The organism is Pedobacter alluvionis, from assembly GCF_003664035.1.
Classification (GTDB): Bacteria; Bacteroidota; Bacteroidia; order Sphingobacteriales; family Sphingobacteriaceae; genus Pedobacter; species Pedobacter alluvionis.
Genome location: NZ_RCCK01000013.1, coordinates 288,358 through 346,028 on the forward strand (window position 1 = coordinate 288,358; position 57,671 = coordinate 346,028).

Annotated in this window: 36 protein-coding genes, 1 tRNA gene and 1 pseudogene (2 of these 38 only partly in view); 27 read left to right on the forward strand and 11 right to left on the reverse strand. The window is 40.4% G+C overall.

The window, feature by feature from the left end:
• The 7 genes and pseudogenes from BCL90_RS18045 to BCL90_RS18075 all read left to right on the forward strand — a co-directional run.
• A protein-coding gene (locus BCL90_RS18045; RefSeq protein WP_121285489.1) for a SusC/RagA family TonB-linked outer membrane protein crosses the window boundary here: on the forward strand, positions 1-645 show its end. 2,625 nt of this gene lie to the left of the window's left edge; only the last 645 of its 3,270 coding nucleotides appear in the window; its start codon lies beyond the left edge, outside the window; it ends in the stop codon at positions 643-645.
• 15 nt (positions 646-660) lie between these two features.
• Positions 661-2,142, forward strand: a complete 1,482-nt coding sequence (locus tag BCL90_RS18050) for a RagB/SusD family nutrient uptake outer membrane protein (RefSeq protein ID WP_121285490.1) — start codon at positions 661-663, stop codon at positions 2,140-2,142.
• Between the two features lie 772 nt (positions 2,143-2,914).
• Positions 2,915-3,151: pseudogene (locus BCL90_RS26265) on the forward strand (transposase); the annotation flags it as partial.
• Between the two features lie 736 nt (positions 3,152-3,887).
• On the forward strand, positions 3,888-7,055 hold the full coding sequence (locus tag BCL90_RS18060; protein ID WP_121285494.1) for a SusC/RagA family TonB-linked outer membrane protein: 3,168 nt from the start codon (positions 3,888-3,890) through the stop codon (positions 7,053-7,055).
• An 18-nt stretch (positions 7,056-7,073) separates the two neighbouring features.
• Complete coding sequence (locus tag BCL90_RS18065; protein ID WP_121285496.1) at positions 7,074-8,564, forward strand: RagB/SusD family nutrient uptake outer membrane protein; 1,491 nt, start codon at positions 7,074-7,076, stop codon at positions 8,562-8,564.
• Positions 8,565-8,740: 176 nt separating this feature from the next.
• Positions 8,741-11,899 (forward strand): SusC/RagA family TonB-linked outer membrane protein, encoded by a 3,159-nt coding sequence (locus tag BCL90_RS18070; RefSeq protein ID WP_121285498.1) that lies wholly within the window; start codon positions 8,741-8,743, stop codon positions 11,897-11,899.
• Between the two features lie 18 nt (positions 11,900-11,917).
• A complete protein-coding gene (locus BCL90_RS18075) occupies positions 11,918-13,378 on the forward strand; it encodes a SusD/RagB family nutrient-binding outer membrane lipoprotein (protein ID WP_121285500.1) in 1,461 nt (486 codons plus the stop codon).
• A 68-nt stretch (positions 13,379-13,446) separates the two neighbouring features.
• Here BCL90_RS18075 and BCL90_RS18080 read toward each other — a convergent pair whose 3' ends face one another.
• Together BCL90_RS18080 and BCL90_RS18085 are read right to left on the reverse strand one after the other, a co-directional pair.
• Positions 13,447-13,854 (reverse strand): DoxX family protein, encoded by a 408-nt coding sequence (locus BCL90_RS18080; RefSeq protein ID WP_121285502.1) that lies wholly within the window; start codon positions 13,852-13,854, stop codon positions 13,447-13,449.
• A 1-nt stretch (position 13,855) separates the two neighbouring features.
• Positions 13,856-14,755, reverse strand: a complete 900-nt coding sequence (locus BCL90_RS18085) for a S66 peptidase family protein (protein WP_121285504.1) — start codon at positions 14,753-14,755, stop codon at positions 13,856-13,858.
• A gap of 40 nt (positions 14,756-14,795) precedes the next feature.
• Here BCL90_RS18085 and metG point away from each other — a divergent pair, with 40 nt between their 5' ends.
• The 5 genes from metG to BCL90_RS18110 all read left to right on the forward strand — a co-directional run bounded on the left by metG (position 14,796) and on the right by BCL90_RS18110 (position 20,293).
• Positions 14,796-16,904, forward strand: a complete 2,109-nt coding sequence (gene metG, locus BCL90_RS18090) for a methionine--tRNA ligase (protein WP_121285506.1) — start codon at positions 14,796-14,798, stop codon at positions 16,902-16,904.
• A gap of 140 nt (positions 16,905-17,044) precedes the next feature.
• Positions 17,045-17,116 (forward strand) — tRNA-Arg (locus BCL90_RS18095).
• A 312-nt stretch (positions 17,117-17,428) separates the two neighbouring features.
• On the forward strand, positions 17,429-18,700 hold the full coding sequence (locus BCL90_RS18100) for a site-specific integrase (RefSeq protein WP_121285508.1): 1,272 nt from the start codon (positions 17,429-17,431) through the stop codon (positions 18,698-18,700).
• A 58-nt stretch (positions 18,701-18,758) separates the two neighbouring features.
• Positions 18,759-19,811 (forward strand): DNA-binding protein, encoded by a 1,053-nt coding sequence (locus tag BCL90_RS18105; protein WP_121285510.1) that lies wholly within the window; start codon positions 18,759-18,761, stop codon positions 19,809-19,811.
• Entirely contained in the window at positions 19,811-20,293 is a 483-nt protein-coding gene (locus BCL90_RS18110; protein WP_121285512.1) for a type II toxin-antitoxin system death-on-curing family toxin, read from the forward strand. Before BCL90_RS18105 ends, BCL90_RS18110 begins: the two co-directional genes overlap by 1 nt.
• Positions 20,294-20,446: 153 nt before the next feature.
• Here BCL90_RS18110 and BCL90_RS18115 read toward each other — a convergent pair whose 3' ends face one another.
• From BCL90_RS18115 to BCL90_RS18135, 5 genes are all read right to left on the reverse strand, one after another.
• Positions 20,447-21,493: a hypothetical protein gene (locus BCL90_RS18115; RefSeq protein WP_121285514.1), complete on the reverse strand. Its 1,047-nt coding sequence runs from the start codon at positions 21,491-21,493 to the stop codon at positions 20,447-20,449.
• Positions 21,456-23,297, reverse strand: a complete 1,842-nt coding sequence (locus tag BCL90_RS18120; RefSeq protein WP_121285516.1) for an AAA family ATPase — start codon at positions 23,295-23,297, stop codon at positions 21,456-21,458. Before BCL90_RS18120 ends, BCL90_RS18115 begins: the two co-directional genes overlap by 38 nt.
• Before the next feature lie 194 nt (positions 23,298-23,491).
• On the reverse strand, positions 23,492-25,486 hold the full coding sequence (locus tag BCL90_RS18125; RefSeq protein ID WP_121285518.1) for an SEFIR domain-containing protein: 1,995 nt from the start codon (positions 25,484-25,486) through the stop codon (positions 23,492-23,494).
• 99 nt (positions 25,487-25,585) lie between these two features.
• A complete protein-coding gene (locus BCL90_RS18130) occupies positions 25,586-26,773 on the reverse strand; it encodes a hypothetical protein (RefSeq protein ID WP_121285520.1) in 1,188 nt (395 codons plus the stop codon).
• Positions 26,774-26,958: 185 nt separating this feature from the next.
• Positions 26,959-28,011, reverse strand: coding sequence for a hypothetical protein (locus BCL90_RS18135; protein ID WP_121285522.1), 1,053 nt, complete (start codon positions 28,009-28,011; stop codon positions 26,959-26,961).
• A gap of 250 nt (positions 28,012-28,261) precedes the next feature.
• Between BCL90_RS18135 and BCL90_RS18145 the strand changes: the two genes are divergently transcribed.
• The 8 genes from BCL90_RS18145 (at position 28,262) to BCL90_RS18185 (ending at position 36,347) form a co-directional block, all read left to right on the forward strand.
• Positions 28,262-30,169, forward strand: coding sequence for a hypothetical protein (locus BCL90_RS18145; RefSeq protein ID WP_121285526.1), 1,908 nt, complete (start codon positions 28,262-28,264; stop codon positions 30,167-30,169).
• 265 nt (positions 30,170-30,434) lie between these two features.
• Complete coding sequence (locus tag BCL90_RS18150) at positions 30,435-31,190, forward strand: hypothetical protein (protein ID WP_121285528.1); 756 nt, start codon at positions 30,435-30,437, stop codon at positions 31,188-31,190.
• Between the two features lie 146 nt (positions 31,191-31,336).
• Entirely contained in the window at positions 31,337-31,654 is a 318-nt protein-coding gene (locus BCL90_RS18155) for a helix-turn-helix domain-containing protein (protein WP_121285530.1), read from the forward strand.
• A gap of 701 nt (positions 31,655-32,355) precedes the next feature.
• Complete coding sequence (locus BCL90_RS18165) at positions 32,356-32,919, forward strand: BfmA/BtgA family mobilization protein (protein WP_121285534.1); 564 nt, start codon at positions 32,356-32,358, stop codon at positions 32,917-32,919.
• Positions 32,920-32,921: 2 nt separating this feature from the next.
• The gene (locus tag BCL90_RS18170; protein WP_121285536.1) at positions 32,922-33,896 is read left to right on the forward strand and encodes a DUF5712 family protein; all 975 of its coding nucleotides are present in this window, start codon (positions 32,922-32,924) and stop codon (positions 33,894-33,896) included.
• 751 nt (positions 33,897-34,647) lie between these two features.
• Positions 34,648-35,193: a Crp/Fnr family transcriptional regulator gene (locus tag BCL90_RS18175; protein WP_134380360.1), complete on the forward strand. Its 546-nt coding sequence runs from the start codon at positions 34,648-34,650 to the stop codon at positions 35,191-35,193.
• 192 nt (positions 35,194-35,385) lie between these two features.
• Positions 35,386-35,865: a hypothetical protein gene (locus BCL90_RS18180; protein WP_121285539.1), complete on the forward strand. Its 480-nt coding sequence runs from the start codon at positions 35,386-35,388 to the stop codon at positions 35,863-35,865.
• A gap of 113 nt (positions 35,866-35,978) precedes the next feature.
• A complete protein-coding gene (locus tag BCL90_RS18185) occupies positions 35,979-36,347 on the forward strand; it encodes a hypothetical protein (protein ID WP_134380357.1) in 369 nt (122 codons plus the stop codon).
• Positions 36,348-36,394: 47 nt separating this feature from the next.
• Here BCL90_RS18185 and BCL90_RS18190 read toward each other — a convergent pair whose 3' ends face one another.
• From BCL90_RS18190 to BCL90_RS18200, 3 genes are read right to left on the reverse strand one after another with little or no spacing between them, the layout of a single operon-like run.
• Positions 36,395-37,795 carry a RagB/SusD family nutrient uptake outer membrane protein gene (locus tag BCL90_RS18190; RefSeq protein ID WP_121285543.1) on the reverse strand — a complete coding sequence of 467 codons (1,401 nt, stop codon included), beginning with the start codon at positions 37,793-37,795 and terminating at the stop codon, positions 36,395-36,397.
• Between the two features lie 10 nt (positions 37,796-37,805).
• Positions 37,806-41,021, reverse strand: coding sequence for a SusC/RagA family TonB-linked outer membrane protein (locus BCL90_RS18195; protein WP_166792089.1), 3,216 nt, complete (start codon positions 41,019-41,021; stop codon positions 37,806-37,808).
• 14 nt (positions 41,022-41,035) lie between these two features.
• Positions 41,036-41,614 (reverse strand): TlpA family protein disulfide reductase, encoded by a 579-nt coding sequence (locus tag BCL90_RS18200; protein WP_121285547.1) that lies wholly within the window; start codon positions 41,612-41,614, stop codon positions 41,036-41,038.
• 1,059 nt (positions 41,615-42,673) lie between these two features.
• On the opposite strand from BCL90_RS18200, the gene BCL90_RS18205 reads away from it, so the two are divergent.
• The 7 genes from BCL90_RS18205 (at position 42,674) to BCL90_RS18235 (ending at position 55,382) form a co-directional block, all read left to right on the forward strand.
• Positions 42,674-43,048, forward strand: coding sequence for a hypothetical protein (locus tag BCL90_RS18205; protein WP_121285549.1), 375 nt, complete (start codon positions 42,674-42,676; stop codon positions 43,046-43,048).
• A gap of 302 nt (positions 43,049-43,350) precedes the next feature.
• Complete coding sequence (locus BCL90_RS18210) at positions 43,351-47,436, forward strand: leucine-rich repeat domain-containing protein (RefSeq protein ID WP_121285551.1); 4,086 nt, start codon at positions 43,351-43,353, stop codon at positions 47,434-47,436.
• Positions 47,437-47,893: 457 nt separating this feature from the next.
• On the forward strand, positions 47,894-48,883 hold the full coding sequence (locus BCL90_RS18215; RefSeq protein ID WP_121285553.1) for a DNA-methyltransferase: 990 nt from the start codon (positions 47,894-47,896) through the stop codon (positions 48,881-48,883).
• Positions 48,880-50,895: an ATP-binding protein gene (locus BCL90_RS18220; RefSeq protein ID WP_121285555.1), complete on the forward strand. Its 2,016-nt coding sequence runs from the start codon at positions 48,880-48,882 to the stop codon at positions 50,893-50,895. The genes BCL90_RS18215 and BCL90_RS18220 overlap by 4 nt, the downstream gene beginning before the upstream one ends.
• A 4-nt stretch (positions 50,896-50,899) precedes the next feature.
• Complete coding sequence (locus BCL90_RS18225; protein ID WP_121285557.1) at positions 50,900-52,243, forward strand: DNA double-strand break repair nuclease NurA; 1,344 nt, start codon at positions 50,900-50,902, stop codon at positions 52,241-52,243.
• On the forward strand, positions 52,240-54,495 hold the full coding sequence (locus BCL90_RS18230; protein ID WP_166792087.1) for an AAA family ATPase: 2,256 nt from the start codon (positions 52,240-52,242) through the stop codon (positions 54,493-54,495). Before BCL90_RS18225 ends, BCL90_RS18230 begins: the two co-directional genes overlap by 4 nt.
• Positions 54,492-55,382: an HNH endonuclease family protein gene (locus BCL90_RS18235; protein ID WP_121285561.1), complete on the forward strand. Its 891-nt coding sequence runs from the start codon at positions 54,492-54,494 to the stop codon at positions 55,380-55,382. Before BCL90_RS18230 ends, BCL90_RS18235 begins: the two co-directional genes overlap by 4 nt.
• A gap of 174 nt (positions 55,383-55,556) precedes the next feature.
• On the opposite strand, the gene BCL90_RS18240 is transcribed toward BCL90_RS18235, so the two are convergent.
• A protein-coding gene (locus tag BCL90_RS18240) for a sacsin N-terminal ATP-binding-like domain-containing protein (RefSeq protein WP_121285563.1) crosses the window boundary here: on the reverse strand, positions 55,557-57,671 show its 3' portion. Its footprint extends 1,173 nt past the window's final position; only the last 2,115 of its 3,288 coding nucleotides appear in the window; its start codon lies beyond the right edge, outside the window; the stop codon is at positions 55,557-55,559.

A 57,671-nucleotide genomic window follows, 5' to 3' on the forward strand; every position in this document is an offset into this window, starting at 1 on the left:
CAGGCAGGTGAGTACATTGGTTCGTTAGGATCTTATTTAGCTGCTAACCCTGGTAAAGAAGCGCAGTTAAAGAAAACTACTACCAAAACTTATCAAAATGCTACACAGCAATATGATGGACGTTCCGCAATTCCTGATGTAAGAGGTGCAATTAATTTAACTACCGGTTATAAAGGTTTTGATTTAAGTGTTCAAATGCTATATAGCTTAGGTGGTTATGTTTATGATGGTGCTTATGCTGGTTTAATGGGTAACGGCTTAATCGCAAATAATAACTGGCACAAGGATATTTTAAACAGATGGCAGTCTCCAAGTCAGCCAGGTGATGGAATTGTTCCAAGGATATCTAATAATCAGGATGCAAACGTGAGTTCGGCATCATCACGATTTATTACCAAGGCAGATTACTTCTCTCTTAATAATGTGCGTTTGGGATATACTTTCCCAACAAAGATTACGGGTAAATTGGGTCTTACAGGTTTAAGCGTTTGGGTATCGGGTGACAACTTATACTTAGGTACATCCCGTGCAGGCCTAAATCCAATGACAGCAGAGCCAGCTAATAGTACTGAAACCGGGGGTAGCAATACTTACAGATACTCACCCTTATCTACTATCTCTGCTGGTTTAAGAGTTAAGCTTTAATATAAACTTACTAACATGAAAAATAATAAATATATATATATCGCATTTGCACTTCTGGTGTTTGCAAGTGGATGTAAAAAAAGTTTCTTGGATGAAAGACCAAGTGAAAAAGTTTCTCCGGAGCAGATTAGTGAGGAGGCATTGAGAGATCCTTCTGTATTAAATGCTTATACAAGAGGCTTATATTCCAGTATGTATAATACTGGAACGGGTGGTACAACAGGGCATGATGATTTTGGTCAAAAGGGTTATGATATCTTTTCAGATATGTTGGCTTCAGATATGGCACTAGGATCACTTAATTATGGTTGGTATAGCACAGTGGTCAGGTATCAGGCTACAAAAGATTTTACTCAGAATGCTGCGTATATTCCATGGCGTTATTATTATAAAATCATTTTTGGAGCAAACTCTTTAATAGATGTATTGGGTGGTAACAATGCAACCTTTACTAACAAAACCCTTGCATATAGTATGGGGCAGGCAAAAGCCATGCGTGCCTATGCATATTTTTACCTAACACAATTCTATGCACCGAAAGGCTACGGTACCGGAACTGAAAAAATTCTTCCACTGTATACCGATGCTAAAACAACGAACCAGCCTTTAGTTACTTCTGCTGTAATCTTCGATCAGATGATTAAAGATTTAACAGAAGCAACAACATTGTTGGCTGATTATGGTAGAGGAAGTAAAGGAGAAATAAATGCAGATGTTGCCAAAGGCTTATTAGCTTATGTTTATGCTGCAAGAGGTACCGCTTCAGATTTAGCACAAGTTGTATCATTAACAGATCAGATCGTTCCTAAATTCCCGATTTTAGCTAAAGCAAATGTAACCACCGATGGATTTAACAATCTATCAAATAGTGCCAACTGGATGTGGGGAGCTGATCTTCAGATTTCAAGTAACCTTGATTTGATTTCTTGGTGGGGCCAAATTGATATCTTTACCTATAGCTACGCATGGGCTGGAGATCCTAAATTTATCGACGATAAGTTGTACGCTTCTATCCCTGAAGATGATGCCCGTAAAAAACAGTTCGACGATAACGCAGATTATGGAGGCCTGTTGCCAACAGGAAAATTCTTTGATCCTGCACGGATTGAAGGTGGACAAAGAACGGTAGTTACCGATTACGTTTATATGCGTGTTGAAGAAATGATTCTTTTAAATGCAGAGGCAAAAGCAAGATTAAATCAAGATGCACTTGCCCGAACTGAATTAAAGAAGCTATTAACTGAACGTGTTCCTAACCCTAATTTTGTTGATGCTTTAAGTGGAGAAGATTTAAAAGAAGAAATTTATAAGCAAACACGTATAGAGCTTTGGGGAGAGGGAAAAGTTTATCTGGCAATGAAACGTAACAAACACTCTATCACAAGAGGAACAAATCACTTGTTCTTTTCTGGAAACACCTTTGCGTACGATGCTGACGAACTTACCTTTCCAATACCACAGGCCGAAGTGATTAATAATCCAAATCTTAATAAATAATTTTATACAAACAAAAATTAACAGAACGCCGGCTTTCTCTCGAAAGCCGGCGTTCTGCGTTTATGGTTATTCAATAGTTTACATGCGGATAAATGTTTTTCATTCACTGCAGTATATTCATGTATTAATACATTTAAAACTTTGATATGAAGGATTTAGGTTCTTAGATCTAAAACGCTTAAATGCACCACTAAACAGAAGTGCATCAAATTACACAGTCGCTTTAGCACAAACGTTAACTGAAACGGCAAGCCATGCCATCTGGCAGTGGTTAGTTCCTCAAGATGAATCAATGCAAATGCGGCTATTGGTACCGGTGGACAAAATCCTTAAGGTTAAAGTAAGTTATGGGCTTAATTATTTGATTATCAACAATTATTAATTACCGCTGTGAAATAACCATGGTATTTGAGGATTTTAGTTGCCAACTAAACCAATGCTATGATTAGTAGCGAGTTAAAGGTAATAAATCTTTCTGTGAACTGTATGATTTTGTTACCGCTTTTGAAAAACAAATGGCTGCTCATTTAATCCATTCTGGCAAGCCAAGATCTTTAAGCCGACCAGAAATAAGCCTTTCTGAAATGATGTGCATAGAAATTCTCTATCCAAAACAGCGGCTATAAATATTTTCAATACTACTCCCAGCAGGAAGTTGAAAAAGGACATGTAAACAGTTATTGCCCTGTAGCTCCATGCTACGGAAGGTTTGTGCAGTTAAAGCCGCGGATGCTCACTTGCCTGGTAATTTACCTGAACCTTTGCAGGCAAGGGATTTATTAACGAAAAAGCATCAGAAAGTTTGATGAACAAAGGCTTATTACTAATAACTAAGCTAAAAAAGAATATGAAAAGCAAACTCTTGACAACGCAACATAAAGTGCTCCTCAACAAGAGAGGCCTGATAGAATGGGTAAACGATATTCTAAAAACTGTATGTGATATTGAACACACCAGACACCGCAGCCCAATCAATGCTTTAGTGAATCTTTATGCAGGTTTTTGCTAATATTCCTGGATTGATAGAAAACCTAGCATATTTTTAATCGGCACACATAACTCACGTTATTTTAGCTTTTTCAGGAGTATTAAGTTATTACGACTTATATCGTAATATGTTCAATATACCGTATGTTGTTTTTAGTAAAGAGATGTCTGCGGCAGATGATTTTTTATTTAAAGTTAATTTTTAAGATTTACCCTTGGTTAAATAATGTTTTAATTCTATTTTAATCTAATTGTATCTTTTTGGATGAATTTTTTCATTTATTGGTAATGACCATAACAGTTTATTGTGTATGGGAATCCAAAAAACTTACTTTTTGCTTAGTTTTGGTTAAATCAATAATTTTTTTTGGGCTTTTTGGATTTGCATGTCGTTTTTCTAAATGCTATATTGCGTTATTAACCGAAACTAGATCAACTTTTATGAAAACTCGTGTAGAGATTATTATTTCTATACTGTTATTGCACCGGAGCAGTAACAACATGAGAATAATAATGGGCGCTAAATGCCCATAAAATCAGTTCCAGGTAAATATCAAACTAAAAATGCAGCTTTTGAGAACCACATTAGTTGCATGTAGGGTGTACATGGAAGGATTACGCATTGTTTTCTAAATAATCAGTTTGTTTAGCTCGATTTAATTATATGGAATAAAAAATATTATTTTTTATTGTAGAATTTGAATTACAAAATACTAAATCCTATATTGTATTATTATTAACTAAACTAAACTTTTTTTATGAAAAAACTTCTACAAAGTTTGTTCATATTGCTGTTTATTGCCACCTCAGCAATAGCGCAAGATCGAACAATCACCGGAACAGTTACGGGTAAGGAAGACGGAATGCCGCTTCCTGGTGTAAGTGTTAAAATTAAAGGCGCTTCTGGTGGAACTACAACCGGAGCCGATGGTAAATACACGGTTCGTGTAACTTCAAGGGCATCAGTTTTAGAATTCTCTTATATTGGTTATGTTACTCAATCAAGATCAATTGGTGGAGGATCAACAATTAATATCGCTTTAGAGAGCGATTCGAAAACCTTAACGGACGTTGTGGTTACTGGTTATGGCGTTACCAAAAAGAAAGATTTCACTGGATCTGCATCTAGTGTTAAGGGTGAAGATTTGAAAGATAAGCCTGTACAAAGTTTTGTGCAGGGCTTAACGGGGCAGGCTGCCGGTGTTAGCATTATTCAGCCAAATGGTTTGTTAAATAATCCTCCTGTTATTCGTGTAAGGGGCGTGAGTTCGATTTCACTTAGCTCGTTTCCATTGGTAGTGGTTGATGGGATTCCTTTTCCAACTACTGATGCTTCAGCAAACTCTGCAACCAATAACCCGCTTGGTGATATCAATCCTGCCGATATTGAAACCATCGATATCTTGAAAGATGCGGCTTCAACCGCACTTTATGGATCAAGGGCAGCAGCTGGTGTTTTGGTAATTACAACCAAAAAAGGTAAAACAGGTGATGCTAAAATTACATATGATGGATGGTATGGTGTTAACAATGCTGTGCGTTTGCCAGAACTTTTAAATGCTCAGCAATACATCGATAGTAAAAATACTGCAATTGCAAATGCCTTGGTTTTAAATCCAAATGCAGTACCTGCATCGCAGCGTGATGCAAATAACAAGAGTTTCTTTCCAAGTTATAATGCAGACGGTTCCATTGTCGATACCAAATGGTATGATGAGGTTTACAGAACAGCTCAATCTCAAAATCATAACGTAACTCTAAGTGGTGGTACCGCAAGAACAACTTATTATTTATCAGGTGGGATTTCGGACCAGGATGGTTTCCTTAAAAACAATAGTTTTAAGAGATATTCTGCCCGTATAAATGCAACGCATAAAGCTACAGACTGGTTAAGTTTAAGCATGAATGTAAATTATAATAACAGTATCAATCGTGCACCTAATAGCGGATCAGCACCAGGTGCGGCATTTAACTCATCAGGATTGGGTCGTATTGCAATTGCTATTGCGCCTAATGTTCCTGTTTACAATGCTAATGGTAGTTATAATATTTCAGCTAATAACGTAGGTAACGCAGCAAACTTAATTACCAGTACATGGGCGCACCCAACGGTATTGGTTGATAAGGATTTAAATAGCTCAGAAAACAACAGGTTTTTAACTAACCTTGGTGCGGATTTCAAGATTATCGACGGATTAAATTTTAGGTCTAATTTCTCTTGGGAAAGAGCCAATACAGAAAATCTTCAATTCTGGAACCCACTTCAAGGTGATGGATACTCTTTTAATGGCTACGCTTATAACAATACGGCCAGAAGAAATAACTGGAACTGGATTAATACATTACAATATTTAAAAACATTCAACGGTGTACATAATTTAAGCTTAACAGTTGGCAATGATGTACAGAATACAAGAACGGTAAACTGGGGCGCCATCCGTCAGGGATTAGGTGATCCAACTTTCTTCAACCAGTTTCAGGGAACTTTCACCACAAATGTACCAGGAGGTAATAGCATTAATGAAATTGCATTTCAGGCTTATTTAGCCAGTGCCAGCTATAACTATAAGGGTAAATATTACTTAAGTGCTAACTTTAGAAGAGATGGTAATTCCGCACTTTCATCAGAAAACAAATGGGGGAACTTTGGTGGTGGATCAGTAGGATGGACAATCTCAGAAGAAGGATTCTTTAAAAACTCATCACTAGGTAAAACAGTTAATTTGTTAAGGGTAAGAGCGAGTTATGGTAGAGTTGGTAATGCAAATGTTCCTGCTTATAGCGAATATACTACTTATAGCCCAGGTCTTTATGGCGTAACTCCTTTCGCATGGATTTTTGGACAGGCAGGTAATAAAGAGCTGAAATGGGAAACCAGTAACCAGTTAGATTTTGGTTTAAACTTAGCCTTATTTAATAATAGATTAACTTTCGAAGCTGATTACTTTAAAAAGGATATTAACAATTTATTGTTAAACGTGCCTCAGGCCTTATCTAAAGGCATTCCTAATGATCCTCAAGGGACCATCCTTGCAAATGTAGGCTCGATGTATAACAAAGGTTTTGAGTTTGCATTAGGTGGTACACCTGTTAAAACAGATAAATTCTCATGGACAGCCAACTTAAACTTTACTACCATTAAAAATGAGGTAACAGCTTTAGATCCTAACGTTTCTCAGATTATTGGTACAACTGGTGGTTTAGAATCTGCAAGTGTTACTAAAGTAGGTGAATCAATTGGTAGTATTTACGCGGTAAAAACAAACGGGGTAAATCCTGCAAATGGTAGAAGAATTTATATCAATGCTGCAGGCCGTGAAGTTCAGTACCAACATTTTGGCGGGGCTAATGCATGGACCTATCTTGACGGAACACCAGCTCCTTCTCCAGCGGGTGATGCACAGGTTATAGGCGGAACATTGCCTAAATGGTATGGCGGTTTTAATAACACATTCAATTATGGTAACTTCGATTTAAACCTGATGTTTACTTTCTCAGGTGGAAACTATATCTATAATGGTTCTCGTGCCGGTTTGTTAGATCAACGAGTATGGAATAACTCAACAGAGATTTTAAATGCATGGACGCCAACAAATACTCAAACTAATATTCCAAGAGTGGTATATGGTGATAACGTTTCAAACGGTTCTTCGTTTGCAATTGACGCGAATGTGGAGAAGGGTGATTTCTTACGTCTTCAGGCAGCAACTTTTGGTTACAGAATTCCAAAAACTGTTTTTGGTAAATCAGGAATTAACAACATTAGGGTTTACGCATCAGTAAACAATGCTTTTTTGATCACGAACTATACTGGTGTAGACCCGGAAATCTCGACCAATGGTAACAGTAACCTGGCTAGTGGAGTAGAGCGTAACTCTATCCCTCAGGGCAGATCATTTACATTTGGTATTAGTTTAGGTTTGTAATATTAATAAATAAGATTCATGAAATTATTTCATATAAAAACATATAAATTGAAGGTAGCTACAGCTGCTATTCTTGCAATTCCACTAGTTGGGTCTATTTCTTCTTGTAAAAAAGAATTCCTGGAAAAAGTGCCTGAACTTACTTTACCAGATCAGGATGCCTTTGCTAACCCTACCAGAGTTTTAGGCCAAATCAACGGACTTTATTCTTCTTCAAAAAATGGTTCCTTATTTGGCGGAAGATATCTGATCTATAATGATATCAGGGCTGAAGAATTTGTTAACAGAACGGGTAATAGTGTAACGGGTTATGATGTTTATCAGGGTACAAATAACTCGACCAATACTTATGTTGCCAGCTTCTTTTCGCAAGCATACTTAACGATTAACAGAGCAAACCTTTTTTTAGATGGATTAGCTAAGAATAGTACAGTTTTAACGCCTGCATTAAATGCAAATTATGCTGGCGAAGCTAAATTTATCAGGGCATTAAATTATTTTGCATTGATTCAGATTTTTGCCAAGCCTTATGTTTCTGATGCAGGAGCATCAAGAGGTTTGCCATTGCGTTTAACCCCCGAAACATCTTTGGCAAATAACGCATTGAAAAGTAGCACGGTTGCTGCAATATATGCTCAAATTCTAAAGGATCTTGATGAGGCGGAAGGAGGTTTGCCAGATACTTATGGAACTGCTTTGCTGCGTACAACCCGTGCACACAAAAATACAGCGATTGCTTTAAAAACCCGCGTATATTTAGCTATGGGAAATTATGCAAAGGTTTTGGAGGAAGGTAATAAATTGGTTCCGGCGACGGCGCCATTTACCAATTCTGCCAGAACTGCCCATGCATTGCAGGCAAATGTTGTAAACGTTTTTGCTGCACCTTTTACCACCTCAGAGTCTATTTTCTCTTTCCCAATGGCAGATACAAACGCCCCGGGAACACAGAATCAATTAGGTTATTATTACAGCTGGGCCGGAAACGGAAACCTGGAGTTTTCATTAAACAAAACAGGTGCTGGAATTTATGTAGATCCTGCATGGCCAGCTACAGATGCGAGAAAATCTGCTTTAACACAAGATGCAACCATTTCTGGCGTGGCCCATTCATATCCTATCAAGTATGGTGCAGTGTCTCCATTTACTGATTTTGTGCCGATAATCAGATATGCAGAAATTTTGTTAAACGTAGCTGAAGCTGAAGCGTTAGCCCCAGGAGGTAATCTGGTTCGTTCTAAAGCATTATTGCAAGCGGTTCGTACACGTTCTGATGCAACATATATTTACGGTGCATTGACAACACCTGCAGCTCTGGAAGCAGCAATTCTTAAAGAAAGAAGAATTGAGTTGCTTGCTGAAGGATTCAGATACAATGATTTAGCCAGGAAAGCAGCGCCACTTCCATCTTTTGGTGCCGGAGCTTCTATTCCTGTTACGGATCAAAGATATACTTTCCCAATTCCCATTGGTGAGTTAAATACCAATCCGTTGGTTAATACTTTCTAACAGGATTTAAACTATAAAAAAGGGATTGCAAATTAATTGTAATCCCTTTTTTATTTGTGCTAATTGAGGTTTTTTGTTGAATATCAAAGAGTTAGGAAATTATAATTGTAAAATTTGCATTACACAATACTAAGTTATATCTTAGGGAAGATTATTAACTAAACTAAACTTTTTTTATGAAAAAACTTCTACAAAGTTTGTTCATATTGCTGTTTATTGCCACCTCAGCAATAGCGCAAGATCGAACAATCACTGGAACAGTTACGGGTAAGGAAGACGGAATGCCGCTTCCTGGTGTAAGTGTTAAAATTAAAGGCGCTTCTGGCGGAACTACTACAGGCGCAGACGGAAAATATTCTGTTAAAATCTCTCAACAAGCTACAGCTTTAGAATTTTCTTCTATTGGATTTTTAAGTCAGAGCAGAAACATCGGTTCATCCAATTCAATTAATGTAACCTTAGAGAGTGACGCCAAAAGTTTAAATGAAGTTGTAGTAACTTCTTTTGGAGTACAGAGAGATAAGAAAAGCCTGGGCTACTCTACAACCAAAATAGACGCAGATGTATTAACCGCATCAAAGGCAACTAATATTACTAATCAGTTTTCAGCAAAAGTACCCGGCGTAAGGGTTCAAGGTTCTGGTGGTGCGTTTACCGGAGCTAGTGTTATTATACGTGGTATGACTACTTTTACCGGAAGCAACCAACCACTATATGTTGTTGATGGTGTGCCTATTGATAACAGTGGTGGTAATACACCTCTGCAAACCGGCCCATCATTATCTAACAGGGCAATTGATATTAACCCTGAAGATGTAGAAAACGTTGTTGTACTGAAAGATGCTGCTGCAACGTCTATTTATGGTTCCAGGGGTGCTTCTGGTGTAATCTTAATCACCACTAAAAAAGGTAAAAAAGGAGAAAAAGGAACGATCACTTTTTCAACGAATTATGCTATTGGTAATATAAACAGACTTCCTGAATATCAGAATGAGTACGCGCAGGGAAATAATGGTCTCTTAACGCAGGCCAATATTGGAAATGCTACTGTTTTGGGTAGTGGTGTATCTACCTCCTGGGGGCCAAAAATTGTAGGGCAAACCATTACAAATTCATTGGGCCAAAAAGAAATTCTGCAGGCATACCCAGATAATGTTAAGGATATCTTCAAACAATCTTATAATTTACAGAACAATTTAAGTTTTAGTGGAGGAACGGAAAAGTCCACTTTTAGAATTGCTTATGGAAACTCCACAGAAACCTATTTATTGGATAATAATAAGTTGAAGAGGAACAATTTAACTTTCAGCGGTACTACTGATGTAACCAGTAAATTAACAGTTGGAGCATCCATTACGTATACCAATACATCTTCAATTAGAACACTACAGGGAAACCAGTTATCGAACCCTTTATTCAGGGCTTATTTTACACCAAGATCATATAATCTGACCGATCTTCCTTTTGAGGACGCTAACGGAAATCAGTTATGGTTTGGTGGAGAAGACAATCCTTATTGGTCAATCAAATACAATAAATATAATGATGAGGTTAACCGTGTTTTAGGAAATGTTAATGCCAAATATAAGTTTACGGATTGGTTAAATGCAGATCTAAAAGTAGGATCGGATTTCTTTAACCTAAAAAGTAAAGGATTTGATGAAATTGGAAACAGAGGCGGAGGTTTCGCCGGAGCTAACTCTAGATTAGTAGGAGGAATTGTAGATCAGGTTAACAACGTACGTAATGTTTCATCTTATTTTACGGTGAATGCAAATAAAACGTTTGGAAATTTCAATTTAAGCGGTACCATTGGTAATGAAATCAATCAGAACTACATAGGTAACGCACAGGTAACAGGCTATACCCTGGTTGTTCCGCACTTCAATAATCTTAAAAATGCATTGACATATAATCCTGTATTTGGATCAAGTAAAACACGTTTGATGGGTGTTTTTGCAGATTTTGTAGCTGATTATAAAGGTTACTTATCACTAAATGTAAAAGCAAGAAACGATTATTCTTCAACTTTGACGCAAGCAAACCGGTCAATTTTTTATCCGGCAGCGGCTTTAAGTTTTGTAGCAACGGATGCTTTCCCAGAACTTAAAAGTGAGCGTTACGTGAATTTAATTAAACTGCGTGCCAGTATTGGAGAAGTAGGAAAAGGAGCATCAGCTTACAGTACAGAAACGTATTATGATAAATCTGCAGCAAGTGATGGAACGGGTGCAATAATTAACTTTCCTTATAATGGTTTAGCTGGATTTACCTTGAATGATGGCGCTGGAAATCCAGATATCACTCCAGAATTCACCAGGGAGATTTCATTTGGTACAGAGTTAGGTTTTTTTAGAAACAGGTTAACCGTAGATGCAACTTATTATATCAGAAACACCAGAAGCGTAATCCTTTCTGTCCCTTATTCTGCTACTTCAGGGATAACTTCTGTAGTTAAAAATGCAGGGAAGCTCTCTACAAAGGGTTTTGAACTTTTGATTGGTGGTACTCCATTAAAAACGGCAGATTTTTCATGGGATGTTAGTGTAAATTATACCAAGTATAAATCAATTGTAGAAGAACTTGCTCCTGGCGTTACCGTTATAACTTTAGGAGGATTTACTACTCCAAATATCAGACTTGTAGCTGGCGATGAATACGGCCAGATTTATGGTTCAGCTTACCAAAGGAATGCGGAAGGTAAACTTTTGATAAGCCCAACAACTGGTTTGCCCCTTGCGAGTGCAGATGTAGTTAAAATTGGTAATCCGAACCCTAAATATACAATGGGGATTAGCAATACCTTTACCTATAAAAGTTTTTCACTTTTCACATTGTTAGATATTCGTAAAGGTGGGGACCAGTATTCAAGAAACATTGCCGATGTGCAGCGTAATGGTGTTGCCGCAGAAACAGGCGAATTCCCACGTTTCGAAGCAGATGGTGTAACTCAAACTAAACCTTATCTTTTTGAAGGTGTTTATGCCTCGGGAGCAAATGCGGGTAAGCCCAATACCATTAATGTAAGAGCACAAGATTATTATGGTAATACAGGTAAATATGTAGCTGCAGAAGGATATATTTATGATACCTCTTGGTTTAGACTGCGTGAAGCTTCATTAAGCTATCGTTTACCATCAGGTTTAATAGGTAAAAATATATTTAAAAGTATCGAATTGGGTGTTTTTGGACGTAACTTATATTTAAAAGCTAAAAATTATCCTCACTTCGACCCAGAACAAAATGCACTTGGCATCAGTAATGCTCAAGGTCTTGAATTTAATTCATTGCCAAGTACCAGAACTTTTGGCGTAAATCTTAAAATTGTATTATAATTTTAAATAGTAAAATTTATGAAAAAATTTAAATATAGTGTCATAATTGCCTTTTTAACTATAGGCATTCTGACAACAAGCTCATGTAAAAAATTCTTCGATATCAACTCTGATCCTGATGCCGTACTAACCGCCCCTATCGAACAGCAGTTATCTTCCCTAACCGTAAACATGGGTTTTTATGCTGGAAGTGACGTGAATAGGTATACATCATTGATCATGCAGCAGTTTTCTGGACAAAGTAGCGGTACACAAAATAATACACAGCTTTATGAGAAATATTTAATTCAGGGCTCTGATGAGAATAACGCCTGGTCTTCTATGTATGCAACGATTTTAAATGACGCAGAAAACATCATCAAAAATGCGAATGAAACGGGGAATCCTCACTATTCAGGAGTAGCCAAAATTATAAAGGCATATGCTTATCAGATTACGGTCGATGTTTGGGGTGATGTTCCATTCTCTGAAACACAAAAATTAACTGAAAATACACAACCAAAATATGATAGTGCTGAATCGATTTATACAGAGCTCATCAAGCTGTTAGACCAAGGAATTGCAGAGGTGAGTGCAACAACCTCTAATAAATCGCCAGGCACAAACAGCACGATATATCCCGGGGCCTTTTCAACAACAAAAGCAAACTGGATCAAACTTGCAAACACGCTTAAACTTAGAATTTATTTACATTATAGTGAAAAAAATGCAGCATTTGCTAAAGCTCAGATAGATCAATTGATTAACTCTGGAGTGCCATTGTTTGCAAGTAATGCGGATAATTTTCAAATGGCTTTTGTTAACCAAGCAGCTTCAAGGAACCCTATTGATCAACATGAAACAGCCCGTGCAGGTTATTTAGTGGCTAACGATAAGATTGTGACGTTGATGAATAATAAGCTTGATCCAAGACGTCCGTTTTACTTTACACAATTTCCGGCAGGATCTGGTTTGTATAAAGGTGCAATCAGCGGTGATGCTGCATCTCAAAATTATTCTAAGTTACATGCATACTTAAGGGGTTTTGCTAATAATGCCTATACCGGTGATGCGCCAATCAGGATGTTAACATTTGCAGAATATAATTTTATCAGAGCAGAAGCTGCACTTAGGTTCAATTCCCCTGGTGTTGCTCAAACTTTCTTTACTGCCGGTATAACTGCTTCTATGACAGATGCTGGTGTATCTACGGCAAATATTGCAACTTATTTAGCTGCAAACGGAACATTGATTGGTACAACTGATCAACAGCTATCTCAAATTATTACCGAGAAATATATTGCAAGCTATGGTGTAATAGTGGAATCATGGACAGATTGGAGAAGAACAGGTTATCCTGCAATTGCTCCACCAGCCAATGCAGTTGTACCTTATGTGCCTAGATCTTTATATTACCCTCAATCTGAAATAGATTTAAATCCAAATGCTAAGCAAAAGCCAGGTTTAAATGTGAGAGTATTCTGGGATACCAGACAGTAATTATATAACAGATTATAAATAAAATGCCCTAAAGCAATCGCTTCAGGGCATTTTCCGCTTTAAAGCACCTACTTCTTATCTACACTATATTTCCCCGGACCAATAAAAATCAACCCGAAAAATACAATGCCCAATTCAATTGCGTGGCTGGCGCCTTGTAAGCCATCGCCTTTGCCAAAATGAACCAGTGCGGCGATAATCATCGTAAAGATTAATAAGATTAATGCCGGACGGAAAAACAATCCCACAATCAAAAGGAAACCACCAAAGGTTTCGGAAACGGCGGCCATAAAACCCCAAAATACAGGTAAAAAGTTTATACCAATTACTTTCATACTTCCTCCTAAACCTGTCCAGCCGTCTGGCCCGCCTGCAAGTTTCGGGAAACCATGAATAATAAACATTACACCTAAACCAATACGGATCAGCAACAAGCCTGTATTGCGGTATTTTCCTAAATTGTCTAAAATAGCCATCTTATAAATATTTAAATTGAACGTTATTTGTTTCTATTTTTAAATTCACCTCAGTACCTAAAACCATACTGAGGTTATTATTAATATGCCCCGTTGGGAAATTAAAGCAAACAGGGAAATCATATTCCTCAACAATATCCCAAATTACCTCATCGGCAGTTTGTCCGAAAGAGATCTTTTCATCTTCAATTTCATTAAAAGCACCAACAACTAATCCTTTTAAATGGCTGAGTTTACCTGCCCGCTTTAACATGCGGAACATGCGGTCAATGCTATATTCATGTTCTCCCACATCCTCTATAAAAAGAATTTTACCTTGGAAGTCCATCTCTGATACCGAACCCTGTAACATGGCCAATAAAGTTAAATTTCCGCCAATCAAAATTCCTGTTGCCTCTCCTGCCCTGTTTTTAAATGTACTCTCAAATTCGTAGGACTGTTTTTGGCCGAATAAAGCCTTATGCAGAGAAATTAACGCTTCTTCAGTTGATTCCTCAAAAGTATAAGGCATTTGTGCGTGCATGCATTGGGTATTGCATTGCGCAATCAGGTGCGATAGTAGAACCGTAATATCGCTGAAGCCTACAAACCATTTAGGATTCTTGTTAAACGCTGTAAAGTCCAGGTCATCAATAATCCGGATGGTGCCATAACCGCCACGGCCCGAAATAATGGCTTTTACAGATGGATCATCTAAAAAGCGCTGAATGTCTTTAGTTCTTAAAGCATCGGTTCCTGCAAACTGGTGATGGCTGGCGTACACACTTTCGCCAATAATAACCTCCAAACCCCAGCTTTCCAATAACGCTATGGCATGGTCTATACGTTTGGGTAATTTCTTTGCCGGACATACCAGGGCAATCTTATCTCCTTTTTTTAAATACGGGGGCTGCTTAATCATCTTCAAAACACTTATCTTTGCCAAATTAATAAAAATTGTTTTGGATAATAGTAAAATAAAAAGATATACCGTAACTGCAGCGCTTCCATATACCAATGGGCCAGTTCATATTGGGCACCTGGCAGGTGTTTACATCCCTGCAGATATTTATGCACGTTATTTAAGGTCAAATAAACGTGATGTAAAATTCATCTGTGGTTCTGATGAAAATGGCGTACCCATTACTTTAAAAGCCAAAAGAGAAGGAATTACGCCACAGGAAGTGGTAGATAAGTACCATAAAATTATTGGCGATTCTTTTAAAGAGTTTGGCGTATCTTTCGATATCTATCACCGCACTTCATCGCTTACGCATCACCAAACTGCTGCTGATTTCTTTGAAACACTTTATGAAAAAGGGGTGTTTACAGAAGAAATTACCGAACAATATTACGATGCTACAGCAAAACAATTTTTAGCCGATCGTTACATTACAGGTACCTGTCCTAAATGCGGTAACGAAAATGCTTATGGCGATCAGTGCGAAAATTGCGGTTCTACACTTAATGCTACCGATCTAATCAATCCAAAATCTACCCTATCAGGCGATAAACCAATTTTAAAAGAAACCAAAAACTGGTTTTTACCGCTTGATAAATACGAAGACCGTTTACGTACCTATATCGAAAGCCACAAAGAATGGCGCCCGAATGTATACGGCCAATGCCAAAGCTGGTTAAATGCAGGTTTGCAGCCAAGAGCAATGACACGTGATTTAGATTGGGGCGTTCGTGTTCCGCTTCGCGATGCTGAAGGTAAAGTGCTTTATGTGTGGTTTGATGCGCCTATTGGATATATTTCTGCAACCAAAGAGCTTTGTAATTATGCAAAACTCGACGTGTGGAACCCTAAAGCAGAAGAATATTACATCAGCAGTTACGAGAATGATAAATGTGGTTGGGAAGAATACTGGAAAAGCGACGAAACCAAGTTGGTTCACTTTATCGGTAAAGATAACATCGTTTTCCACTGCATTATTTTCCCAGCAATGTTAATGGCGCATGGCGAATATACTTTGGCCGATAATGTGCCTGCAAACGAATTCTTAAACCTGGAAGGACAAAAAATATCGACTTCTAAAAATTGGGCAGTTTGGTTAAACGAATATTTAAGAGAGTTTGAAGGGAAACAAGATGTATTGCGTTATGTATTAACTGCAACAGCTCCTGAGACTAAAGACAACGATTTTACCTGGAGAGATTTTCAGGCAAGAAACAACAATGAACTGGTAGCCATACTCGGGAATTTCGTAAACCGGGTTATGGTGCTTACGCATAAATATTTTAGTGGTTCGGTACCAACCTGTATGGAGATTACCGAAGTAGATCAGGCTGTTATTGATGAATTGGCAGGTTACCCGGCAAAAATCTCAGCTTCTATCGAAAACTACCGTTTTAGAGAAGCGCTATCTGAAGTAATGAATGTTGCCCGTTTAGGAAATAAGTACCTGGCCGAAACCGAGCCCTGGAAACTCATTAAAACTGACGAAGACCGGGTAAGAACCATCTTACACATTGCGCTTCAAATTGCTGCTAATATCCAGATCCTGATTGAACCTTTCTTACCATTTACAGCAGAAAAGTTAATGAAGATGCTCAAAAATGGCGGTCATGACTGGGATGATGCTGGTACAGTTAGCCTGTTAAAACGTGGTCACGATATTGGAGAAGCTGTGCTCTTATTTGATAAAATTGAAGATGCAGAAATCGACTTCCAAATCGAGAAATTGAATCAAAGCAAAGCCAGTAATGCTGCTAATAATGTTGTTGCTGTTCCGGCAAAAGAGAATATCCAGTTTGACGATTTCTCGGCAATGGATATCCGTGTAGCCACCATTGTTGCTGCCGAAAAGGTAGAGAAAACCAAAAAGCTGTTAAAGCTAACGGTAAATACAGGCATTGATGAAAGAACCGTGGTTTCTGGCATTGCCGAATATTATAAACCTGAAGATATAGTGGGGAAACAGGTAAGTATGATCGTAAATCTTGCTCCACGCGAAATCAAAGGAATTCTATCGCAGGGAATGATCCTGATGGCCGAAAATGCCGAAGGCAAACTCTCTTTTGTGGCACCTGTAGAAAAGTTCCAGGAAGGTAGTGTAATTAGATAGTGTTTGCCTGCCGTAATTAAAAATATAAAGTCATTTGATTAATTTCAAATGGCTTTTTTATTGCTTATTCACATACAGTAATAAGCTTGTTAAAATGAATTCTCTTGCGAGAAAACTTTTGTTATATTTGCGCAACAAATGGTCCCGTAGTTCAACGGATAGAATAGAAGTTTCCTAAACTTTAGATATGAGTTCGATTCTCGTCGGGACCACTTCCTTAGATTCAAACCAGAACATTGCCGCACAAATCGTTGATTTTCAAGGCTTTGTTTTGGTTTTTATAACACATTAAGACTCGTTTTCGACCATTCTGAATGGTTAATTTTGGTGAGTCGAAAACTGATGATTTTTTGTAAAACACTGTAAGTCAGTAGATTGATTGAAATATCAAAACCGGAATTATTCCGAAATGTTCGGGTGCTGGATTATTTTGTAAGATATTGATTTACAGCTCGTTCGACTGACGAACATCTTGATGACTCACTGGCTCAAATGTACATTTGTTTAATTTTAAATGTATCATTATGAGTTACAATTTTCATCTTTTATTCTACCTGAAAAGACCAAAAAATTTTATCAAGGGCGAGATGATGCCCATCTATTTACGGATTACCGTGAAAGGAAAACATTCGGAATATTCTGTTGGCAGAGAAATTATTCCCAGCTTCTGGTCTGCGCTTAAAGGAAAAGGAACTGGCCTGCGCGAGGAGATCCGGGAACTTAATGATTATCTGGACACGCTGGCCTCAAAAGTTCGACGGTTTCATACCACTCTTGTTGAAAAGGAAGATGAGGTGACAGCGGTGATCTTACGGGATCATCTTACCGGAAAGAATACGTCTAACCATAGCCTGCTGAGGGTTTATCAGAAGCACAATGACAATATGGAAAAACTGATCGGTAAGGGATACAGTTATAGTACGTTTCAAACCTATCAAAGCTCCATCAGGCACGTTAAACAATTTCTTCAGCTCAAATATGAGGTTCAGGACATTAACATCAAAAAGGTGGATTTTAAATTTATCACCGATTATGAGCTATTTCTTAGGATAGATCGAGGAAATAATGCAATGTCTGCCCGGAAATATATTGTTCACCTGAAAAAAATCATGCTGTATTGCCTGGGTGCCGGGTGGATAGTCGGGAATCCATTTTTAAATTATCGAAATACGGCTAAAGCTAAGGCAAGGACTTTTCTAAATATGGAAGAGTTGGATAGGATCAAAAACAGGGAATTTCCACTTGAGCGCTTAAACATCGTTCGTGACATTTTTATTTTCAGTTGCTACACCGGCCTTTCTTATATAGATGTGAAGCAGCTTCGCTTGGATCAGATTACCAGAGGTGATGACGGTAATTTATGGATATTCATCAAACGGCAGAAAACGGAAACTCCCTGTCACATCCCCTTGTTGGATGAGGCGAAAATAATTCTTGACAGATATAAAAATCACAGGATATGCAGATGGAGAAAAGTGGCGTTGCCAGTGCTAACCAACCAGAGGATGAATGGGTACCTCAAAGAGATCGCAGATCTTTGTACCATCACTAAGGTACTTACCTATCATCTTGCCAGGCACACTTTTGCAACCACTATTACGCTTTCAAATGGTGTTCCGATTGAAACGGTATCACAAATGCTTGGGCACAATAGCCTGAAAACAACCCAACATTATGCGAAGGTGATCGATACTAAAGTTAGTACTGAGATGTCTGCATTACAGGAGAAACTATTAGACCGAGATAAGAAGGAAGATGATACTGGTGATATGAAAGTTATGAAGCTCTTTAGATAGATTTGCATTTCACTGATAAATAAATAGTAATTTTATATTTGATCATCAAGAATTAGAAATGAAAGATCTTACCAGTTCTCTTGTAGAACGAAAAAATATACTTAATAATAATCTTGCTCTTAAAGAGGTTTATTCTCAACTCGGAATAGATGGTATCATGTTTGAGAAGAGATATCGTTACACCAAGCAGCAAATAGCAAAATATTTTGATGTAGATCTAAGAACAATTGAGAGGCTTCAGGACACATATCAGGATGAGTTACATGCTAGTGGAACAGAAGTATTGGTAGGTGTTAGACTAAGACAATTTAAAGATATAGTAGCACAACTGACCGACATTGATGTCGGTCAGTTCGAACAAGATAGTAATAACGAGATAGTTGGAACAAGAGCAACAAGCTTAACAGTATTTACATTTCGGGGATTCCTGAATATAGGTATGTTGTTAACAGGTTCAGAACAGGCGAAGGAATTAAGGTCAATGTTATTGGATATAGTTATTGATGTCCTTAACAAGAAATTAGGGGGAACAACGAAGTTCATCAACCAGAGAGAAGACCAATATATCTCCTCGGCAATAAGAGAGGTTAATTACAGGCAGAACTTCACTAATGCTATTGATCTCTATGTTGAAACTGAGAATAAGTTTAAGTATTCACAACTAACAGATAAAATATATGTAAGTATTTTTAAAGAAAATGCAAAGAATTATAAGCAAGTGCTAAAATTAAAGGCAAAGGATAATGTTCGTGATACAATGTATTCTGAGGTCTTAGATCTTATTGCGAGCTATGAAAATGGATTTGCTAGTTTTTTGAAAAAGGAAAGTGAAAAGGTGGGTAAGAAAATCAGGTTGTCAGAAGCAAATGTATTATTTAAAACGTTTGAAGAAATTACTAGTGATATCTACGATCCATTAAGAGAAAAGGCCCGAAGCTTAATGGCAAGTAGGGACATGGCATTTAGAGATGCATTGCACGAACAGCTTAAAGAATATATTTCTTCAGTCAGCCAAGAGGACTTTGATAAGTTTCTTGGAGAGAAAAGCAAATCCCTGGAGGAGCGTTTGAGTGAAAATATGGATGTGTTTGTTCGCTTAAAAGATAGATAATGCAGTTATTATATTTTGACGTGAATCATGCCGTAAGGGAACACGATTTCATAATTGATAAGTCTGGTGGCAGGCACGGATATAAAGATTTAGGATTGGTGGAAAGTGTATTAGAGCACATGACAAATGACCTTTATTATCCAGAAATTGAAGATAAAGCAGCTTTTTTATGCTATTCTATAATAAAAAACCATTCTTTTACTGACGGAAATAAGCGATCTGCGATCGTTCTTACAAGTTATTTTTTAGAAATAAATGGCCTGGGTCATTGTGTTAGCCATTTCATTAGGGAAATTGAAAATTACGCAGTATATGTTGCCGCCAATTTCATCAATCAGGAAGTTCTACATGATATTATCACTTCAATTATTTACGAGGATGATTATACGGAAGAACTAAAAATTGAAATCGCTTCGGCGCTTTCAAACCAACTTCCCATGATATTGGATTCTGAAGAAGAAGAACAGGATGATGCCTTTTAAAGCTTGCCCATGGGCAGTTTATGTGCGCTTATCCTGCCTGGAGCGATTTTTCCCAAAAGATTTTCACCTTTTGCAGAAAAGCCTACAATCTCAAAATTTTTTATGCAACTTGGTCTGGTCGACGAACTAGGCTCGGGTATATTGAATATCTCCTTATATATTGTTAACCTGAACACTAAACTCTTCTGCTACATCTTTTGAGAGTTTTGAGAAAATTCTCTTGTGCAAGCCCTCTTCAGTTAAAAAATTGCCCATAAGAGTTTCGAGCCCATCTTCAGGTGAACTGAATACCGGGTTATCTTCCCAGTTGAATCCATCGATGATACTTTTTATAGTGGTATGGGTGTATAAATGTGCTTTTTTGATAATGTCACTGGCATAATCCTTATGAAATTGGTACCTATCTATTATTGCAAATGCCTCAATGCTTCCTTCCGAGCGAGTGAGGTGGTCAGGATTAGCATGCTCTCTAGCAACTAGATGTAAATCAAATTCCTTTTTATTTACCAGAAAATCAACTGAAGAAATCTTCGTTTCAAATTTATATGCACCCTCCATTCCTTCCAGATAGGGATGTAGATGGGTCTTGATGGAGAAAACTGTTGATCCTTTTACGCTGGCATTGCATACATAACAGGACGGAATTAGGTTATAAAACGAAATTGCAAAATAGGGATACCTTGATTTATACAGAAAGTGGTCAAACTGTGGGCGTGATTTTCCATCTTCAACATCAAAAGTCACCGTAAATTGCCCATTGCAATATGGACAGGTAGTTATATTGAGCGTTCGGGCAAGACCATATGCCAAGCGTTTTTCATACCGTTTTGTAAAGCTTGTTGCATTATGATCATAATTGAAAATGGAAAAGATTATATCATTGAACCAGGTTGTAACATCTGCTTCAATGATTCCGGGGGTTAAATTGCGGTAATTCTGTTTACTTTCCACTATATGCTGATCAAGGGCAGGAATCATGGATTCAAGTACATCTGGTCTTCCAGCTATTATTTTCTCTAAGTTTACCCATACATAGTTTAGAAGCGGAGCCATAGGACCATCGATATGATCATCGATTACTTCCCTTATAGACGACTCCTTATGAAAATATAAATAATGCTGCTGTGCTAGACTATCAAGATGTTCAAGCGTATGAGGTATCTTAATCATCGCTATTTTTCCTTTTTCTTTTTTCTTCAATTTCTGCAAGTCGCACACGCAAAATGCGTTCTTCTTCAGCATCAGAAAATTTCTTGGCCCACATTTCCTGAAGCTTACGTTTTAATAAAGGCTCTCCAATTAATTCAATTGTTTTAAAATAATCATCCAGGGGCTCAACAGTATCTTTATCGTTAAGGTAGTCAATAATCTTTTGAATTTTAGTCTTGGCAAAATCACCCATAACTACCCCATTAAGATAAAAACTTTTGATAAATAATTCATGGATATTTGCTCCAAATGTATTGTCTAGATAGTCATCCTCTCCCAATATTTCAATTCCGTTTTGCTCACTGCGTTTAATGAAAACAATATGGGATGTAGGGAGGTCAGAAGTGAGAAATGGCGTGTTTGTGGTCATAATCAATTGCACCGTGAAGCCTTCAAAAATACTGCTGATAAAATCGAGAGTATGTTTAAAATACTTTCTTTGCCATTCAGGATGATAGCCTGCATCACCTTCATCAATAAGGATGACAATATTTTTCTTTAACTCGCTGCCCGTCCGATGAAAAAGGACATGATTGATCCTGGCAAGAAAAGATAGCCAGGATTGTTGGCCGGTACTTAGGCCTCGCCACGAAAAGTCAAGATAGCTTGTAAATCCTTTTGAAACAAGATAGAGATTCATAAAGGAACGGAAGTCTTTTTCAAGTTCACTGTTTAAGGGAAATACAAGATGAAGATCTTTTCCTGGTTCCTGCTTTAGTTCTATTTTTCCTTCATCTAAAAGAGGCTGTAAACTTGCAAGAAGGCTTAGTAATTTAGATTTTTTATCGGCGATTCCTTTAGATGGATGATTTTCTCCATGAAAATTCTGTTGCTCTAGGTAATCGTTTATGAATCGCTGTATGTTCTCAAGAACATCTCTACCGATAATTGAGAACTTGCCTATGTTATTTAGATTTTTTGCATAGGTATGCTCGGTGTATAAAAAATTTGCAAGAGCGGCGATATAAAAAAGATTAACTACACGTTCCCGAGGTTCATAATCATTATTAAATTCCGTAATCTCATTAAAAAAAAGAGCAACGGAACGCGGGAATTTTTTATCCCGGCTGACTTTTTCATCCACATTGAAATAATTAATTTCGTCTTCGTTTATCAAAATGATGAGTTCATCTGGTCTATCAAAAGGTAGATCATACTCCTTCTGAGAAACGAAAAGTTGTATGGCCTTACTAATTTCGCTCTTAGTAAAAATATCTAAGTCCGTAGCAAAATCGAAAGTCTGATTTTCCGCAGTTCTATGCTCAGATAATAATGAGGTAGTAGATATATTGGAAAGTCCCGAATAGCCCATGGGCTCAGATTTAAAATCCAGAAAAAATGAGTAATTTATATAATCTATGTCAGAAAGGTATTTATCCAGTGTAATACTTTCAGCGTCAATATCAGTGTTCTCATAGGGGATTTTCTTAAACAGTCCCGTACTATCTTTCAAGTTTAAGGACATTCCCATTGGCACTTTTACCACTCCATTATTTTCATCTTCCGTGTAGACAATGATATCATCGTTTACCGTTGTTATGATTCCATATGGAAGATGATGCTTGATGTATTCCAGAATGGTTGATTTTCCAGTTCCGTTTTGACCTACAATAGCCGTGACATTTGCAATGTTACTTTTCTCGAAGAAATTTCTAATAAAACGTGGATTATTGTCTATCGTGAGCGTAAATTGATTTTCCTCTTCAGTTAATTTTATAATAAACCTGGCGGATAGACACACGCTAGCCTTCGTTAAGGATCTAAAGTTCCTTATCCATAAATAATGAATTTCCATGAGCGTTAACAGTTAAAATTCAAATATATTAAATAACCTGCAACAAAACATGGGTTTAAAGATATGCCATAGCTGTAACTCCGTTTCTTTCAGGGAATAATTCCTGAAATTTAATTACGAGCAGCAACAATACTGGTTATTAACGTATTCTTAAAACGAAAAAGGGATACAAATGCAGTCCATTTCTTATTAATTTACAACATTCTCCACTTATCCATATATGGATAATTTTTCCAGAATTTTTCAATCTGATCAGAATTCGAAGTTGTAGGATAGTTATTGAAGCGGTAAAGAGCATCTGGATGGCTTTTTAGTGCGTCAACTGATTTTTCGAAAGAATTAATGCTTCTAATCAAAACCCCGGATTCTTGTTCATTTTTTATTCTCCACCTGCTGGCTTCTCCTTCTTTCCAATCCTGAGCACTGCCTACAACAAGAATAAATTTAAATTTTGTTGCTGCACCAAAGATTTTCTTAACCTCATTTGGATTATCAGTAAAATATTCCTCCCATGATTTTATTTCTTCAACAGCCAATGTTATTTCAAAATTTATCCTTGCGTCCTCATTCAGTACCTTCGTTGATGGAGAAAGCAATTTCAGCAACACCCATTCAGGACCACTCGATGAATCATTCAACCACACGAAATCACAAGTATGCCCATTTAAACCAAGATCATGAAAAATCGGCATTGCTGTGGCCTTTCTTTCGTATGTGTCGTAAAACAAAAAGCTATTTGACTGTATCAGCCCCTTTAGCTCTGGTAACGATCCTTTACTTAAAATTTCTTTTAAGTCGGTTTCAACCCCATTTACATCCCAAACAGGGGCATCAAAATCTTTTTCACCTTCATAATTAGTAACATCAACGGCTTCAAATTGAAATGCAAGTACTCTTTTACTCACAATTTCTGGCTTTGAAGATGCTACAGGTGAAAACTCAAGCGTTTTTACATCCTGTAATTTCGCAAAAAGATCGTTCATTTTGCCTTCATCTGTGAGAGATAAGACAAATCGGCCCGCAAAACCAGCAGGCAGGATGTTTTCGTTAAATTTATCAAAACATACGAAAATATATTTGGTCGGGAATTTCTCAAGCTCCTTCAAAATGAGATTGTATTCAACGCCAACTCCACCCTCGAAAGCGTCTGCCTTCTTTTTATACTCTTTTGATAGAACAACGATAACTTTCGGAGAATCAAAAAATTCCTGGTACATCATTTTTGAAAAATCCAGAGCCGTTTGCTCCTGAAGCTTCATTTTATCATTAAATGCATGGAAACCTTTAGTTCTCAAAAAATTTGTAAAGGAATGCACCTTATCGTTATCGGCCTCATCTGCCCAAGCATAGGTTACAAAAACTTGATCTTTTTTTTGTTTTTCTTCTTTAATTGGCTCAGCCATAGGGTTCTTCTTTAGTTTGTTTGTTCTTGTGTTCTCAAGGAATTCTAAATACAAAAATGTCTCATTAGCTGGAATTATACCGTAAAAATCCTCAAAAGCAAAAGGCCTTTCATCGAAATTTATTTTTTTACCATTGATCAGATCATTGAAAATCTCAATAGCTCTATAATTCCGGGATTGATTCATTTCAGCTTCAACATTAGTTATTTCCTGTTTCAGCATATTTTTCTTTCTTAACGCATTTGTAAAGCGTTCTAAAAAATCATGCTTTAATGATAGAAAATCACTTCCCAAAACCTTTATTCGTTTTTCTTTATTATTGGATAACAGTATACGTTCTTTAAAATGCGAATAATAATAATGATTATGAACCTGTGTTTCTTCCCTTCCTTGCGGCTGCAAAGATAGAGAAAGCTCTCCTGTGGTTAAGTAAAAAACATGAATATAATCCCCATCTAATTTGCTGTTCCAGACGTAAAGCTTATCTAAGTAAGTATCCGCGTCATCTAGCTTTGTTTTAAATTCTAAAATCTGTGCGGTAAGCATTGATTGAAATAATTTATACTTTGGCTCAAAACCAGTAAGCTTATTACAATTTTGACAACGGCAAAAAAAAGCTGGTCCAAGTGTTTTATCGTCTCCCCCAGGATACAATTTGAGGTTTGTACCAATTAGACTATAATGCTCAGCATAAATAGCGATTTGATGATCAAACTGTTTTGTATTTAATATTTTTTCAGCTACTGCTTTTTGCTGCGATGCTGAAAATATTTTCCCTGAATTCATATCTACTCATTACTTTCAGTCATTCTTGGTGTAAAAATGACTATTTAAAAACCCAATATAGTTATTCTTGAAAAGTTAAGATTTGAAGAAAAGCGGCTATCACCAATCCATATTTGCAGCATTGTCGAACATCTCCATTAACCGGTAAGTAAATTCGGTCATGAGCTCCAAATCTTCAGAGTATCTCGCATATGTTCCATCATTCGCATAAGTTAGAATCGTTGGCAGTCCACATTCCATTAAATAATAAAATGCAGGGGCACATTGACCTGTTTTCAAGTATTGAACAAAATCTTCTGTGAACTTAACTACCTTATCGTCATCAAAGCTCAACATTCCGGTGAGTGAATAGCGATTATCGTTTTTATTAGTTAACAGAACAGGTACTGCGCCAGTTTTAGAATGAAAGCTGAATGCGTTTCCTTCCTTTCCAAATGACCCATGAGCAACAAAATTTCTTAATTGTTGCCTAATTAACAGCAGCTCATTATAAAACTTGTCTGCCTTTGGTTCCCCCAATTTAATGGCCTTAATATACTTGTCTTTCCAGTAACCACCACTCAACTGAGCAACCTCTTCTCCCGTTTTAAGATTTCCATTGATTATTGCAATGTGGATAAAAATGTGCTCGGTCCAACTAAAAAAAGCTTCTATTGCTGAAATGGCCAGCCAGTTTTTCTGTTGTTGAAAGCTATGACTTTCGGCACTGTGAATACCGTCATAAAGGGCTTTAGATATAACACTAGCCTTGGGATCGAATGCGCCCTTAGCCCTAATTAATTCAGCAGCTTGCTCATTATAGAGTTTCACCAAGTATTCATACCTGTAATAAAGCTCAGCACTCCTGTTTGTTATGTTGAGTTTAGAAGATTTCACAGCGTTTTCAGCCAGCAGATCATAGAAAGGTTTAGCTTTGGTTACTGCTCTATTTATCAAACCAGTGATCTCCCTAGCTGCTATCTCGTCTTCTTTTATATCTTGTACGAAAATCCCTAGGCCAAATTTCCTGTATTCTACTAGGAATGCCTTACCCTTGTAATCAATTGGAAAACTCCATGCAATTTTTTCAAAATTACCAAGATTTTTAAATTTTAGGAGTTCTGCAAATAAAAAATAGACAAGATAATACTGGGGTAATTTTGCCCCTGCCTCACTTCTTTCCGCAGAAAACAGGAAATCTTTTTTTGCCGAAGTATTCCCATCTGATTGGTTTATAGGTTCTAGAATTTTTAAAACCTCAATCCGTAGTTTATCAATATCAATTGCTGTTTTTATCTCTTTTTGCATCGCATCTTAAAGCTGTTATTGGTTAATTCCCTTTATTAAACCTAAGTTCGATATTTAATTTAGAAAATTGAATTGAAACCACCGGCTAGATCATATCTGCCAAATTACGACATTAAAGCTTTTATATTCTGGCGACTTATTGGCTAGTCAGTGTTATAGTGGTAATATAAATTTAGTATTATAAACTAAATGTGGCTGTTTAGATTTACTACCACATTCAAAATTTCAAAGGGGTCCGAATATAATTTGCATTTGTAATGTGCTGTACAATCGATTGGTTTTGTTTTTAAAAGATGATGAAATTTTTTCTCAGTAAAAAAATAGTCGGAATAACCTACGCCTATGCAGGAATGCGAAAGATCGTAAAAGTCATTCTTTTGTACCTTTCTAGCCTTTTCGATATTGATGGCAGCGAGAATAGCCGAATGAAGGTAGAGAAAAGGTGCAGAATATATATAGAGAGGTAAGTTTTCTAAGGGATTTACTTTACTAATTGGGGTATAATTAATGAGTTTTTTTAATGATTCAGTTTGAGAAACCAGTCCTTGGACAAGAAGTGCCTCATAACTGTGTTTGGCTGTATCTTTTAATTTGGTATCATTGACCAGTTCAGCGAACTTTTCAGAAGAGTCATAAAAATCCCCGTTAGTTTCTTTCAGATATTCCAGGACCGTCATTTCGGACATGGAGTCATACATAATATTATATAATAAATCAGGCTCATTCTCCATTTTTTTTAATGTAACTGCTGCGAGAAATCTATTTGCCTCAAATACTGAACTTAAATGGTATTGATCAATAGGTTCCTTACCAGCCGTAATTAGATCAATGTTAATATATTCAAATGTACATGCGTTAAGACCGTTTAACACAACTGCCACATGCAAACTATCCATTATTTTTGCAGTCCCCAATTTCCTATCCAATGGCATTTTTTCTACTTCGGTTAAAATTGAGTCAGAGGTGACACAAACAACTTTCATTTTGATTACTAATTCTAATAGATTTTCATAGATACTTTTGTATAGAATCTTTTGTTCTAGTTTCATTTTTATATCATCTTCCAATGCCATTCGGAAACTAATCCAATATTTTAAGTCGATGAAAATTATTCTTTTGCCTACAACTTTATCATATGGCTTCTTTCTCATCAACTCGATAAACTCAAGTCTTGGAAGTCGATGTATCCCGTTCTCATCTAGTAACAAAGCAATTAATTCTTGATCGGTATAGCTCATATTTTATTAATACTGAAGGTTGTCTAGGATAAACATATTCTCTGTTTAAGGGGCTGGTAAATTTTAATGTTTTTTATAAATTCGAAATGTCTTCAGCCGAGATGTATAAGATCAGACATCTTTGAATTACTTTATTTACTGCAACATGTTCCTAGAGACAGCCGTGGTGATGCTGGATCTGTTGATGTAAAAATTATTATGAAAAATATAATTGTAACTTTCCAAATAAAAATTAACAGCTTTCAAACAGATGGATCAACCAAATTTTGAAGATTCAAAACCCACAGTTAAAGGTAGACGGATACTCTCGGCAATAACCTCACCGTTTCGAAAAGTAAGGAAGTTTTTTAGAATTTCTATTTTCAGAGCAAGGTATTATTTAAAATATAGAATACGTTTAAAAGAGTTCGTCATTATTGAGCCACGGATATTTCTTAGCTTACTTGGAATTACAATAATTGGATATTTATTGTTATCTCCAAGACCTTGGGAATTAAGATTTCCGTCGCGCGATAATGAAGTTTATCTTGCCGAGAATATCCTTCGTACAATTAGCATCTTCGTGGGTATTGTATTTTCATTCATCGTACTTTCCTTCAATGTTTTTTATAAATATTTTGGGAGATTTACTTTCATACAGTTTTTTAGCAATGTCTATGTAAAATTCATCTTTACTTTTTTTGTTTGCACTATTGTCCTAGTGCTCTATACTTGCGCGATTTTGAAGGAATCAGAGGTCAGAACCGTATATGGTGATTTCTTGTTTTGTTGTAGTGTTGTGGTATCTCTACTACTGGTGTTATCGATAATCCCAGTTCTTATTCTTTTGTTAAGGTCCTCACAAAATAGAGATAATATATCCCTTCTAATATCGAACTTTAACAAGGAATGGACTGAAAGTGAGTTTTTAAACCAAGTATTTAACCGTAAAAATGGGAAAAACTCTCAAGAAGATAGAGACCCGATTAACTTAATTATAGAGATAGGTACTGCCGCAATAAAAGATTTCGATAGACAAAGTATCATAGCAATAAAAAATGGATGCCTCAAGCATTTTAATATCATCCTAAACGAATACAAAGTAGCCGAAGGTATATCTCCTTTAGACTTCTATGAGCGACAGATAGATTTAGGAAGAATACTGTTTCAGGTTGCAATAAAGGAAAGAAATGAGAATGCTGCGATTATCATTATTAAGATGCTATTGGAGGTAGAATCAATTTATATTGAGCATTTTGAGCATTTTAATCCTTATGAGCACGAAAACCACACTTATGATGGTATACCATTTTCTGTAGCAATGAAAGAAACTTTTGTAAAAGCAGTACAATTCAATGAGGATACAGTGGCTCAGCGTATAATCGATACCTGTAGATCTTGGCTAGAATTGATCATTAAGGTATATCTTCCAAAAATTAAATACGACTTTCCTAAGGAAAAAGGTATATCACTTGATAAACAGTCTTATCTTATAATGAGCACATACAGTTCGTTAGGCCAAATATTCAAAAGTGCTTTATCTTATAAGAAAACTTTGATATATAAGGAGATATCAAGCTTATTCAATGTAGTTGATCTCAATATTATCGATTCTAACAATACTCGTAATACCAAAGTTTTTTTACTTCAGCAAAATGGCTCACACTCGCTAACAGAATTTAAGAATTTTATAAAGCAACTAGATTCAGAAATATCATTTGACAATTATCCATTCGGCATTGCAACTTCGCATGAAATATCAGAAGTGAAAAGTCAGGTTCCGTTGCAATACGAACTTAAGGCATTTGAGTGGTTGTTTTTTCAAAATAAACTCAATGTGTTTGTAATTAATAGCCTAAAAGCTGTTGCTCTTCATGCCATCTCAATGTTTGAAAAAGATAATAAGGGAGCGATTTCTGTATTGCTGTCAATCATCAGAAAATTTAATGAGGTAAAGAATTATATTAGGTCAGAAGATACTGATCATAGGAAAGAAATATATATATTATTATATAAATATCTTGAAATAATAAAAGACTATGCAGCCACGAAGGGGATAAAAGACAAGAACTTAATTGATGAGTGGGACAGTGTTCTAAAAACTTTTCCTATGCGTGACGATTTTCAAAAACAACTCGATTCAAAGGGGTATATCGTTAAAGATCATCTCGATGAGTAAAAAAGCATTTTGGCAAAAATGTGACAGTTAACATTTGGTGCGGAAAATAAACAGGGAAAGGATAGTAAAAGGAAAAAATAGATTTCATTGAATGTCATCTTCAATAATATGTCTATCCCCTTCTAAAGGTTGCACTCATAAAAAACAAATTCTGAAATGGCAATATCCGGAAGTTGCCTACAGACCTGAATAGTTGTATATTGCTATCAATTGTTAATAGTTCCCTTTCTGGTTACTGAAAGCGAACCCCACTCCATAATTTATCATGACAGAACGTTTTTTTAAATTTCGGGGGAGATTTGACTTTTCTCCACATCCATATGAGATCGGCAATCCAATATTCCATAACAGAAAATTAGAGGATAATTTCTTTGCGCTGAAACTTTACAGTCTGCCTGATGGTGAATACAAAGCGTTTTACGATTTTCACCTTAATCATTATCTGCTACGGAATCCAGATGGTCGTGAGGCCTTCTTCCGTAAAGTAAACCGGAGCATTCAAAGAAGAATTAATTTTTATTCAGCTAAGGATCCATTCAGATCCGTATATGAGATTCACTCGGCCAATCTTGATAAATTAGAAGCCTTCCAAGGATTCTTAAATACCATTGATGAATGGAACGTAAACACTTCGACAGAAAAGATGCTGAATCAAAGGGATGCAGAAATTGCGCAGCTTAAAAGAAATCTGGCAGATTTACAGGCTCAGCTCGATGAAATCCTGCAGTATGAGGCGAGTGAAAAAATAGTAATCAACAATGGGAATTTAGCGTCATTTATGGATCTCATGCGTCAGTTGCAAAAACTGATGCTTCCAAATGGTAAAAGGCTGGTGAGCACTCAGGGTCATAGTCCCTGGTATAAGATGATTGCCAAGAATTTTGTACATGGAGATAAGTTAATACCATTGGCAACCGCCCAGAATTATTTTTCTTCTGAAGACTCTTCTAAATATATTTTCATATCTGATAAGGATCGAGCTTTTGATATCGTTCCGGTTAAACCTGTTAATCGACATTAGCCTATTTTAAAGCGCAGCTATGCCCAAACACCTCCATTGGGCATCTGATTACATGTTTCTGTTCTCACTTTTGATGTGAAATCTCCAAATAGATAGCTTCTTGTTATAGCTAGCTGGAGAGCATTGATCATTAAATTTTAAGAGACATGAATTTAGACCTGGTAACCAAAAGTGATCTGCTTGAACTAAAAAGCGAGCTGATCGAAGAGATCAAAAAAATTGTTCCACTCCAAACGACTGCGCCCGATGAGTACCTCAAAAGTTCTGAGGTCAGGAAACTGATGAAAATTTCAGCCGGTACACTACTGCACTTACGGGTGAGCGGCAAATTGCCCTTTACCAAGATTGGCCGTATTGTATATTTTAGCCGTGAGGATATCAGGCGGATCTTGGGTAATGGTACGCCTGAAAATGCGGTTGTCAAAAGATTATTTCGGGGGGAGGCACATGGGGAGCATAAATAAAAACCTTGAATATCTCAAAGACCGGATTCAGGCGGATCAAAGGCTTTCGGCGTTTCACGTGAGCCTTTTGGCTGCGCTGATCTTTGCCTCGGAAAATTCTGGGTTGACTCACCCTTTTCAGGTCAGCCGGAGCAAGCTGATGCGTTCATCCAAGATCTATTCAACTTCAACCTATCACAAGTGTATTGGTGAACTTCAGGTTTTTGGATACATCTTTTATAGCCCATCCTATAATCCATTCCTCGGAAGCAGGATATCCTGGAACCTGGAAAACGAAACTGTGTTAAGTTGCGGTTTATCTTAAGGGTGGATACGGTTTGTGAGTGTAACATAATAGCAGGAGCATTTTAAAATAGAGCTTATTAATATTCTTATGGGAGATCTGTTGGGATCGGTCTCCCACTAAAAAACTTTGAGGGGTTAAAGCAGTATGCAAAAGGTCCTTTTTCATTTCCAGAAAAAGGAGCAAGCGGTGGTTGGGCAGAGCCTCACCATCTGGCCTTTACGCTAGCGTAAAGGCCGTTTGGAGAACCCTCCAGGGGTTCTCTTGACCGCTGGAGGCGGTAGGATTGAAGAAAAAAGAACCCTGGTGAGGGTTTGGGATATACAGATATGTATATGCATGAATAGATGTATATCTATAGGGCAATATATATTGCGATATACATAACAAGTTACTTAACGAACAACGAAGAGCTGAAATGGAAACTTTAAGAACTATAAAATATAATACGCAGACTGCGCTTAAAATGGATAAGATCGCGCAAAAGCTTGGCCGTCCGAACCGGCTGGTTTTTGCGCAGATGGTGGATTATTTTTTTCGGAGTAAGAAAGATCCGCTGGATATAAATGATGAGCTATTAAAGAATACACTGCTCAGGCAGCATAAAGATTACATCGGTTTTATCAAGACCCAGGAAAACGACCTGCTTATTCCGATCAAAAGAGAGGTGGATCGGATGACAGGTAACCAACGTGATATCAATAACATTCTTAAAGAGCTGGAGAAAAGAAGCGGTACCCTGGTCAATGGACAAGGTGAACTTTTATCAGCCGGAAAGAATTACAGCAGCAAACTATCGAATACTGATGAGATACTCAAAAACATCCTGGTGAAGTTATCGACAAGGGAGCACCTTAAAAAACAGTTTCACTACATACTCGGCACCTACATCAAAAGCAGGGATGCTTTTAGTATCATGACTTCAGCCAAAGAGAAAGAGGAACTGATCAGAATAACCAAAAGCCAGATTGACTTTTTATAGCCATGTACATCAATATAACTGATAACAAAGAAGCCAGTAATAAGGGCAGCAGTGGCGGACTGGTAAATTACCTGGAAAAGGAGAACCGGACCGAGGATCTTAAGCAGCCAGAACTATGGTTCAATGGAAACCGGCAAGATGTGGAGGCATATGAAGTGCGCAGGGCAATCGATGGAAACAATGCAAAGCTAGGAAGGAACGAGGCTAAGTTTTTCCTGATCAACATCAGCCCAAGCCAAAAGGAACTGGAGCATTTAAGGAAGTCGGTTGGGGATCCTGATATGAAAGATGTACTGAAAGCATATACAGAGAAAGTAGTGGATGAATATGCAAAGAACTTCAGACGGCCTGGGATAACCAGTAATAAGGATCTGCTCTGGTTTGGCAAAGTGGAGCACAACCGGTATTTTAGCCATAAGGATGCAGCGGTTAAAGATGGTAGCCGCAAACGTGGAGAAAAAAAGAGTGGAAACCAGCTGCATATACAGGTAATCGTCAGCCGCAGGGATATCACCAATAAAATAAAGCTGAGCCCTATGAACAGCTCGAAAGGTAAAAATGCTGAGCACTCTAAAAAAATGGGGCAGTTTGACCGGATGGCTTTTAAGCAATGTGGGGAGCTTTTGTTTGATGAACAGTTTGGCTTTGAGCGAAACCTTAAAGATACTCTGGCTTATGCCAATATTTTAAAGAACGGCACTTTGCAGCAAAGGGAGCAGCTGGATGTTCTGCTGGAGGGTGCTGCAAAAAGCTATCAGAGTAGATCAGTAGCCAATGATCTTGCTCGTGATGTAGCTAAAGGATTGTTTTCTTCTGTCGGAGATATGTTGCAGGTGACAGGTAAATCAGTTGGAGACTTTTTAGAGGTATTGATAGCGCCTGTTTATGTTCCCGATATTGCGGCTGATACTGTTGAGGAAGCTGAAAAGCGACGACGTAAAAAGTCAAGGAAGCAGGGACAGGGTATGCAACGGTGATAGGATAAAGCAAAAAACTTATTGGAAACTAAATCAGTAAGAATCAGTTGAGTTATCCCCCCCTGCACAATTGCGGCCTGCAAACCCCACCCCTGGGCCTTCCATTCGTTTGCTTTTTGCATCTACCGAAAAAACTGTCTGGTCGATTGTTACTCCCAAAATGAAGACCTGCTGTAATTGTTTTTTCTTAAGCAATACATTTTCCGGGTTTCCTGCAACCGGTATAAAGTTTACATCGGAATGTATTTGATGTTGGGAGCAGATCTGTCCGAAACTTACTGGTTCAGCGTCACGTTGGTACCAGCGGAGATTATAAACCGCGCTATCATTTAATCGCTAATGATGCGCTACATGGGGAAATCAACGGCTCAAAAAGACAGTCAAACTTTATTTTACCATGCAGAAACATCATTTCACCACGCAAAAGCTTATTTGGCGTAGGTCATTCGTTTTTTATCCTGATGAATTTTATTTTTCTGTACAGAAATTTTAAAACGGCAAAATTAGCGTAAAAAATCGCCTAAGATGCCGACAAATGTCGGCATCTTATAAAAATTTCATTCCGAACTTTGGAAATGTGCTGGGGAGCTTTCGTCACGGTCAAAAGCCTACTCGTCCAACCAGAACTACTCCTTGTGTAAAATATTTGTATCTGGGTTAGGGATAATTTATGTTTCGGATAAAACAGGATAAAATAAAGTAAAATTAATTTCCTCTTATAAAAAATATGGACAGTCTGAATCAAAGACTTATGGAACTGAAATATGCAGACCAGCAACTTGTAAAATTGCTGGAGCAGCTTTTTGTGCGCCAAAGCTTTGAGAAAGGCATGTTTCTGGACACACCTTATAATTCTTCCTCATTTATCTGCTTCATGGAAAGTGGCCTGGTCTGCGGGTATTCTTTAGAGGATAGAAAGCGGCATATATCCTGGGCTATTGAAAATGGATTTTTTCTTTCCTCCACCGGTTTTTTTAGTTCTGTTTCCGGCAGTGAATATATTTATTTCCTTAAGGACAGCGTGGTGTGCCTGCTGAGTCTGCCCAGGGCAAAACATATTCTAGAACAAAACCCTACTTTATTGTTCATGCTGATTGAGATCTATGAAGAACAGCTCAATACGGTTAAAAACCGGGAGCAGTTGTTAAAGATCGGGCATGCAGAAAAAAGATATCTGCTTTTTAGGGAACAATACCCTAGGCTGATGAATAAATTGATCCATGATGTACTCGCTTCTATACTTAATATTGAGACTAAATACCTCTACAAGATCAAGAAAAAATTTTTTCGAAAATAAATCAGTTCTCTACCCGTTGTCTTACATTCCTGAAAGGCGGTAAATTATTCTCTTTTTCCACCTTGGAATACTCAAAAAGGACACTATAAATTCCCGAATGGTGCTGGGGTTCCCTAAATCTGATGGACCTAACTTTAATTATATCATAAAAAAATTGATGGGGAGTACCGACTTGGCTGCCATTAATTCCTGATGGTAAATATCAGAACAGATTTACAGGTCCCTGTGGCTGTGCCTGTAGATCAGGACAAAGCCCGCGGTACTGGAAAGAAATGCCGGGCATCTGATACATGGAACGTGGGTACAACGATAAAGTGCAAAATACAGGGCAGGCCAGCGCCAAGGTTGCGCCGCTTTTCAAAAGGAAAACAAAGTCAGTATAAAGGGATGAAAGTTTTAGATACAGCAAAGATAACAGACGTGGGCAGGATCATATCCTTTATTGCCGCACTTGCCTATATGGTAATGCTGTTTATCGGATTTGTCATTTACTGCATGGCTGCCATGATCAGGATGTACGTCTATTATGGCAAATTGGACTTATGGTATCCTGATGTCCAAAAGAGGGCTCTTCACAGATTCGTTCACGACCGCAAACACAGTCTCTTCGCGGTTATCCCGGATGCTGCTGACAACTTCATCCGGGAAATGGGAACGAGATTCATTATTTAATGAAAAAGGTTTCCGGCGAGGTCCGCCTAAGGACAACCTTAACTAAACATAAAATAGAAGTTTTTGGAATACTTTTTTGATCTTATAAAAAGTCGCATATCATGGTAAGAAACATGAAAAACAATAAAAAAACATGGCTGGGAGCCATGTTTACTTTTGCTCTTGTAGCAATTATGGGTTTGACTTTTGCGTTTAAACCTGCAAACCTGTCGAAAATTGAAAAAGCAAAACGCGTCAATTATTATTTTAGGTTTACGGGAAGCCCGTCCGAAGAAGCAGACAGGACGCTTTGGGAAAATGTACCTTCCACAGATCCTGCATGCGGTGGCACAAATGATGGTTGTCTTATCGCTGTTGACGAGAGTTATACAACGCTTAGCGGTACCGATAGGATTTTGACTACCGATGTGCCAGTTACATCAGGAAGTCACCAAAACCCGGTACTGGGCGATATGGTGAAAGCCAGTTTTAACAAAAACTAAATATTTACATAAATGCCGGAAGATGATCAGGTCCGGCATTTATTTTTTTACCATCCGGGATTCTGTGCAACCCCACTCAAAATTACAATGTCATTGGGCAGCGGCAATGCAAATTTCTCCGTATTCGGCTGCAGGGTATATTCCTCCCCATTCAATTTCCGCTTCAGAATGATATTGGCACCGTCTAGGTTTAATCTCTTGATATCCATCCATCGGAGCCCTCTGAACAATAATTCTTTTCTTCTTTCCTTTAGGATAATCGATAGCGCCTCTTCTTTATCTGCTGCTGTTAGTGGAGTATAGGGAACCGTGTTTTTCCAACGTTTTTTTAACAGTGTATTTAGGGCAGTCATTGCCTCTCCAGTCTCATTAGCCCTTGCGAGGCACTCTGCTTTTATCAATATCACTTCGTCCGTAGCAATGCCGGTAAAAAGTGCATTTGATCCCAGTGCCCGGCTTAAATAGGTTCCCTTGAACATCTGGTATTTCCCGGATCTGGCAAAATAGATCGATTTCCGGAGATCATTCGGATCATAACTCTGATAGAGATTGCTGTCTACTGAGGCATATAATGGAGAAATATTAAAATAGGAGTACGCTGAAATGTCGGAGTGAAAAATGACCTCCGGATTATAGCTTTGGAAAGGTGCATTTGTTAATATATCAATGGTGTTGTAATCGATAAGATTGCTCTTAATATTCAGGCATCTGCTTGCATTCAGTAAAGCATTTGTATAATCACCCATCGAGAGATAAGCCCTGGCCAATAATGCGTAAGCTGCTGCCTTTGATGGCCGGAGCACATGCTGCGGGTTGTCAGGAAGAAGCTGCGCTGCGATGTTAAGGTCTGAAATGAGTTTGCGGTAACATTCTTCAACAGATGCCCTTGTTGATGGTACATTAAAATCACTGCCCTGCCTGAGAATAATACCCATATTGGAATTGGAAGAATAGGGATTGTAGGCCTGGGCATGTGTCCATAACAACTTTAGCCAGGACATCGCCCGGAAGAAAAGTGCCGATCCTTTGATGTTGTTTAGCTGAGAGACATCTGCTCCGTTCCTGTCTACCGCTTCTATCGCCTCCAGACAAATGTTACTGTTATAGATGACTTCAGCGGCTTTGGACCAGTCATTTGCAAATTCGTTGATATTGGGTTTCCATAAATAGGCGTCCTGTGCCCTAAGGTTCAGGATTGCAAAATTTTCCGGTGTAAGAAAATAATCATCTGCCGATGCTTCATCATATCCCGGCGTGCGGGAATTCATTGTAAGGGAATTATCCAGAAGTGCCTGCAGGTCCTGGGGCGTAGAAGGCGTAGTAATGTCGAAGCTTGGTTTCGAATCCAACAATTTTTTGCATGAAAGATTGATGATCAGACAGATAACGATCAACAGCCCGACAAATGTCGATTGAATGATCTCTTTGAGTCTATGATTTTTTGCCATATTCTTAATATTAGAAATTTAGGTTTAGTCCGAAGGTGTATGTTTTTGGCAGTGATAGAATCCCTGGATATTCCGGATCGAGGCCTTTTTTATTCTCGCGCCAGAGAATGCCCATATTACTTGCGTAACTGTAGATATTCAGTTTTTTTATCCCAATGTTCCCAAGAAAAACAGGTGAGAAACTATAGGAGAGATTGATGTACTGTAGCCTGATATGGTCTCCCCTTTCAACAGTGGCTTCAGAAAGCAGATAAAAAGAGTCCCTGTTCGAGTTGGCCGGATAGACAAGTGATGGTACGTCTGTCAATAGCTCATCACCTGGTTTCTGCCATCGGTCTGTGAATTCTGAATGACCAGTCCCCTGACCGAATAGCTGGGTATAAGAAAGGGCTGGCCTTCTGAAATAATAGCCAAATTTATATCCGATATTCAATGACAAAGATAAGCCTTCATAGCTAAAGGTATTGATCAGTGATCCGGTTTTATCCGGGAGACTGCTGCCATGGTAGATGATACTTCCGCTGGCAATTCCGTTTCTGGTACGGTCCAAAGCGATGGCCCGGTAGTCTATGCTGGGTTTACCGTTCAATATCCCCTGAGGGTTTCCTGCGCCGTCCAGGCCGGCCCATTTATAACTCGCAATGCTGTACAATGGATAACCAACAGCCGGGGTTATTGCACTTCCGCTTCCGACCACGCTCGCCGTGTAGCCTGCAGGTCCAAAATAGTTCGAGGTAACAGCCTTATTATAATTGAACATGAAGTGGCTCTGCCAGCTGAATTTTCCTTCAATATTTCTGCTGTGAAGATCTATTTCAACTCCCCTGCCCTTCATGTCAGCAACATTTCGGGTTATATAATCACTTTGGCCCCATGCGGTATAATCATACGGTACCGGACCATAAAGATCTGAACCGTGTTTACTGTAAATGTCTATGCTGCCGGAAATCCTGGTTGATGAGGTGGCAAAGTCAACGCCAATGTTTAGCTGTCCGGTCTTTTCCCATTTAAGTTCCGGGTTGTTCAACTGGTTGATGCTTGCCTGCGGCAGATTTGCCGGACTGTTGTCCGAATAACGCAGGATTGCCACCGCTGTCCGGGTTAGATCCACATTGCCCTGATATCCATAGGTTATCCGCAATTTGAGTGTTGTTAACCAGTCCTGATGGTAGAAGGGTTCCTTAGCAATATCCCATGCTCCGCCAATGGACCATAAAGGTTTCCACTTATCATTGGCATTAACCCCGAAAAGGTTCGACGCATCCCTTCTTGCGCTTGCCGATAGGGTGTACCTGTTCTGATAGGTGTAGGCGAGATTGGTGAAGGCAGAGACAAAATTATTTTCCATTCGGGTAAAAGATTGACCGCCCGGAATATTTTGATTGCCCCCTGTAATGAAATTCGGATAGGCATGTGTGAGATCAACATTCGCCAACAGTAAGGGATTTTCCTGATACCCATAGTATGTACCCGACTGCCCTTCACTCTCCGAGTTTCTGATCTCTGCACCTATAATACCGGTAAGCACCCCTGAAAATAAACTTTTATCCACATTTACCTGGGCACGTAGGTTATGGGCGGTTAGAACAGAACTGCTCTGGTAAAGAATGCCTCCTTTTGGAACAATATAAGAGATCATTCCTGTTGTCGGGCTGATCTGGGTAAAGGTATTGATCATATTCCTGGCAGCATAGCTTCCAAGTTCCTGGATGTTGTTCGATCCGCTTTGCTGACGTTCATACTGGTATCGGGCTTCCATAGATAGCCAGGATAAAATGGTCTGCCGGATGCCTATATTACTCAGAAAGTCGTTCAAACGGAATCGGGTAACTGCATGTTTATAGTCTTCCAAAGGTACATAGCTCCAGTCCAGCAGTTTCCCATTGCCAGTGGTTGATGTGTATCTTTTGTTATAGTTTAGTGCAATTTCAAGCGGATTGCCGTCTTCATCCGCAAGGTCTAGGTACGGAACTTTCTTTCCTCCGATCTTGAGTGTATTAAGTTTGGGCCTGCCGCTTTCGTTCGAACTGTTCGTATAGTATATGCCCAGATCGATTTTTAGGTTTTTGTAGGGTACGTAACTATTGGTGAATTTAATATTTACCTTATCAAAAGGGGCATCAAGCTCTGATCTCCCCTGATCATATGCTGCTGAAAGACCGAAGGCATTCTTTTGCGTACCTCCTGAGAAATTAATAAAGTGTTGCTGGGTATAGGGTTTCCGGAGAAAATAACGGGAATAATCATCTCTGATATCTGTTTGTTTTAGCGCATTGATCTGCCTGGCCGAATCGGCAGCACTGATCGACAGATTTCTTCTTTTAAGTAAAACTTCAATTGCCGGCGTTAATGCCGCATAGGGCTGGTTGTTGATCACGCTATTAAAGGCGCCTTTAGCAAACATCAGCTGCTCCACATCTATAAAATCTGACGAAGAAATTTCAGGCAGCTTAAAATTATCGCTCTTCTCGGAGATGATAAGGCTCGACCTGAATTCGACCGATGTTTTCTGGTTCAGTTTGCCCTTCTTGGTTGTAATGACCACCACGCCGTTACCTGCCCGGGCGCCCCATATCGAAGAAGCTGCGGCATCTTTTAAAATGGTAATGCTTTCTACATCGTTTGGGTTAATATTGTTGATGTCACCGTCATATGGAAAATTGTCCAGTACAATGAGTGGATCAAGAGGGCCATTGATGCTGCTTAATCCCCTGACATTAAAATTCAGTTTTCGTTGGCTGTTTGTACTTGCCTTGGTATCGAAATTTACACCACTGGTAATCCCTTCCAGACGGGCCAGTATATTTGTGCCTGACTGTTCATTTAGCGAGGAGTTGTCAAGTTGTGTGAATGCTCCCGCTGCTCTTTCTTTTGGGATTTTCTGGTATCCTGTGCTTACATTTATATCTTCCAGTTGGTTATCTTCCTCAATCAGAAAAATAATTAGTTCTTTATCAATTGGAATATTAAAGCGTACAACTTGTTCTTTATACCCAATATGTTTCACCTTTATTTCATACCTGCCACTTTCTAAAACAAATGAAAATCTTCCCTCCGCATTACTTTGAGTTTGCGTTGGTCGCCCTTTTAAGCTAATATTTGCACTAGCAATGGGCAGACTGTCTTTGAAAGAAAGCACCCGGGCCATAAAAGGTTTCTGTGCAAAAACTAGCTGTGTTCCAAGAATGAAGGTTAGAATAGTTAATAGGGTTGAGGTTGACTTCATAATCTGTTGGTTAGTTATCGGACAGAAAGCAGTTGTTTTATCTGGCATGCATTAATGTATTGACTGTTGGTGATGGCGGCAACCGTGCCGTTGGCATCAATCCAGACGTAATGTGGTATAATCCGATGCGGGAACATCTGAAGTAAGCTACGGTCATTAATTACGGTTGGTAATTGTGGAGCTAATAAGAGATCCTTTCTTTTTAAATAGAAATCCGAAATCTTTTTTTCATTATCCCGTGTATTATAGCAGTTGACTAGAATTACTTTCATCTTTCCGGTGAAATTTTGTTGCAACTTGGAGAGTTTAGGCAAACTGCTTACGCAGCTACCGCACCAGGTTGCCCAGAAATCTAGAATTAATAATTTTCCTTTATATCCTGATAGATCCTTGTTAGTCAGGTCTTCTCCGTTATATATCTGATGTTTTGTTTTCCAGAAGTCTTCTGGCAGTTGGTCCCCGACCATTAGACTAGGAATGCTATCTACTGAAGATTGAGCTTTTGAGCTAAATGCCATGCTGCAATTCAGAAAAATGATTACGGTGCATACTGAATATATTTTTATTTGTTTTGATCTGAATTTCGGTTTCATAAGATTTTGGATTAGTACCACAGTTATCTCTAAAGTTGATTTGACATAGCAATCCCCTTACGATTGAAGTCGCTATTTTTTGTCATGATTGTTAGTTTGTTATGGGGGCGTCAGGAAAGATTTGGCTATTTGATATTGCTCTCCATTATCCGAAAACTAGCATAGAAAAACCAAGGCAGGTCATCATTAAAGAACCTATTTCTATTTAACCATTCATGTTACCTGCCTTTGGTCGTAATAGATTATACAGGATTCTTAGGCTTTAAAGCGTAAAGCCTATCGAAAGGATAGTAATTTCTAAAGCTCATAGTTTCAATTGAATTTATTTGATGTGTTCGAAAATTTGGGCAAAAGCCAGCCCTTCCGCATTTTAATGTGCGGATACGGAAAACCGTATTTGTTATTAGAAAAAAGATACTTACCTTGGGATTGCGAAAAACCATTGTACTGCACTTTGCCTAATCAGCAATAAAGGGCTGGTACCAAGCTAAATTAACCCGCGGGGACTTTGTGCGCTCTTTCTTTCACACAGCCTTAGCTTTTTTGGGCCATATTTTTACTTGGAATTCTGGCATGCATTACGATGGAGAACAGATAACGTTCTTTAATAATAGTTGTAGGGAATAATTACGAATCACTTCCAGGAGGTGAATCATTTTGACGGCGCTTAATTTTTTCGTTTTCATAAACAGTTAATTTTTATGTAAAACGATGTAAACTCTACAGGGCAGAAAGCAAACCAGATTGGTATGAAACCAATAGGGCGAAACTCAATGCTTTTGAAAGAGGTACCGTCAAGAACCACTTAAGCCAAAGCTTAAGTTCCACAAAAGACTGACATGAGTTGCGCCCTATTGAATAATATATCACGAAGATAACAAAACTCAATAGATACGGCGAACTCACGATCGGCTCATGTGGAAAGTTTGACGGTTTTCTTTCATGAGAGACATCGTAAAAAGCAAGATGTAATCCTTACTCTGTTTGTCGCTATTAAACTAATTATTAAACAAATATAAATATTACTTGACTATTATGCAAGTTTTTTATTGATATATAATGCCGAATAAAATAAATGATATAGCAAAAGCCATTAAAAATTCTCCTTTACAAGTTGCTGCGTTGGCATTATATTTAGATGTTGATGATACAACAATAAGCAAATGGAATTCAAATATTGCGCAGCCTAGTTTAAAACGCCTAAATGAAGTTGGTGAAATTTTAGAAGTTGATAATAAAGACTTACTTAGTTCACAACAAAGAAAACAAACAGGACTTGCTGCCGCACTGCAAGTTGAATATAAAAGATTATTATCTACTGGATTGACAAAAAAAGTGGTAGTGAAAGATGATAATGGTGGCAACAAAGAGATTAATAATCCAGAAATGGTTAAAGCATTGAGAGACTTTGTCGCTAAAACTATCAAGTATTAAAAAAGTAGCAAAGCTTGGATAAATCAAGATGATTAAACTAATAACAAATTCGTCCCAGGACTTATCCATTGTTTTCTTAAACGAGTCCACGAGACAAAAAATCGACAATAGTTTGCGAAAAGTTTTAAGGATAGGTGCTAAGAATTACGTCATGATTATAAAAATTTTGATTGTAAAATAAAATACCTCAGATTGCAGCTGAAATCATCCAACGAATTAACGCCTCTCCGTACAGTTTGTTGTGCCCATCCAAATGGGGATTTCTATAGTAAACAGATTGTTAAACTGCATTAAAGCCATTCATGCGCGATTTTATATTCGAGGACGTATTTGCCTCAAATGCCGACGTCATTGTCGTGCCCATATCCACAAACGGCACCTGCTCTGCTAGTTTCCAGAGAGGCCTTGATTTCCATGATGTAACGCTTCCTCATAAAACTGTCCGTTACCGGTTGGGAGACATCCTGGTGCGCCAGACAAAGGGAATGTCGACGACCAGATATATCATATTGGCATGCTCGGTTGACGGGCGTCCCGGTAGCAGCTATGCCGCGATCCGGCAAATTGCCTACAACCTGGCCGATTGGACAAAGGAAGTCCGGAATATAAAGTTGATTGCAAGCCCGATACTCGGCAGCGGTGCGGGTAACCTTAGGCCATTTGAAAGCCATAACATCCTGGTGAACGCTTTCTACGAAAGAAATCCGGAATCCACCACTTCCCTGGACATTTACACACTTGACAAAGCTGTTTACGATTCCTTCGAAGGCAATAGGCTTAATCTGGACAAGTCCAGCGCAAACCTGGTACTGGATGCCACCTTGGGGCAGATTATGGAAGACGATACGACCCGCAGGATCACAACGGAAAACAATTTCTATTTTCAATTGGCCAAGAACAAATATCGCGAATTCATTTCATTTGAACCTCCCAGTCCTTCATTTTATAATCAGCTTGAAGTTGATTTCAGGAACAGCAGGACAACCTTTAGCAATTACATTAAGTCGGTGGAGGGCTCAGGGGGTGAAGCTTATAGGTTTCTCAAACTCTGCGGCGAGCTCATTTCTTATATGGATTACCACGCCTATAATAAAAGGGTATGGAACGAATATGCCGATCACAGGGTGCTGGCCAACGCATCTGTCCGCCAAAATATCTGGCTGACCAACCTCCTTCGGTTCAAGGATGGGACTTTTGATCAGGTCACTTCCAGCAATGTGCTCAATGCACTGATCTATTTGGATGACCCCTACCAAAACCTGAATATCTTATCCGAAAGGCACCGGGCGTCGATCAACGATGTATTTTTTGCTGGTTCCACACAACGATCGCTGACCTCATTGATTTTTGAGTATTTCAACACTGCAGGGATCCGGGCAGAAAACCCGGTGAACAACGGCGCACTTTATACCAGGATATTTTATCACCCTGATATCCGGGCAATGTGGTCAGCAGACAAGCGCCAGGGGAGCTATAGCCATGACAGTGAAATTGCCTATCAGTTGATCATGGAATGCCTGTATGATGGGGCAAAAGTCCTCGATCTGGGAAACTGTGGCATTACCAGTCTGGAAGACCTACCCGATCTTTTCCGCTGCACGCACCTTGAAGAACTTATTTTGAGTAATCAGTGGGCCCTGTTCGAGGGAGGCCGATGGCGACAGTATAGCAGTGACAACAGTGGGGCAAAAAACAGAATTACCCATCTGCCCGCTGAACTGAAAAGGCTCAAACGGCTAAAGGTTTTGATCTGCGGCGGGGATTGGAATTCAGAGAAACGAAGCTGGAACCGCTGGAAGATTGAGGACATGAGCCCTGTCCTCAGCCTGAGGTCACTTATTTTCCTTAACCTGAGCAATAACGAGATCAGCTATATTCCCGATCTTTCCGACTTGACCCAACTCAGGGTGCTACACCTGAACAACAACCGCATCCACTTTATATCAGCTCTGGAGGGCATGGAAAATCTCGAAGAACTTTACCTGAGCAACAATGAGCTGGAAGATGTCGGGTTTATCGGTGCGATTCCAAACCTGCATACCTTAGACCTGCACGCCAACAGGATCCGGGACCTGCGTCCATTGGAAGACCTGATCGCTACAATGGGTGTGGTCAACTCGAAATGGTACCCTGGCACGATCAACATTGCCAAGAATCCACTTGAACTGCCACCTATGGAAACAGTGGTTACCGGTAAGGATGCGGTACTCCGATACTTTATAGACATCAGGTCGGGAAATACTTATATCAACAAAGATGTCAAATTCATCCTCATGGGTAACAGTGAAGCTGGTAAATCTACCCTGGCCAAATACATCAACCACAGGACGGATCTGGACAAGCCACATTCACCTACCCACTGGATGGAGGAGAAAGTGATCGAGAGCAATTATTTTATCGATTCAATTGGTGCCAACTGTACCATCCGGCTCTTTGATTTCGGTGGACACGATTATTTCCACGATACCCACCATCTTTTCTTCGGGGTAAATACGATCTACATCCTGCTGTGGGAAACAGCCACAAACCATCTCTTTTTCCGTTCCACGGTACAAAACGAAAATGGCAGGGACGTTCCGGTATCTACACAGGATTATCCCATCCGCTACTGGCTAGACTCGGTAAGGTACTTTACGCGGGAACGGGAATCGGACAATTTCGGTTTTGAGATCGAAAAAACCGAAGCCTATAACAGCAGAATGCTCATCGCACAGAACAAAGTAGATCTTGCCGATCAGATAGACCATCTTGATAACCGGGCAATGAAGGCCAAATACCCTTTTGTCTACGATTTCCTCAATATATCGATCTATCCAATTGAACGCAACATGGCTCACTTTGATGCTGTTATCACCGAAATGCTCAATGGAAGCCGTATCATCGGCGCAGAACTCCCGGACTTTTACAGGCGGGTAAAGGAAAGCCTTCAGGATTACTCGGGTACACCGGTGCTGCAGATGGCAGCGTTCCACCGCTACTGCAATAACCTGCCCGGGGTGGATATCGATATCGACCAAACCAGATACCTGGTCAGTTACCTTAAACAGATCGGCGTTGTCCTATGGTTTCCAAATGGCGCTACTGGTGACCGGATATATGTGCATAAAAAATGGGTAATCGACAATATCTACCGTGCACTTAAAGGCCTTAAGGATAATAAGGGGGAGTTCAACCGTTCTGATCTGATTGCTAGGATGGGTAAAACAGATGATACGGGGGCGGAATCCCTTCTGGAAATTATGATCGAATTCAGGATCATATTCCGTCACCCGCAGGCAGGAACAGAGCGATATATTGCGCCGCTCTATCTCCCAAATGAGCCCGGCAATGCCGTAAAACTCTTTCTCAAAAAAGATCTGAAGCCTTACCGCCGTTTTGAGTACGAAGGTTTCATACACAAACATGTTGTCCTGGATATCTTCCAGCGTTATGGCAGCCTGTTGCTTAGCGAAAAAAGCGGGGAAAGCGATACCGGTGCTTATTACTACTGGAAAAACGGACTAATCATCAAAGATGTCCAGACCGAGGAAATTGTGATGATCAAATTCTTTATGGGCAACAACCATGGCTGCGCACATATCGACATTTTCAATATTGGCAAAGACAGCAAAAGACTCATCGACGGGGTGGCGGCATATATCCGTGAAATCAACGTGGATTATGAAATCGATGAAATGGTCACGCTCGACGGGAATGACTTCTTAAGCCTAAAGCTGCTGGAAAAACTGGCCGGATTGGGAAGATTGGAGTTTACGGAAAAGAAACTGGCTGACCAGCCCGCACTCCAGAAAAACACCAAAACATTTAAACTTAAGGATTACCAGATGTACCTACCAGCCAGGATAAAAAAGAAAAAAGTAGTAATATCCTATTCAAAAAAGGATGTCAAACGAGTGGATACCTTCATCCGCTACCTGCAGCCGATGATCGATACCGAAATGATCGAAAAGCCCTGGTACTGTTCAGACCTGTATGCCGGCTCAGAATGGGACGAGGAAATCCAATCCAATTTTGACCAGGCAGACATTGTCTTTTTTATGGTCAGTGACCATTTTTACAGCACCGACTACATCAAACGGCATGAAATCGAACGGGCTATCGACCGATATGATCGTGACAGGTCGATAAAGATTGTACCCATTATTCTGGTGCATTATGATTGGGCAAGAAATGAGCCCTACAATCTGCAGCGCTTCTCAGCCCTTCCCTATCAGGCTAAGCCGATCAGCGACTACAAAGATGAAAACATTGGCTGGCATATCGCGGCAAGCTGCATCAAGCTCATGATCGAAAAGGATCTGGATCCAGGCAAACCCGGCGGGATCGGCAGGGAACTGAAGGAACTGTATGAAAGGCAGGTTGAGGGAAAACTGGACAATAACCACTAAACGACTGCTGGCCGCTTGAAGCACTGGTATTACCTGATCGACAGACTGGGAATCCAGGCCTGTTAATTAGGCGCGCTCTTTTAAAAAAAATGCCAGGGATCAGTAGATCAAAGCCCAGCTTTTTTTTACTTTAATTTTACTTACATTTACTTTACAACTAATTGCTATCTTTTAACTCTCTGACTTCCTGATATGATCCATCATAATTATTGGTTTCAACCTAGCCCTGACCGGCTCAACGTCCATCTATCCACTGGGGTTAGCTTTAACCTGCTTTGTTTCCGGAAAGGGACAACTACCCTTAGCGCTACGCCGGGATTTAGGTAACACAGGCCGTATACACAGCTGTTAACATGGCCGGGCTTCTATTAAGGATAAATAATCATCTCTAAGGGTGCTTTACGTGCGGCTTTTAGATCACAATATTTAAAAACAACATTACACGGATTGACATTAAATGGCAAAACCCAAAATATATAAATCAAAACTAGGAATGCTTATTGAGGGCAACTCCATTGAACTCCTTGAACTTGATAAGGAAGTGGCCGAGCTCAAGGGCAAGGTGAACCTGATCATTACCTCGCCCCCCTTTCCCCTCAACAACAAAAAACAGTACGGTAATGAAAAAGGAGAGGAATATCTGAACTGGTTCATTAAACTTGCGCCGATCTTCTCCGACCTGCTTACCGAAGACGGTTCGCTGGTGATAGAAATAGGCAATGCATGGGAGCCCGAACGGCCTGTCCAGTCCCTGCTGCACCTGGAGTGCCTTTTCGGCCTGGTCAAGAACCCAAAATCGGATCTGCGGCTCATCCAGGAGTTTATCTGTTACAATCCTTCAAAACTTCCCTCACCCGCGCAGTGGGTGACGGTGAACAGGTTACGCACCGTCGACAGCTACACCCATGTCTGGTGGCTGGCCAAAAATGATTTCCCCAAGGCCGATAACGGTAAGGTACTCCGGCCATACAGTAAAAGCATGCAGCAGCTATTGAAAAAACAGAAATATAATGCCGGTAAACGCCCGTCTGAACATCACATCAGTGAAAAGGGCTTCCTGACCGATCATGGGGGGAGTATTTCGCACAATTTTTTCGAAATGGAGCAGATAGACGGCAACCGTGAGGTAAGGCTCCCGCACAGTGTGCTGAGTTTTTCAAATACCGCATCAAATGATTATTTTCTTACCACCTGCCGAAAGAAGAAGGTTGTACCCCATCCCGCCAGGATGTCGGGCGGACTGGTCAATTTCTTCACCAATTTCCTTACCGACGAGGGCGATCTGGTCATGGATCCCTTTTCGGGAAGCAACACAACGGGATACTGTGCGGAAAAACTGAAAAGAAAGTGGGTGTCTTTCGAAGTCAAACATGATTATGTTAAACAGGCCATTATCAGATTCAGTGAACCGGATTTAAATTCACCATTAACCAAGTTAAAAGCATGAGCACCATAGACAGGATTAAGGAGATTATGAGCGCCGACCCCCTGGTTCAGGGCAAAAGGGATGAACTTTTCGTGGGCCGACCGTTTTCGCTTGACTACAACCGGGCGAGCATACTGATATGCGATGAGGATAAGGAACGGGTCAGGGGAATATCACAGGGTACTTTTATGCTTGCCTTTTACGATAATGAAGAAAACGTCAGAGAGGCAATACTCCTGCGGGCACTGGCACCGGCCAAATTACCGACAGACAGTGCGATGATCAGCTCAATGATCGAATATTATAAGGACAATCTGCCCACTTCGGGCAAAGCATCCAAACTCGATGACTTCACCAGATATGAATTCAGTTTTTCGGGCCTTGAATGCCGGGTGCTGGGTACCTTTTACAAGCTCGATGAAAAACAGGTAGAGTTCGGTGCCGACCTTGAAAATTTTTATTCTGCCCATCATTACAGTGTGTATAAGATTGACAAAGATGTACTCGGTTTCATCGTCAACCAGCGAGACTCCCCGGAGATCATCCCCGGGAACGACAATGAGTTTTCGATCGGCCATGTACGCTATAGTTCCAGCCTGCGCTATCAGGGCATAGAAAAAGACCAGGCAAACGTTTACATCCATCCAGCTGATCTTTTGGGTAAAAGGACTGCACTTTTTGGAATGACCCGTACCGGAAAATCCAACACGGTCAAAAAAATTATCGAGGCAACTGTCCAGATATCCTCGAAATCCTCAAGCCTGCTCGATCAGGTTGATCCTGGTAATGTCCAGGACAACCTCAGAAACTTTGATATAAAGGGAAGCCCCAAATTTCCAGTGGGCCAGATAATCTTTGATGTGAACGGTGAATATGCTAATTCAAATCTGCAGGACGGCGATGCGATATCCGACCGCTACCATGATGAGGTAAGCAGATACAGTGTACTGAAAAAAGACGGCTTCAAGGTGATGAAAGTTAATTTCTATACCCAACTGGCGTCTGGATTTGACCTGGTGCGCAACTTTCTGAGCGAGGATGGTGGAGATTACCTTAAAAGCCTTTTGGCTTTGGACCTTACCGAACCTCCCACAACAGAACGGTCGGCCTACACGCGTTGGCAGAGAAAAGTCGCTGCCTATCAGTGCTGTCTTTACCGTGCAGGTTTTCCACCACCGGCAAACCTTAAAACCGTTACCTTTTCGGGCAATAAGGACCTGAATGCACTTGTCAAGGAAGGTGGTTCGATCGATCCCGCTAAAGGAATTAGTCTCGAGGAGGCAGTGAACTGGTTTACCATCATATGGGAAAACTATGATACCAACCCCTTTTTCGCAGCCTACAAAGCTGAAAAATCACATGAATGGGCCGATGAAGACCTAAAATCACTGCTGGTCTTCCTGACCAGGAAAAGGTCTCCCCGGGGAGCGGCAACCGTCAGCGGCTATCTTAAACTGCGCGGTATCATCGAGCAGCATACCAACACGGCCGTAAAGGCATTCGAAATAGAGATAATCGAAAGCCTCCGCGAGGGCAAAATCGTGATCATCGATCTCTCCCAGGGCAATCCCATCATTCAGGGCCTGTACTCGGAAATCCTCTGCAGGGAAATATTCAATGATTCGATGAACAACTTTATTTCCAACAGACCCAACAACTTCATCCAGTTTTATTTTGAGGAGGCCCATAATCTTTTCCCAAAAAAAGATGACCGGGACCTCAGCCAGATATACAACCGGATTGCAAAGGAAGGCGCAAAACTGAACCTGGGCATGATCTACGCAACCCAGGAAGTCAGTTCGATCAGCTCCAATATCCTCAAGAACACCCAGAACTGGTTTATCGCCCACCTCAACAACGAGGACGAGATCAAGGAACTTAGAAAATACTACGACTTCAACGACTTTGCAGATTCGCTGATCCGTTTTAGTGCCAAAAACGATAAGGGATTTGTGCGGATGAAGACCTATTCCAATCCGTTCATCGTACCGGTACAGATCGATAAATTTTCCGTAGAGACCACTAAACCCTAGTACCATGTCATATAGCAGCAGAAATGGAAAACGTCCCGACGAGCTGGCAAGCAAGTCCTCCCACTCCCACATCATCAATGACGAGGAGGTCAAGTCATTCCTGCAGCAGTGTGCCTACCCCAAATCGGCCGACCAGGTTGCATTGGCGGAAAACCTGGTTCATACCATCAGCTATCCGGACCAAAACCCGATTGAGCACATTATTGCCGTCGACGGGGGTTACACGAGCATCCCTGTCAAAAAGACCTTCCCTTCCTCACTGATCACCTTTTTCCAGTTCGGCGAACTGTTGCTCAATACCAGGGATCTGGACGAAATATCACTGATGCCCTTTATCTCTCGCGAGGCCATGTCCAGGATCAAGGAGCTCGAACGCAGAAAACTTGTCCTGCCGACCAAAAACGTGAGCTATAACAACAATCTCACCCTTGTCCACGCGGTAAGGAGGACAATCCATGATTTCTTCAATCACAGAGATAAGGAAGGCAACAGCCTGGCGGCAACATTGCAGTGGCTGATCTATGAAGGCTACGACCGCCCCCTGGAATCCTATGTACTTTCCCGTTGCCCCCATTGTACAGAACCACGCGTCAGGCTAATGAGGAACAGCTTCAATCAGGACTACATTTCCCGCTCCTGCACGGTCTGCAACAAGGAGATTTACCTGATCGACATCTTCCGCCTCCATGAAGCGGTCGACAATGAACTCGGCGCAGGTGGCATCCTGGGGTATCTGACCAACCTGATCGAACAGATGAACATTATCCATACCATCAGGTTCATCACAGAAAACAAGTCCGAACTGCTGGAAAAATTCCTGTTTATCAAGGACGGCCCACTGGCTTTTTTCGGACAGACGGCCAACATGCATGAACCGGTGCGCAGGCTTTGCAGCTTTCTTTTCAAAAAACATAACCTGTTTTTAGCAGGGCTTGAAAAATCCGGCGCATTTGTTGAACATGCGGATGAGATCAAACACCTTTTGAAACCCGGAGAGGTCTTTCTGCTGGACAACAGGCACATTTATACCTATATACTCCCCGGTCCCGCAGATAACCCTGAACCATACGCACATACCTCCTACTATAGTGCAAAGCTGATCTTCAAATCCAGGGATGAGCGGATGTATGTGATCACCCTGCCGGTGGATGATGAGAACATTGTGCTCAACCCACAGCTTTCAGACTTTCGCAACATTGGGGCAATCCTGTTCAACATCGAAAAAATGAGATGCGACATGTACGACAATTCCATTGTTCCCATTGCATTGGCCAACAAGCTCATTTCCCTATCCAATCACCCGACTTCCATTATACTGGAAAAATTCGCAAAAAAACATACCAAATGATATATGTTGACCGGGACTCGATCCCATACCCTACTATTTTCTGGGATCCGCGTATCAATATTTCCTTAAAAAGGCTCGAGGAATTTTATTCCAGGCCCAAGGATTCGCGTTCGCAGGAAAAATATTCCAAACCTTTTGACCCCGAACTGAGGGAAATTTTCGTAGCCCATCTCCGCAGGCTCTTCAATAACAAATGCGCTTACTGTGAATCTTCGATGTCCGCTGCCAGCATTACCTCGGAATATGACCATTTCAGGCCAAAGCACGGTGCTAGGGGATTGGATAAGGAGTTCTCGACGGATCATTACTGGTGGCTTACCTATGAGTGGCAGAACCTCTATTATTGCTGCCCGAAGTGCAATATGTACAAATCAACCTGGTTTCCAGTGAACGGGCCAAGGTGCCAGATAAAAATGCTCTATGAACTTGTGCTGGCGCAGGAAACGCCACTGCTCATCGACCCCTGTAATGACCGGCCGGAAATACATTTTAGGTACTCGCCAGATGGTGAACTGGAAGGCCTGACCGATCGCGGATCGGTAACGATAGAAATCATCAAGCTCAACCGGTCTGAGCTTGTTTACGAACGTAGGCAAGCCTTGACCGCCTTAAGAGAGCAGTGGAAAACATTTTTGACACTTTTTATCCGACCCCAAAATAACACCAATCCCCTGAATTCGATCCTGGAAGATTGGGCGGACATCTTTTCCAATTACCAGTCAACGCGCCCATACCTAGGCATGCTGAGACAGGCACTGGAAGAATGGCTGAATGAGGCTGATCTTTTCACTTTCCTCACAGCGCGTGGATTTCGTCCCTTCCAGGACGAAGATTACAACAGGCAGCTTTTGCCCTCATTGAAACCCGATATGATCGATCAGGTCAATGTCCTGACAGCCTCGAAAAACCTTAACCGGGAAATCCAGGAAACCCCCAGTATCAGCCGTGACTTAAAGCACGTCTATTTGGAGCGCATTGAGATCAAAAACTTTAAGTGTTTCTCGGAACTGGAAATCAACTTCAGCAATGATGCTGACCGTCTGCCGGTCAATATTTTGGCTGATGGTGTTCCAGGCGAACCCTGGCGGCTGTTCCTTGGAGAGAACGGCGTGGGGAAAAGCTCGGTACTAAAGGCCATAACACTTGGCCTGGCGGGCCAGGAATACATCACAGCCATGGGACTCTCGGGTGGCGAATTCATTAAAAAAAAGGAAGAGGAAGGCCACATAAAAATCCACCTGGTGGGGGAAAACCTACCGATAACGGTAAAGTTTGACGCAGAAACAATATCATCTGATCTCCCCCGGCCGATTGTCAATATGCTGGCTTACAACTCCATCCGGCTGAATCCGACACCTGGAAAAATTTATCCCGAGGAAATCTTTTTTACCGGTGCCAAGGTGCGAAACCTCTTTGACTATACCTTTTCCCTAATTGATTCGGACAAATGGTTATCAGAGCTGGAAAGCGAAGTATTTGACCGAGTAGCCATTGCCCTTAAAGATCTGATGCTCCTCCAGGATGAGGATATACTGGCAATAGAAGACGGGAAGGCCGTCCTGAAAAGAGGGAACAGCACATTGAAAATCAGTGAACTCAGCGATGGTTACCAGTCCGTATTTTACCTGGCCGTTGACATCATGGCTACACTCGCGGGGGAAAAGGTGACCTTTGACCTTGCTGAGGGCATCGTGCTCATCGATGAGATCGGAACCCATCTGCACCCCCGTTGGCGCATGGAGGTTGTTTCCAAACTCCGGCGTACCTTTCCAAAAATCCGGTTTGTCGTATCCACCCATGAACCGTTGTGCCTGAGGGGGCTTGGCGCAGGGGAAACCATCGTTCTTTCCAGGAACGAGGAAGGAGATGTCGAAGCCTACAGGGATCTTCCGGATCCCAGTGAATTGCGCATCGACCAGATCCTCACATCTGATTTCTTTGGATTAAGGAGTACGATGGATCCGCAGACGGAAAGGGATTTTGATGAATATTATGCCCTGCTTGCCCTGGATCAGGCAGACCGCACCGAAGCGCAAAATGACAGGATTTTTGAGCTGAGCGGCCGCATCCCAATGAAAAAACACCTGGGGGACGACCTAAGGGAAGAACTTGCCTATTTTGCCATCGATGAACTGCTGGCCAAAAAGGCCAGGAACAAAGATGCAGCTGATAGTGAGCCATTGAAGGAACGCGTACTGAAGCGGGTCGATTCACTATGGAAATCGATTGACGATAAAAATAATATCAGATGATCCACGTAGACAGGGCCTCGGTCCCAAAACCGGATATTCTCGAACAGCATAAAAGGGGCGGCACAGAAACAGCAGCAGCGATTGCCCATTACGATCCTTATGATCCCCAAAAAAAGGCTTTTGACTTTTCGGTATATTCACATCCCGATGTCAAAGACGCACTCCATGACCTGTTCAATGGAAAATGTGCTTACTGCGAAAGTACGTTTCTGCACGTATACCCGGGCGATGTTGAACATTTCCGCCCCAAAGGTGAAATAGAAGGCATCCCGAACAATCCTAAACCGGGATATTACTGGCTAGCAGCAGATTGGGACAACCTGCTGCTGTCCTGCAGGAACTGCAACCAAAAGCTAAAACACCTCATCCACGGCCACGCCTCCAAAATAACGATGGGCAAAATGAATCAGTTTCCGCTATCTGATCCTGCCCGTTATGTCCGCAAACACGACCACGCAAATGGCATAAAAGATGAGGAACCATACAGGCTCCTGCTTAATCCGTGCGTTGACGATCCGGAACTACATCTGGAATACGGTGCACAGGGGATTATCAGGCCGAAAAAAGATCAGCACAATGCCGTCAGCGAAATGGGGAGAAAATCAATCGAGGTTTATGTGCTCCAGAGGGTGCCACTCGTCCAGGAGCGTGAAAAGGTGTTGATAGATATCCAGGCACAGATGCAGCGCGTCAATGAAGCGGTCGATAATCTCAATACCCACATTAATGACAGCGATCCTGCAAAAAGGTTCTACTTTGAAAAGATCCTTAAACGCGAACTGGCGCGGCTTAAACTGTTTATGGATCCCAGCAAACCCTTTCTGGGCATGGCCAGGCAGGTAATCGGAGCGTTCCTTCAGAACCGGTTTTCGATAACAATAACCTGATCCCACAGGCACATCCCACCAGATTACAGGAGAGGCGGACCGGATACTTGAAGCACCCGATCCGCCCGTCCATCTAAAAGGTGTCCTTTACCGTACCCATCCCAGTCACATGCCTGGATGTTACAGTAGCGGATCTGAACAAAGCCAGGATTTGTTAAAAAAAAGTGGCATTTTCTATTGGGTATCCACGATACTACCGGAAACAAAACCTTTAAAATCAGTCACATTCTCCCTATCTAATGACCAGATCCCCTGACTGATACAGTAGCGGACTTCCATACCCTCTATTGCTGTCCAGATCTGTCCGGCATGAAGGGTATCTGCTGCCTCATCTTTCATTCTGTCCAGTTCCTGTACCTTGATCACCCTGGATTCCAATAGGCAGGCAATGTCGGTGACAAAGCGTGCAGACCTCATGACATAAGCTGCATCCACCTGACTGCCGTCCAGGGGTACTACGCAGAGTATATAGTTTTCTTTGGTAATCCTGGCCGTTTCGCCCTGTTTTTTGCTCATCTTCACATCGCTTGACCTTGAGGATTTGATCTCGACGGTAAATGCCCTTTTATCCGGACGCTCGAGCAGCAGGTAATGGTCATAGTCGGATTCCACGATAAAATCACTTCCGATAGGCTCCGGTTTGATGCTATAGCCCGGTAGCTGCTCAAAAGCCTGCCGGAATGCCTCTTCAACCAGTGTACCGATCTTTTTATTCTCCTCCCGAAGTTTATCATTGCGCTTCTTGATCTCATAAAGCTCGATAAATTCATGGTCACCCAGCATCGCGGTAACCGATGCAGGGGTCAATCTATTGTTCATCAAGATGGAGACGTAGGACTGGTCCCAGTCCATTTTCTCCTCCTCGTTGTCCCCTGAGCGGATATTCCTTAATAGATCACCCACACCGATGTCCAGGAAATGCAGCCAGCGCGCAACCTCCTGACGCTGCAAGGATTGGTAGAGCACCGCATTTTCTTCCTTATTGTCAAAATAGGGCAAAAATGATTCCACCGAGGGCCGGTCGGCCGAATTGACCGATACTTTGCTCTTCACCCACTCCCTCACTTTGATATCCCTCATCCACAGGCTCGGCACAATGCCGACCGATATTTCCTGATCGTCAGATCTCACCTGTATTTCAGTTCTCATCTGCCCTTTGCTATCCACCGACAGCAAAACCTCCGTGATAAATTCAAGCAGCATTCTGGTCCGTTTTAGTGAACCCCTGGCCCGGTCTATGATGCTTTTGTCCTGCGGCCGGGAAAAGTAGGCCAACTGGCTTACCTGCACAGTGCCCGACATCTTCCACTCCTCACCCTTGGCCGTAGCAAGTTTATCCCGGTCTTCGCGCCTGTTGACCAGATGCCGGATATTGTCCGGACGGATCGTCTCCTGGCTATAATATAAAGGTTCCTTCAGTAACCAACCCTTGGCCTTTGTGACAAGCTCCGGCTGGCTGAAAATAAAACCATAGGAACTGTCCAGCACAAAATCATCAGGAAATAGCTCGGCAAAACGCTGAAAGGGTTCCGGCCAGATGCCCTGCGGAGACAGAAGGGCATCTGAACCAATGGATATCTTTTCCCACTCCCCGCTTTTGAGCAGGACCGGGAACCCCGGGATCGAATCCGCCCGGTCATTGGTCAAAAGCCACTCTAAAAGCAGGCGGCTGTTCTGCTGAAAAGCATCACTGCAGCTCTCCAGCTTTGCACCCTTTACTTTTTCCAGAAGCGCGTTTACCAGGGTAGATTTCTTATAGGGCTGAAGCTGATGGTCGGCAGAAGCAATGGTTATGCTGGGATGGATCAGTTCTTTTCGGATATCAAACTGAAGCCCCTCTGCAATATCCTTCAGCGCCTCGCTGATGCTATCATCCCCCTTTTCCTCGGCACGCAGTGCACCGAATTTCCTCAGCACCCGGTTCTGATCGGCAAGTACGGCATATTCACTCCAAAGTACCTGCTTCTGCGATTGTTCGATAAGCGCAACTACCTGGATCAGAAAATCAAGGGCTTCGATTCCCGTGAGCACCAGTGCATCCAGTTTGTTGTCCTCTACCCCATCAATCCTGCTGCAGAGATCGGACAGTTCAAAGGCAGCAGGGTGTTTGGCCTGATTGGAAAACCCCAGACGGTCATCAATTACCTGCTTCCAGTACCCTACCATTTCTTTTTGCGGCACCTGTGCCGGTGCCAGGTGATTCCAGGCCGTCCATAACGCTTCGGAAGTCTGCTCATCACCGTAAGGGATGATAGCCCCGGAGAGCGGGATCTTTGTCCCGTCGGAATT

Excerpts from the sequence above, each read along its gene's own strand:
- BCL90_RS18050 (WP_121285490.1), top strand. The coding sequence starts at position 661 with ATGAAAAATAATAAATATATATATATCGCATTTGCACTTCTGGTGTTT.
- BCL90_RS18060 (WP_121285494.1), top strand. The coding sequence starts at position 3,888 with ATGAAAAAACTTCTACAAAGTTTGTTCATATTGCTGTTTATTGCCACC.
- BCL90_RS18065 (WP_121285496.1), top strand. The coding sequence starts at position 7,074 with ATGAAATTATTTCATATAAAAACATATAAATTGAAGGTAGCTACAGCT.
- BCL90_RS18070 (WP_121285498.1), top strand. The coding sequence starts at position 8,741 with ATGAAAAAACTTCTACAAAGTTTGTTCATATTGCTGTTTATTGCCACC.
- BCL90_RS18075 (WP_121285500.1), top strand. The coding sequence starts at position 11,918 with ATGAAAAAATTTAAATATAGTGTCATAATTGCCTTTTTAACTATAGGC.
- BCL90_RS18080 (WP_121285502.1), bottom strand. The coding sequence starts at position 13,854 with ATGGCTATTTTAGACAATTTAGGAAAATACCGCAATACAGGCTTGTTG.
- BCL90_RS18085 (WP_121285504.1), bottom strand. The coding sequence starts at position 14,755 with ATGATTAAGCAGCCCCCGTATTTAAAAAAAGGAGATAAGATTGCCCTG.
- BCL90_RS18100 (WP_121285508.1), top strand. The coding sequence starts at position 17,429 with ATGAGTTACAATTTTCATCTTTTATTCTACCTGAAAAGACCAAAAAAT.
- BCL90_RS18105 (WP_121285510.1), top strand. The coding sequence starts at position 18,759 with ATGAAAGATCTTACCAGTTCTCTTGTAGAACGAAAAAATATACTTAAT.
- BCL90_RS18110 (WP_121285512.1), top strand. The coding sequence starts at position 19,811 with ATGCAGTTATTATATTTTGACGTGAATCATGCCGTAAGGGAACACGAT.
- BCL90_RS18120 (WP_121285516.1), bottom strand. The coding sequence starts at position 23,297 with ATGGAAATTCATTATTTATGGATAAGGAACTTTAGATCCTTAACGAAG.
- BCL90_RS18125 (WP_121285518.1), bottom strand. The coding sequence starts at position 25,486 with ATGAATTCAGGGAAAATATTTTCAGCATCGCAGCAAAAAGCAGTAGCT.
- BCL90_RS18130 (WP_121285520.1), bottom strand. The coding sequence starts at position 26,773 with ATGCAAAAAGAGATAAAAACAGCAATTGATATTGATAAACTACGGATT.
- BCL90_RS18135 (WP_121285522.1), bottom strand. The coding sequence starts at position 28,011 with ATGAGCTATACCGATCAAGAATTAATTGCTTTGTTACTAGATGAGAAC.
- BCL90_RS18145 (WP_121285526.1), top strand. The coding sequence starts at position 28,262 with ATGGATCAACCAAATTTTGAAGATTCAAAACCCACAGTTAAAGGTAGA.
- BCL90_RS18150 (WP_121285528.1), top strand. The coding sequence starts at position 30,435 with ATGACAGAACGTTTTTTTAAATTTCGGGGGAGATTTGACTTTTCTCCA.
- BCL90_RS18155 (WP_121285530.1), top strand. The coding sequence starts at position 31,337 with ATGAATTTAGACCTGGTAACCAAAAGTGATCTGCTTGAACTAAAAAGC.
- BCL90_RS18165 (WP_121285534.1), top strand. The coding sequence starts at position 32,356 with ATGGAAACTTTAAGAACTATAAAATATAATACGCAGACTGCGCTTAAA.
- BCL90_RS18170 (WP_121285536.1), top strand. The coding sequence starts at position 32,922 with ATGTACATCAATATAACTGATAACAAAGAAGCCAGTAATAAGGGCAGC.
- BCL90_RS18175 (WP_134380360.1), top strand. The coding sequence starts at position 34,648 with ATGGAACTGAAATATGCAGACCAGCAACTTGTAAAATTGCTGGAGCAG.
- BCL90_RS18180 (WP_121285539.1), top strand. The coding sequence starts at position 35,386 with ATGGTAAATATCAGAACAGATTTACAGGTCCCTGTGGCTGTGCCTGTA.
- BCL90_RS18185 (WP_134380357.1), top strand. The coding sequence starts at position 35,979 with ATGAAAAACAATAAAAAAACATGGCTGGGAGCCATGTTTACTTTTGCT.
- BCL90_RS18190 (WP_121285543.1), bottom strand. The coding sequence starts at position 37,795 with ATGGCAAAAAATCATAGACTCAAAGAGATCATTCAATCGACATTTGTC.
- BCL90_RS18195 (WP_166792089.1), bottom strand. The coding sequence starts at position 41,021 with ATGAAGTCAACCTCAACCCTATTAACTATTCTAACCTTCATTCTTGGA.
- BCL90_RS18200 (WP_121285547.1), bottom strand. The coding sequence starts at position 41,614 with ATGAAACCGAAATTCAGATCAAAACAAATAAAAATATATTCAGTATGC.
- BCL90_RS18205 (WP_121285549.1), top strand. The coding sequence starts at position 42,674 with ATGCCGAATAAAATAAATGATATAGCAAAAGCCATTAAAAATTCTCCT.
- BCL90_RS18210 (WP_121285551.1), top strand. The coding sequence starts at position 43,351 with ATGCGCGATTTTATATTCGAGGACGTATTTGCCTCAAATGCCGACGTC.
- BCL90_RS18215 (WP_121285553.1), top strand. The coding sequence starts at position 47,894 with ATGGCAAAACCCAAAATATATAAATCAAAACTAGGAATGCTTATTGAG.
- BCL90_RS18220 (WP_121285555.1), top strand. The coding sequence starts at position 48,880 with ATGAGCACCATAGACAGGATTAAGGAGATTATGAGCGCCGACCCCCTG.
- BCL90_RS18225 (WP_121285557.1), top strand. The coding sequence starts at position 50,900 with ATGTCATATAGCAGCAGAAATGGAAAACGTCCCGACGAGCTGGCAAGC.
- BCL90_RS18230 (WP_166792087.1), top strand. The coding sequence starts at position 52,240 with ATGATATATGTTGACCGGGACTCGATCCCATACCCTACTATTTTCTGG.
- BCL90_RS18235 (WP_121285561.1), top strand. The coding sequence starts at position 54,492 with ATGATCCACGTAGACAGGGCCTCGGTCCCAAAACCGGATATTCTCGAA.